Genomic DNA, 55869 nt, shown 5'->3' with positions numbered 1-55869 from the left:
GGATTTCGCTTCCGAGCTTTGTGTTAATCCTCTCAATGTATTTCTGCATCCGAGGGCTGGGCTCGCCATTATGGTCAGCGCGGATGCGGTGCATCATGCATACTGATGCTTCAGTCCACTGTTCCTCGCGCTCTGGTAGCTCCATTGCTGTGACCGTGGTGTACGGCGCGGGATCCGAAGATGAAGAGTCCGGGAAGACCGTGGAAATCATCTCGCCGTTGCCGTCTAAATAGTGCTCCGCCACTGCGATGACTTCGTCTGCAATATCGAAGGTCTGCACATTGTCGGTGCCGAGGTTATCGTAAACCTTTGCGGTCCACTGTCCCTGTGCATTGCGGCCGTAGGCCAGGGAAAATGTTGGCCATTTGTGCAGGTGGACCATCACGCCTTCGGGGAGCTCCTTCACCGCGTCCAGCCGGCGCCAGGGTGTTTCGTGGCGGACTGAAGGATCCAGGATAGGTTTTGATGCGCGCTGAGAAAGCGGCTCCCATGCGAATTCTTCGATCAACGGGTTGCGATCACTGAAGGAAAGCAGAATTTCTCGTGCTTCTTCGTAAGTATCGACAGTGAGTGTGCGGAATACCGGTTCAGTGGCCTCTGGAGGGAGGCTGGACCATATCAGTTCGAACTGGCCGCTTGCGCGCACGTGCATGGACATTTCGAGGCCGTAGCTTCGTTCTTCCGAGCCATAGTTGATTACCTGAATCCACGTCTGTTCGGACACCGGCAGGCGGAGTGCGTCTTCAAAGGCGCGATCAAGCATAGGTCTGCTGACCTGTCGCCACATAGTTCCCATGCAGTTCCTGATGGAGGAAAGGCCATTGCTGCTCGTGGGGATTCCAGTCGCATTAAAGAGGATGTCTGTGGTTCCAATGAAGACCACCAAGCCGTGGTAATACGCCAACAAAGCTAGCTTTTCTTGGAGCTCTAAATTGCTGGAATCCATCGTGACCGTGACGGCCGAATGCGCGGGCACGTCCTGTTCGAAGAACTTGGAGAGTGCCGCCGATGCCTCTTCCATTTCTGGATCCGGCTTACGAAAGGAATCCAGCCCTTCCGTCTGTATTAACTCCAGAAAATAGTCATGGTCGGCAATCAATTCTTTCTTAAAGCGCACGATGTTGAGCTGCACATCCATTAAGCGGGGTCCTTCCGGGGTGGGTTGGGTAAGGGCACGAACAAGCTTATATGTCTTGCGTCACAGTTTCCTTGGGATCCTGTGGACGGTCTCTGTCAGGGTGCTCTTGTCGACGGTGGGCGGGCGCGGGCTTTAGCGGTGCGCTGAGAGGTACTCCAAGATTGCCTTGACGCGGCGGTTGTCTTCGCTGGGATCTAAACGCAGCTTGGTGAAGATATTGGAGACGTGCTTGGCCACCGCGGCGGAAGAAAGGACGAGCTCGGCGGCGATGTCCTTGTTGGACTTGCCGCGGGACATGAGTTCGAGCACCTCGAGCTCGCGCGGGGTGAGCTCACCCAAGCCGCTGCGTCCGGAGCTCATTAAAGCCTGAGCCACGGTGGGGTCGATGACGGTGCCGCCCTGGGCCACCACGTCCAGGCTGGAGAGGAAGTCCCGCACTTCGGAGACGCGGTCTTTCAGAAGGTAGCCGGTGCCGGCATCGGGGGAGTCGAAGAGCTCCACCGCGTATGCGGGGGCCACATATTGGGAGAGCACCATGACGGGCAGGCCCGGGTATGCGTTTCTTAAGTTCACGGCGGCTTTCAAGCCGTCGTCGCCCATGCCCGGCGGCATGCGCACGTCCGTGATGACGATGTCCGGAAGCTCATCGCGCAGCTTGTCCACCACCGCCTCAAGCGCCGGGGCGGAGTCCGCCTGGCCCACAATTAAATGCCCGCGGCGCTCCAACAGGCCGGCGAGGCCCTCGCGCAGAATGGCGGAGTCATCCGCCACGACGATTCTCAAACTCATTGGTGAACTCCTGACTGTCCGCGATCGAGAAGAAGGGGAATCGAGCACGCCAGCCTCGTCGGCCCGCCCGGGGGAGAGCTCAGCGTCATCTCTCCGCCGAAAGCGGCGAGGCGCTCGGCCATTCCCGCCAGGCCGTGCCCGGGGACGACCTGTGCGCCGCCGTGGCCCTCATCCACCACGGTGATGCGCAGCGAATCGTCCGAGGTCACCAGCACCGAGACTGGCGCGCCCGGCGCATGCTTGGCCGCATTCGTCAAAGCTTCCGTGCCGAAGAAATAGCCGCAGGCCAGCACGGAGGCGGAGAGCTCAGGCAGAGGATGCGGGGCGAAGACGCTGACGTGGGGGCCGTGGGAGGAGGCGGCGTCGGCAAGCGCGGCGACCAGGCCGTGATCCTGCAGCACCTGTGGGTGAATACCGTGCACCGTGGCGCGCAGAGAATTCAGGCCGCGGTCCACGTCCTGCTTAGCAGCGGTGAGGAGCTCGGTGAGGTCAGCGGGGGCGTTGAGAAGAGCCTCGCCCAACTTCATGCTCGCGGCCACGAGGTATTGCTGCGCGCCGTCGTGCAGGTCGCGCTCGATGCGGGCGCGCTCGACCTCGTAAGCGTCCGCGATGGCGCGGCGCGAGGCCGTGAGCTGCGCAATCTGCTGCGCCTGCTGCTGCTCGTGCGTGGTGGGTTGGGGCTTTTTACGGAACACGGTTCACAGCATAACGGGCGCCCCGAACTGCAGGGGTAGTGCTGGCACTACCTTAAAGAGCAACGCTAGGGCTGTTCTTTCCGCGGGCCCGGCACGGTGGAATGAGAGACATGGCAAAGACACTTTCCCTGACAGACATCACCAAGGATTTCGGCGGCGGCCCGGTGCTCGCTGGAATCTCCCTCGACATTGAACCGGGCGAGCTCGTGGCCGTCATGGGGCCGTCCGGCTCCGGCAAATCCACGCTGCTGCACTGCATGTCCGGCGTGCTGACGCCTACGCACGGCAGCGTGCGCTACGGCGACGAGGAGCTCTCCGCGCTTGGCGACGGCCCCCGCTCCCGCACCCGCCTGCGCAACTTCGGCTTCGTCTTCCAAGACGGCCAGCTGCTGCCGGAGCTGAGCAACGTGGACAACGTGGCGCTGCCCGCCATGCTCAACGGAGTATCGCGTGGGGCTGCCCGCAAGCGCGCGATGGAGCTTCTTGGTCAGCTTGGCCTTGGCGGTTTGGCGGATCGTCGCCCGGCGCAGGTCTCCGGTGGCCAGGCGCAGCGCGTGACCATCGCGCGTGCACTGGTGGCAAATCCGGGCATCGTCTTCGCCGACGAGCCCACCGGTGCGCTGGACCAGTCCACCGGCCACGAGGTGATGCAGATGCTCACGACCATCGTGCGCCAGTCGGGTGCCAGCCTGGTCATGGTCACGCATGACCCGAAGGTGGCCGATTGGATGCAGCGCCGCGTGGAGATTCGCGATGGCATCATTCACGACGACCGCCGCCTTGGGGTGATTCGATGAACACCGCGACCCTAGTTATGGACCTGCAGCGCGAATCTATTCGCGCGCGCTCAGGCACGGGAATCGTCTCGATGCTGGCGATTGTGAGCTTGACCATTGGCTCCGCCATCGCCTTCCTCGTTGCGGGTGGTACCTGGATGTTCTGGCAGCGCGCCCAGCACGTCGAGGATGCCGCCCCGGCACTCAAGGAGGCCTTCGGCAACGATATTACGGCCTGTTTTTATATCTGGTTCGCCCTAGCCCTTTTTGCCTGCGCGTTCATTCTTCCGGCGCTGTTTAACCTCACAGCCCAAGCAGCCGTCCTCGGTGCGTCCGGCAGGGAGCAGCGCCTGGCCACCCTGCGCCTGTTGGGGCTGAGCTCCCGGCAGGTGGAGCGCATGGCCATTGTGGAGACCGGCCTCCAGGCGGTGATCGGCATCGTGCTCGGTGGGCTGATCAGCCTGCTCGTCGCGCCGGTCTTCACCCAGCTGGATTTCCAGATGCGCCCCATCGCTCTGTCCGAGCTTCTCCTCCCGTGGTGGGGCTACCTCGCCGTGGCGGGTGTGCTTTTCCTGCTGGCCATCGGCGCCGCATTCGTCGGCATGCAGCGCGTGCGTGTGAGCCCGCTGGGCGTGGCCAAGCGTCAGATGCCCGCGGCTTACCGCTGGTGGCGCGCCATCGTCTTCCTCATCATCGTGGCGGCCGGTGGGGTTTTCCTCTTCGGCAAGGCGGGCCCGCCGACCGCCATGGTCATCGTGGTCATGTTCGGCATGCTGATGAGCATCAACCTCATCGCTCCCTTCATCCTGCAGCTCGGCGCGCACATCTTGTCCCTCTTCCCAGGCACCGCGCACTTCGTGGCCTGCCAGCGCGTGGCGGGCAATGCGCGCCCCGCCTGGCGGCGGAGTGCTGCCATCGGCTTCTTCGGTTACTTGGCGGGATTCCTCGTTGCCGCGCCCCTGGGCGCAGACGCTTTGGCCCTATCTCTGAAGGAAGACCCGGGGACGAACGTGGTGTTCAAGGACATCTCCACCGGTGTCTTGTTAACCCTCATCTTCGGCTTCACGCTGACCACCATGTCCATCATCCTGGGCCAGGTCTCCGGCATCTTCGAAGACAAGGAGCTCATCCGCTCCCTGGATCTCATGGGCGTGCCGCGCGGCTTCCAGTTCCGCTCCGGTGCCTGGACCGTCATGGGCCCGGTCGTGGGCTTGAGCTTCTTCGGCTTCCTCTTCGGCGGTGGCATCGCCTCGCTGATGTTCTTCTCCGGCCTCGATTCAAGCGACGTCGACGTGAGCGCTCGCCTGCTTATGGCCTTCGGCTTCCTGGCGGTGGGCTGGGTGGTCACGCTTCTTGCCATTGTCCTTGTTGAACCGTTGCGCGGCTACGTGCTGCGCACAGGAGGTCGAAAAGAATGAAAACTGTACTGAAACTTTTGGCGGACTCTTAGTCGTTGCCTTTATCGCGGTGCTCGCCGCCGTGTACTTCCTCGGCCCCTCCTATGGCGGGGCGCTCCTGGGCAAGCCCTATATTCTTTTCAACACCAGCGAAAAACGTATCAACACCGCGATGGTGGATACCGCAGCGTATACCGGAATCTATGGCGAGAGCGAAGAATTTCAGCGCGCCCGCGAGGCCTTCAAAGAGGACCCGACCAACGCGGAGCTCCTCGTTGCCGCCATCGATGCCGCCGGCGGCAAGCACTCCAAGGTCTTTAACACCGAGAAGGAAAAGGCCATCGACAACGCCGAGCCCTCGGTTTCCTTCGAGGACGGCATCCTGCGCGCCACCGTCCCGTCTATCGGCCGCCACGATGATGGCCAGGCCTATGCCGATACCTTGGCTCAAGGCCTGACTGCCCACCCGGAGGCCTGTACCGCCGTGGTGGATCTGCGTGGCAACGACGGCGGCGATATGGGCCCGATGTACGCGGGCTTAAGCCCCCTGCTGCCGGATGGCACCGCGCTCTCCTTCGTCAGCCGCATGGGCACATCTGACGTGGTCATCGACGGCAATTCCGTCACCGGCGGCGGCACGCCCACCACCACGTCGGGCGGCAAACTTGAGGTTCCCGTCGCCGTGATTACCGACGACGAAACCGCCTCCTCCGCCGAAGCCGCCCTCCTGGCCTTCCGCGGGCTGGACAACGTGCGCACCTTCGGCGAGCCGACCGCCGGCTACGCCTCCGCGAACGTGGTTCTGGATTACCCGGACGGCCGCTCGCTCATGCTCACCACGGCCAAGGACAAGGCGCGCACCGGCGAGGAATTCGCCGAGGACCCCATCGCCCCCGATGCCCCGGAATCCGAGCTCGATTCTTGGCTCGCTTCCCGCTGTGGCTCCTAAGCACGGTGCGGCTTCCTAGCCGCACCGCTCGCCTTCCCACCGCCAGTAGTGGTGCCACTTCCACGGCGGAGGAACGAACTCGCCCCGCCGTTTGATGACCGCGAGGACCTGGTGCACAGCGACGTCAAGGTGGTGCTCAATCGTGGCGGCGGTGAAGTGGAGGGGCAGGTAGCCGCGCTGGATGGCGTCGTTAAGCTTCTGGCGGTCGATTTCGAAGCGCTGCCGGTTCTCGCCTTTGTGATACGCATAGCCGTCCACCTCGATGGCAACCTTGTGTTCCTCTAGCATCAAGTCCCAGCGGTAGGGCCCAACCCGCACGTTGTTGCGGACTTTGACGTGGGGTTCAAGGCCCCGGGTGAGGTCGCGCTCCGGCTTGCTATCCGCCCCGACGATGGCCTTCTCCAACACCTCACGCGTGTGCTTGGGCAGGCGGCGAAAGTCCAGCTGCTCGGTCTCGATGCGCGAGCGCCCGTGTGGCCCAGCGAAGAAGGCCTCGATGAAGGCCACGCCATCCTCCTGCGCCATGGCCTCAATGCATTACAGCGGGCTGCACACGTTTACCCCGTTCATACTGCCCAGCGCCTTGGGCCGTGCCCGCCGGCTGCGGAAATACGTGCTTGATGCCATCGTTCCTGCACGCAGGAAGTGAAGCGGAAGTCAGTTCTTGGCCAAGATACTGCTGAGCGGCGGAATAGCCGTCTAAAGCTGAGTCCGGCCAGCGCCGCGAGACGACTTCAGCGAGCTCGCGCGGCGTTGGCACCGCAGATAAATACAGACCGCGGCAAATCTTGATTGCCTGCCCCTTAGCAGCGCGGCGAGTCCCCGCGCGTCCCTCGAAAATTTCCATGTGCCCCCGACGAGTACGTTTCTAACAAATAAGCCCCCAGAAACCGCTGTTTTCGGCCCCCTATTTGATCGAATCGTACGTCACGAACGAGGAGTTGTCGCGGTGACAAAGAAAAAGGACGTTTCGATCAACTAAGGCCTCTCAAACCCTCGGATTTTGAGCCCTATTTGATCGAAACGTCCCTAGAAACGTGAATTACTTGAAGCGAGCGATAGCCTCTTCGAGGATCTTCTCCGCCTCAGCCTTGTCGCCCCAGCCAGAGCCGGTAACTTCCTTGTTCGGCTCCAAGTCCTTGTAGTGGACGAAGAAGTGCTCGATCTCGTCCTTGATGGAATCCTCAACATCGTTGATGTCCTGGTAGCGCTCCCAGCGAGGATCATCGATGACGCAAAGCAGCTTGTCGTCGCCGCCGGCCTCGTCGGTCATCTTGAAGACGCCGAGGACGCGAGCCTCAACAACAACGCCCGGGAAAACTGGCTCCGGCAGGATAACGAGAGCGTCGAGCGGATCACCGTCCTCACCCAGGGTGTGGTCGATGAAACCGTAATCAGCCGGGTATGCCATCGGGGTGAACAGGTAGCGGTCGAGGTGAACCTTGCCGGTCTCGTGGTCAACCTCGTACTTGTTGCGGGAGCCCTTTGGGATCTCGATGGTTACTTCAACGCTCACTGCGTATTCCTCCATACAAATTGTGGGTACTGGGGGATTGCGGCCGAGAATATTCGGCATCATCAATCGCTGCCAATAGTCTACCGTGCCCCATTATCGCGCTAGGGTGAAAGGCGATGAAAGCGAAGCATATGTGGTGGACGGGCACGGCCGTGGTGATGGCCGCTGCCATTGCAGGCACGGCTGCACTTGGGGTAAACATCCAGAGCGCCTACAACAATTTGGACCACGGGTCCCCATATTCCCAGCCCACGCCGGCGACCCCTTTGCAGGTTGCCCAGCCCGGCGATGTGGATTTAGAAGCGCTGAAGGCCCGCCTTGATTCCCAGGCCAAGGACCCCGCGTTGGCGACGTTCGGCGCGCAGGTCATCGACACCACCAGCGATGAGGTGGTGTGGGAGCGCGACGCCCAGCGCCCGCTGACGCCGGCATCTTCCACCAAGGTGTTAACCCTTGCCGCAGCCACGTTGGCGCTCGGCGAGGACGAACGGATCACCACGCAGGTCCTGCAGGGCGAGCAGGAAGGCACGGTTGTGCTGCGCGCGGCTGGCGACGTCTGGATGACCTCCGAACAGCTCGATGACCTTGCCACCCAGGTGGGCAACGCTAAGCGCGTGGTGCTGGATACTTCCGCATGGGCAGGCCCGCAACAGGCACCGGGTTGGGACCCCGAGAATGTCGACGAGGGCTTCGTGGCGCCTATGCAGCCCGCGATGCTTTACGGCGGCCGCCTCGGCGCCACGACTGGCGACGTCCCGCGAAGCCACACCCCGGCCACGGATCTTGCGCATGCACTGGCAAAACGCTTAGGCACCGACAAAGTCGAGGAAGGCGATGCCCCGCAGGCCGGCGTCGTGCTCGGCGAGGTACACTCCGCGCCGCTGGCCGAACGCGCGCAGGAAGCCGCGAAGCATTCCGACAACGTCATGACCGAGGCCATTGCCCGCGAGCTGGCCACGGCCCGTGGAAAGGAAGCCAGCTTCCAAGGCGCTACCGAGGCCACCCGCGAGGTGCTCGAAGAAAACGACATCGATTTAAACGGCGTGAATATTAAGGACAACTCCGGGCTGTCCACTGAGAACCGCATCCCGGCGGCAGTGCTGACGCGCATCATGGACATCGCCGCTACAAACGACGCCCTGCGCCCCCTGCTGGGCTATCTTCCGCTGGCTGGCGGTGAGGGAACCTTGTACGAACGCTACGGCGATTCGCCTGCCCGCGGCTATGTTCGCGCCAAGACTGGCACGCTGACCGGCGTCTCTGCGCTGGCTGGTACCGCACAGGGCCAGTCCGGCCACGTCTATGCCTTCGCCTTTTTGGTCAACGATGGTGACATCTTGGCCGCCCGCAAGGCCCAAGACGCGCTGGCCAGCGTGCTGCATGAGTTCTAAATACGCGGCAAAGCCCTTCTGGCCGCGAGTTTCGCCAAACTTTCTGGCCTGCCGCCGCGCGGTGGTGGAGTGGGCGCAGGAGGCAAAGCCACAAGAGAGCATAGCCGTGGGGCTCTCTGGCGGCGCCGATTCTTTGGCACTGACCGCGGCCTTGGTGGCCGAGGGCTTCGAGGTACAAGCCCTGTGCGTCGATCATGGCCTGCAGCCGGGTTCTGCCGAGCAAGCCGGGAAGGCCGCCGGCCAAGCAGAAAGCTTGGGCGCGCGGGCAGAAGTACTGAAGGTGGAGGTTGCAGATCGAGGCTCCCTGGAGGCCGCCGCGAGACTAGCGCGCTACCAGGCTTTCGCCGGTGCGACGCGGCTGCCCGTGGCCGTGGCACATACCGCTGACGACCAAGCCGAGACCCTGCTGCTTGGCGCGCTGCGCGGCAAGGTCGCCGGCATGCTGCCTGCCGCCGAGATTGAGGGCGTGCGCGTGGTGCGCCCCCTGCTGCAGGTCCGCCGCGCGCAGACGCTTGCCGCCTGCGAAGAGCTGGGTCTTGCGGTTTGGCATGACCCGCAAAACCGCGATACCTCCTTCCGCCGCGTGGCGCTGCGCCGCGAGATCATCCCGCAGCTTTCCCAGCTGATCGGGGGAGACGCCGTGCCCGCACTCGCCCAGGCGGCGGGGGATGCCGCGCTTGACGACGCCGCGTTAAGTAACGCGGCGTTGAGTAAGGCGGCGTTAAGCAACGCGGCACCGGGAAGCGAAGGCCTCGACGCTGCGGAGTTGGCAGCTCTTAGCGAACCGGTGCGACGGCGTATCCTGGCTGCGTGGCTGCATGAGCAGGGGGCGGAAGTAACCCGTGAGGTGCTGCGCGGCGTCGGCAAGCTGTGCACCAACTGGCACGGACAGGGAGGCGTGGCCGTGGCGCCGAGCCTGAAAGAGCAAAAAATCATGGGGCAGAGGTTGGAAGTAAGAAGGGTTGGTGGCAAACTGGCACTATTGCCCGGTCACTAAAGGAGCGCAAGCGTGCACGACAAAAAAGATTTCAACGTCCCAGCAAATGCTTACGGCAAAGACGTCGAAGCCGTCCTCATTGGCGAGGAAGAGCTGCAAGCACGAATCCAGGAAATGGCGGATAACGTAGCCGCTAAATATAAGGACGCAGAGGAAGAAATCATCCTCGTTTGCGTGCTCAAGGGAGCCGTTTTCTTCATGACGGACTTCGCGCGCAAGCTGTCTATTCCTTCCCAGATGGAGTTCATGGCGGTTTCTTCCTACGGCAACGCCACCTCCTCTTCCGGCGTGGTCCGCATCTTGAAGGACCTTGACCGCAACATCGAGAGCCGCGACGTTCTCATCGTTGAGGACATCATCGACTCTGGCCTCACCCTGTCCTGGCTGATCCGTAACCTCAAGGGCCGCAACCCGCGCTCCCTCGAGGTGGTCACCTTGCTGCGTAAGCCGGAGGTCATTCGTGCCGAGATCGATCTGTTCGATGTTGGATTCGACATCCCGAACGAGTTCGTCATCGGCTACGGTCTCGACTACGCGGAGCGTTACCGCGACCTGCCTTACGTCGGCACCTTGCACCCAGACGTCTACACCAACAAATAGGGATTACTAGGTACAAATAGGTACTAATGAAAAACAAGAAACTCCTTCGCTACGGCGGAATCGCAGCGCTTGTACTCGTAGCGCTTTATGCATTCACCTTCTTTACCAACGATGCACGCAACTATGTCCAGGTGGAGACATCCGTAGCGGTCAAGCAGCTGACGGACAAAAACGTCGCTGAGGCGCAAATCGACGACCGCGAACAGCAGCTGCGCCTCAAGCTCAAAAAGCCAGTGACGGTGGAAGAGCGCGAAGGCGTCGAAGAAATCATCGCCAAGTACCCGGCCCGCGCCGGCGAACAGATCTTTAACTCTGTTAAGGACTCCGGCGCGGAGAAGTACCAGACCAAGGTCACCCAGGAATCCTTCCTGGGCTCGATGGTCAGCTTCCTGTTGCCGATGATCATCCTGTTCGCGTTCCTGTTCTGGTTCATGTCCCGCATGCAGCAAAACGGCGGCGGCATGTTCGGTATCGGCGGCTCCAAGGCCAAGGAGCTGACCAAGGACATGCCCACCAACACGTTCGAGGACGTGGCTGGTGCCGATGAAGCAGTGGACGAGCTGCAGGAAATCAAGGATTTCTTGGATGATCCCGAGCGCTACCATGCCCTCGGCGCGAAGATTCCGCGCGGCGTTTTGCTCTACGGTCCTCCCGGCACGGGTAAGACGCTGCTGGCCCGCGCCGTTGCGGGCGAGGCGGGAGTTCCTTTCTTCTCCATCTCCGGCTCGGACTTCGTGGAGATGTTCGTCGGCGTGGGTGCTTCCCGCGTACGCGACCTGTTTAAGCAGGCGAAGGAAAACAGCCCGTGCATCATCTTCGTCGACGAGATTGACGCCGTGGGCCGCCAGCGTGGCTCCGGCACCGGCGGCGGACACGACGAGCGCGAGCAGACCCTGAACCAGCTGCTGGTGGAGATGGACGGCTTCGGCGACCGCGAGGGCGTCATCCTCATTGCGGCCACCAACCGCCCAGACATCCTGGACCCGGCTCTGCTGCGCCCGGGCCGCTTTGACCGCCAGATCCCGGTCACGAACCCGGACCTGGCCGGTCGCGAGCAAATCCTGCGCGTGCATGCGAAGGATAAGCCGCTGGCCAAGGAAGTCGACGTCGCCCAGCTGGCCAAGCGTACCGCCGGTATGTCGGGTGCGGACCTGGCTAACGTCCTGAACGAGGCTGCACTTTTGACCGCCCGCATCGGCGGCAATGTGATTACTTATGACGCTCTCGAGGAGGCCACCGACCGCGTCGTCGGCGGCCCGCGCCGCCAGGGCAAGATCATCTCCGAGCACGAGAAGAAGGTCACCGCGTACCACGAGGGCGGCCACACCCTGGCTGCCTGGGCGCTGAAGGACATTGAGCGCGTATACAAGGTCACCATTTTGGCCCGTGGCCGCACGGGTGGCCACGCGATGACCTCCCAGGAAGATGACAAGGGCATGTACACCCGCGACGAGCTTTTCTCTCGCCTGGTCTTCGCCATGGGCGGCCGTGCTGCCGAGGAGCTCGTGTTCGGCGCGCCGACAACCGGCGCTTCTTCTGATATTGAAAACGCCACCAAGATCGCTCGTTCCATGCTGACCGAGTACGGCTTCTCCCCGGACCTTGGCACCGTGAAATACGGCAAGGAGCAGGGCGACCCATTCGGCTACGGCATGGGCGGCGGCTCCATCGAGTACTCCGAAGACGTGGCTACCCGCATCGACGAGCAGATGCGCTACCTGTTGGATCGCGCGCATCAGCAGGCCTACGACATCTTGGCGGAGCACCGCGACTACCTGGATAAGCTCGCAGAGATGCTGCTGGACAAGGAGACCTTGCGTCGCCCCGACCTGGAGGGCATCTTCGAGGGCATCGAGCCACGCGCGGCTTTCGACGTCTTCCCGAACGAGGACGATCGCTTCCCGCGCCAGGCTGGCCGCGAGCCAGTCAAGACTCCGGCCGAGTTGGCCAAGGAACGCGGCGAGGAGCTGCCACCGCGCATGACTTTGGTTGAGGCTTCCCGTGCGGCACGCGAGCGTCGCCTAGCAGGCCAGGACCCACAGCCCGCCGGCGAGATCGGCTTCAACTTTGGCCAGCACGCGGGCGACAAGGTCGAAAGTGAGAAGAACACTTTCTTCGCACCCGAAGAAGAACAAGCCGAGAAGCAGGCCCAGCCTGCTCCGGCTCCCGAGACTCCCGCTGGCCAGGCCCCGAGCGACCGCCCGACCACTGAAATTCCCCGCGTCGGTAGCCGCCACGCCAAGCCGCAGCCTGACCGCGACCAGTGGTCCAGCTTCGGCGAGAACCAGCGTGCCAATAACCCGTACAACTCTCCTCGCTCTGGCAACCAGGGCCAGGCCAGCCCCTACAAGGATTCAGATGAGCAATAACATCCCCGCCAAGGGCGAATTTGATCAGGCCCGCGCGGAGGCAGCGATCCGCGAGTTGCTCATCGCAGTAGGGGAGGACCCCGACCGCGAGGGCCTGCAGGAGACGCCAGCCCGCGTCGCGCGCGCTTACAAGGAAGTCTTCGCCGGCCTGCACGCGGACCCAACCGAAGTCCTGCACAAGACCTTCGCCGAGGAGCACCAAGAACTGGTCTTGGTGCGCGATATCCCGATTTACTCCACCTGCGAGCACCACCTGGTGCCTTTCTACGGCGTGGCGCACATCGGCTATATCCCGGGCCCAGACGGCCAGGTCACCGGCCTGTCCAAGCTAGCCCGCCTGGCCGATATGTACGCCAAGCGTCCGCAAGTCCAGGAGCGTCTGACCTCCCAGGTTGCCGATGCCCTGGTGGAGGTCCTCCACGCGCAATCTGTCATCGTGGTCATCGAATGCGAGCACCTGTGCATGGCCATGCGCGGCATCCGCAAGCCTGGCGCTACCACCACGACCTCGGCCGTCCGCGGCGGTTTCAAGTCCAATGCCGCTTCCCGCGCTGAGGTAATGAGCCTTATTAGGAGCTAGAAATGACTGTCAGTGACTTGACCGTCCCGGGCCGCACGCTGGTCATGGGAATCGTGAACGTCACCGAGGACTCTTTTTCTGACGGCGGGCGGTGGCTCAACATCGATGCCGCGATTGAGCACGCCCGCGAATTGGTCGCGGCGGGTGCAGACATCATCGATGTTGGCGGCGAATCCACCCGCCCCGGCGCAGTCCGCGTGGACGCGAAGGACGAGGAAAACCGCGTGGTTCCGGTCATCCGCGCGCTGCACGAGGAGGGCATCAAGACCTCCGTGGATACGATGCGCGCGTCGGTGGCGGCGGCGTCGGCAAGCGCGGGCGTGGACCTCATCAACGATGTCTCCGGCGGGCTTGCGGACCCTGACATGCTGGCCGCGATGGCCGATAGCGCGCTGCCCGTGTGTCTGATGCACTGGCGTACCGTGCAGTTCGGCTCCGCCGCCGGCAGTGCGGACCATGGCGGCGATGTCGTACGCGACGTGCACGAACGCCTTGCGCAGCTGAGCGACGCCGCCCTTGAAGCAGGCGTGCGCGCTGACAACATCGTCCTGGATCCGGGCCTGGGCTTTGCTAAGACCCCGCAGGATAACTGGGCGTTGTTGAAGGCACTGCCGAGCTTCCTTGAGGGCGAGTTTCCGATCCTCGTGGGCGCTTCCCGCAAGCGCTTCCTCGCCGCCATCCGCGAGGACCGCGGCGTGGAAGCCTCGCCCGTGCTCGCCGATCCCGCCACCGCCGCTGTCACCGCGATCTCCGCGCAAATGGGTGCGTGGGGCGTGCGCGTGCACGAGGTCGGCGTCTCCCGCGATGCCGTCGACGTCGCCGCCGCGTGGAACGCTGGCTTGGCCTATTCTGGCGGCGTAAACGCCACCCGCAGCTACACCAACGGCGCTGCGTCCGGCGCCATGTCCGGGGCTGTGTCTAAGGAAGGAAACCGCTAATGGCAGACCGCATCGAACTGACCGGCCTGGAGTGCTTTGGCTACCACGGTGTCTTCGAAGAAGAAAAGCGCGAGGGTCAGCCCTTCCTGGTGGACATCACCTGCTGGACTGAGTTCCCAACCACAGATGACCTTGCGAACACCGTAAGCTACGCCGAGCTTGCCGACGTCGCGGCGGACATCGTCGAGGGCCCGTCGCGCGATCTCATCGAGACCGTGGCCAACGAGGTGGCCGATACCGTGATGCAGCGTTATGACCTGCTGCATGCGGTCGAGGTGACCATTCATAAGCCGAAGGCGCCGATTCCGCGCACCTTCGCCGACGTCGCCGTCGTGGCGCGTCGCTCGCGAAAGAGCATGCGAGGAGGCAAGTGACGATGCGCGCGGTACTTTCGATTGGCTCCAACATGGATGACCGCCGCGCATTGCTGCAGACGGTCTTCGACGAGTTCGCCGCGGAAACCGTGGCAGCCTCGCCCATTTATTCCACCCCGCCGTGGGGTGTTACGGACCAGGACGAGTTCCTTAACGCGGTGCTCATCGTGGACGTAGAGGAGAGCCCATTGGAGTTGCTGCGCCGCGGCCAGGCCCTTGAGCAGGCCGCCGAGCGCGTCCGCGTGCGCCACTGGGGCCCGCGCACCCTGGACGTGGACATCGTGCAGGTAGAAGGCGTGACCTCTAGCGATCCGGAACTGACGCTTCCGCATCCTTATGCCCACGAGCGCGCCTTCGTGCTGGTGCCATGGCTGGCTGCGGACCCAGATGCGCGGCTTGGCGATACCCCGGTTGCAGACCTCATCGCTGCGCTCGACCCGGCCGAGGTAGAGCAGGTGAAGCTGGCATGAAGCGGACGTCGATAGGCTGGCTTGTCGGAGTAGGGCTCTTCGTTGCCGCTGCGGCTGCGATTTTGACCTCCCGCTTTTATGGCTCCATGCTTGCCATCCCGGCGACTGTCTCCATTTCCCTGTGGGCCGTGACGGCCGTGTGTGTCTTTTTGACGTGGAAGGTGCGCCAAGCCAAGAGCAAAGAACACGGTATTGGTCTAGATAACTCGCAGCTCAATCCCATGACCATCGCGCAGTTTCTGCTCGTGGGCAAAGCCTCGGCGTGGACCGGCGCCATCGTCGGCGGCGGCTACTTGGGCATGTTGGTCTATGTGCTCCCTCATGCGAATGAGCTGGTGGCCGCCGCTAGTGACCTTACGGGCGTGCTGACTTCCGCCCTCGGCGGCATCGCCATGGCAGTGGCTGGCGTGGTTTTGGAACGTCACTGTGAGGTGCCGCCCGACGCGCTGGGGCAGACTTAGTGGGCTAATTAAAGGATCGGACTGTAAATTGGTTTCCATGACTGCTCCGACCCCTGAACCACAGCAATCCGCCCCCAAGAAAGCAGACGCCGGCTCGATTGGCCTTATTGCACTGGTGATTTTGGCTGTCATCGCCAGCTTGGTCATGCTCATTTCGGGCTCTGCTAGCGCTTTGAAGCTGGCGCTCATCGCCGCATTGTGGGCGGCTGTCCTGGGCTTTTTCATGGTGGTGCGCTACCGCCGTGAGGCCGCGGAATCGGCCGCGCTGCTGGAATCTGAGCGCGCCCGCAAGGTCGAGCCAACCCAGGGTGATTCCGACATTATGGAGGAAATTCGCCGGGAGCTGGCCTCCATCCGCGCCCAGATTGAGGAGCTGTCTGGCCGCGAGTTCACCTATGAGCCAGCCGCGCTGCACGCAGAGGCACGTCGCATCATGGAGCTTGAGGAAAAGACCCGCGAGCCAGAGGCCAACTTCACCCAGGCTTCCAAGGGTGCGCCAACTGCCGACGCCGTCGCCGGCCGCCTCGGCTCCCAGCCCAGCGCCCGCACCCCGCAGCACAACCCGCTGGATGACATCATCTCCCAAAAGGTCCAGCAGCGCGGCCAGCAGACTCAGCAGTCCCAGCAGGCGCAGCGCCAGGCCCAGGAGCGCGCCCGCCAGTCCTTTGGACGTCCGACCTTCCCAGCACAGGGGCAGGCACAGCAGGCACAACAGCCGCAGAACCAGCAGGCGACTGCCCAGCAGCAGCCGCAGGCGAAGCCGGCCTCCGCAAAGCCGAGCCAGCACTTCCCAGGTGGCCAGCCGCAGAAGTCCCCGCAGTCGACTTTCGACACCGCTTCCTTCCAGACCGTGCGCTGGGATGGCCAGCAGTCCTCCCACTCCAAGCCGGCAGAGACCAAGTCCGCGCAGGCTAGCGGCCACCACGCTGCCAACGCCGCGCAGTCTGCTGGCGCACAGCAGGGCCAGCAGGGCCAGCAGGCACAGCCGCAGCAGCAGCAGGCAAGGGCGGCGCAGCACGCTAGCCATAAGCACCGCGCGCCGGAGCAGGAAGGATCCCGCGGCCGTCGCCGTAGCGACGAGGCACGCGAGGGCTCTGTCTCAGTGGCCGAGCTCATGGCCGCAATGAAAAAGAAGAAGTAAATGCGCGCACCGCGGATGCGCGTCGCGCTCTTCGGAAACTCGCAAGCCGGCCAGCTTCTCGCTGAGGAGATGCGCATGGTCGGCCACACCGTGGAGTCGCTCACAGAACTAACCGAGCTACAGGACTATCAAGCACTTATCATCGCGCTTGGCGATGCCCGCTTGGAGCAGGCCGTCGACATGCTCGAAACCTACGTGCACGACGGCCTCATCGTCTTTCACACTTGCCTTTCCCGCGGAGTGCAGGTGCTCGATCCCCTAGAGACTCGCGGCTGCGTCGTCGCCGCCATCGCGCCGTGTCATGCGCGCCGCTGGGCCACCACGACTATCGACGAGCTTGGCCAAACCATCGCCGAGCTGGTGTTGGGGGAGTTCCAAGCCAGCGGGGCGTCGCTAAGCGATAGCGAAAGGCCCGCGTTTGCCGCCCGCGTGTACTATGCCCAGATGATGACCGAGCTGGCCGTGCGCGCGAACGAGGATGTATTCAGCGAGACTCTGGTCAAAAGCGCCGAGGCCCTCGAAGCGGCCGAAAGCGCCGAAATCATCGCGGCGTATCGAGGCATCACCGAGCCCGGAATGCGCCGCGCTTTCGTCGAAGCGGCCCGTCGATTCGGCGAGGTCTTTCGCCGCGAAGAACTAGAAATGTGGGCGCTACAGGAGGAGAACCGATGAACATCGTCGAGGACATCGAACGCATTCGCATGGTGGGCAGCGCCTACCGCAAGACCGGCCGCCGCGTGGTCCTGGTTCCCCTGGGTCGCGGCGTGCACGCGGGGCATCTGGCGCTGGTGCAGGCCGCCCGCCGGATTCGCGGCGCGGTGGTCGTCGTGGCGCTCACCGACCTGCAGGATGCGCAGCTGCTTGGCGAAGTCGACGTCGTCTGGCATGCGCCCCAAGCCCCCGAACGCACGCGGATCGTGCCGCAGTGGCATGGCATGGAGGACATTAGCGCTGAGCTAACGCGCATCATTGGTCTGATTGGTGCGCTTGGGCCAAGCGACGTCGTCATGGGCGAGAAGGATTATGAGCTGCTCGTCGCGACCCAGCAGGCGTGCACCGATTTGCACCTGGGTGTGCGTGTCCAGGGCGTGCCGGCGGTGCGCATGGCTGATGGCGTGGTGATGAGCCTGCGCAATGCGGACGTGGCGCCGGAAGCTCGCGAGCAAGCTAGTGCGTTGTCGGCGGCGCTGACCGCGGGTGCCTATGCGGCCGAATCTGGTGCTGAGAAGGTGCTTGAGGTAACGGGCGAGGTGCTGGCTGCTGCAGGTGTGGAACCGGAGTACTTGGAACTGCGCAGCCGTGACTTGGGCGAGCCGCCGGCTGAGGGCGACGCGCGCCTCTTTGTCGCGGCCACACTTGGCGGGGTGCGGCTAATCGATAGCGTCGGCCTGCCATTGGGTATCGGTTTCCGCAATTTGGAGAACCAAGATAGCTAGTCTGGAATCCATGAAGATTGGATTTCTGGGCGCAGGCGCCATTGGCGGTTACTTTGGCGGCACTCTTTCGCAGGCAGGCCACGAGGTGGGCTACGTAGCCCGCGGCAAAACCCTGGAAGTCCTGCGCTCGGGGCTCACGCTTATCGACGCCTCCGATAACGAAACCTTCATCCCCTCCCCACCGGCGGCGGAAACGTTTGCCGAGCTAATTGAGCAATTGGGCGGACTCGGCGTGGCCATTATCGCCACGAAAGCGCTGCCGGGGAATGACACTTTCGGCCCAGATCCGGAATCGCTCACGGGTATTCCCGTGGTGACCACCCATAATTCGGTGGAGATTCCGTACTTGGCTGCAGCGCATTTCGGTGAGGAAAATGTGCTGGCTGGTGTTGCTCGCGTCTTCGCGACCCGCCTGGGGTCGGCGAAGATTAAGCGCAACCCCGGTCCGTTGAGCTTGGCATTCGGCCCGATGGCGGGCTCGATTCCGGTGGGGCAGCAGTTGGCCGCTGCCTTGAACGAAGCCGGCGCGCGGGGCAAATATCATGCGGAACCATTGGTCGATGTGTGGGCCAAGGCCATGTTCGTAACCACCACGGGCACTTTGGGCGCATTGGTTGACCGGCCGATTGGTTACCTCGTCGACGAAATCCCGGGGCAGTTGGAGGCCTTCATGCGCGAGGTCGAGATTGTCGCTCGAGCGTTGGACGTCGCGCTGCCGAATAACGTGGTGGAGCAGACGATGGGTTTCGCCCGCGAACAGTATCCGCAGGCCACGACATCAATGCAGCGTGATATCAAGGACCGTTTGCCCAACGAGCTCGATGCCCAGGTCGGCGCCATTCGCCGGATGGGCCAGCGCGCTGGAGTTGCGACCCCGCTCTTCGACTTTGCTCAGGACGTGCTGGAGGCTCAGCTGCGCAACTAGCGCGCCCGCCCTCACTGAGCAAACACCCAGGCCTGGAACTGCACCCCTGGAAACCCAGACCTCCTGTTCGCGGTGCGCTGTCATTTTTCGCGCCCGGACCGCGACCTTGAGGTCTTGGTATCCAGGCCTGGGTAAATGGAAAGTGGTGGAGTAGCGGCGAGGTAGTGCGCGCCACAAATGCAAATGGTGAGGTCACCCCGTAACCACTGCGGCCTGTGTTGGCCAGTGTGATTATTGTTGGGTGACCTCACCATTTGTTCCTCACCATTTAGTTAGGCAGCAGCCAAATGGTGAGGTGGTGGCCAAATGACTAGGCAGCGGCCAAAGGCGAGCGGCGAAAAGGAGAGCGAGCTAGTTAACGCCAATCTTGCCGTCTTTCCATACCACAACCACGGCCGGGCGCGGGGTGGTCTTGCCACCGTCAGGCCAGTGGGAGGTCGCGGCGTCGAAGGTGGCGTCGTCAGCCTCGCCCGGGTGCTGGACGTTGACCATGACGCGGTCGTCGTCAACGATTGGGCCACAGGTCTCTGCGCCGGCCGGAACCGTGAGGAAGCACTTCAGCTCACCGCGGGTATCGCCGCTGGTGGTGACTGCATATAGGCCGTCGTTGCTGTCCAGTGCGTTGCCGTCGGTGGTAATCCACAGGTTGCCGTGGTTGTCGAAGGCCAGGTTGTCCGGGCAGGAAATCGGGGAGACCTTGGACTTATCGAAACCACCAAAGTAGGTGTTGGCTTCATTCGGGTCGCCGCAGACCAGGAAGAGGTTCCAGGTGAAGGACTCGCCGGCGTGGTCATCCTCAATTTCCATGACCATGCCGTTCTTGTTCTCCTTGACTGGAGCCCATTCCTTGGCATCTTCCTTGTTCTTCTTGGCGTTCTCGCCGGTAGCGCCGCGGTAGGAGTTATTGGTCAGCGCCACGTAGACCTTGTGGGAATCCGGGTGGACCTGGATGTCCTCAGGGCGGTCCATCTTGGTAGCCCCCACCTTGTCAGCAGCCTCACGGGTAAAGATCGCAACCTCTTCCGCGCTGAAGCCATCAACGTGAGATTCAAACTTGTTGTTCTCCGTGTCAGAGGTCAGCAGCTTGACCCACTTGCCCTTGCCGTCGAAGGCGCCGTCCTCAGGCAGAACGCCCGAGCCGTCGATTTCGTCCTCAGGGGAGTTGCCCTCCATCACGGCGACGTACAGGGTGCCGTGGTCCAGGATGGAGAGGTTGTGCTCGATGTTGCCCTCTTCGTACTTCTTGGTGGAGATGAACTTGTAGATGTATTCGAAGCGGGAGTCATCGCCGGAGTAGCAGACCACGGTGCCGTCATCAGCGATGTGGATGTTGCCTGCCTCGTGCTTGAAGCGGCCCAGCGCGGTGTGCTTGACCGGAGTAGAGGTTGGGTCCAGCGGGTTAATCTCAACGATCCAGCCGAAGCGGTTTGGCTCGTTTGGCTCCTTGGAGCAGTCGAAGCGGTCGTCGAAGCGCTCCCACTTGCGGGCGGTTTCCTTGTCCTCAATACCGAAGCGCTCCAGCGACTTCTTTGCCTTCTCGTCCTTGATATCGCCAGCAGCGAAGTACTGGTCAAAGTTCTCCTCGCCAGACAGCATGGTGTTCCATGGGGTCACGCCGCCGGAGCAGTTGTTCAGCGTGCCGCTTACGGTCTCACCCTTTGGATCGGCCTTGGTCTTGACCAGGTCGCTGCCCTTAGCAGGGCCAACCAGCTGGAACGGAGTAGTTGCAGTAATGCGGCGGTTTAGCGGGCCGAACTCGCGCTTGAGCTCGCCGGTATCGCCAACCTTGGAGACCTCCAGGATGGTGTGGCCGTGGCCAGCCCAGCCGATCTTGACCTGCTCTTCGGTGGGGTTCTCCGGGTCATAATCCGGGAACATCATCGGCTCGGTGGTGTACTCGTGGGAGCACATGTAGACCAGACGCTCCGGGTTATCCGGGTGCTCGATGAGGCCCGCGAAGTCATTGTTGAAGCCGAACTGCTTTTCCGCAGCTTCCGCACTTTGCTTATCGACGTCGAATTCCGGTGCCCCCTCAATCACCGGGTCACCCCAGGCGATGAGCACTGACTGCTCGTAGCCCTTCGGTACAACGACCTCGTCTTTGGTGTTTGGCTCAACTGCTTCAAACTGCATGCCCTCTGCAGAGGTGAGCTCGACCTTGGCATCGGTAGTCTTGCCGGCGCCTGCGTTGCCCTCGGAGTCACCCGGGCCAGCGCCGTCGCCAGAGCAGGCGGCCAGGGCTGCCGAACCGCCTACTGCAACCACGCTGAGGCCGCCCGCGCGCAGTGCGGTACGGCGAGAAAGCGGGGTGGTGAAACGGTCACCGAAGTAGGAGTTGTTGGAAGGGTTATCGCATTCGCCCAAGCAGGCGTTGCCGCACTTGTAGGTGCAGGTCAGCGAGGAACGCGAGGAAGTAAAGAGGTTAAGGCCCTTGAGTGCCATAATGTGATGCTCCTGATTTCATGTTTCAAGTCATGAGGTTTGCCGGAGCTTATATAAGCGCATCTGCATTTACAGCCTGTGTAATCGAAATGTCATTTGAATGAACACTCGTTAAACGGGTACGAGATCGCACTGTCTCAAGGGGATCGACTACCCTAGACAATCGTGAGCGAGCAGAAGAATACCCCCGAAGTAAACGACGTCCCTGAGCAGCTGCGCATCCGCCGCGAAAAGCGCGAGCGCCTGCTGGCTGAAGGCACCGAGGCATACCCGGTCACCGTTGACCGCACCATCGCCATGAAGGACCTTCGCCACAAGTTCCAGGTCCTGGCAGAAGACCAAGAGCCGGGCCAGGAAGCCGACGTAACCTACCTGCACGCAGGCGACGAGACCGAGGTCGAGCACGCCATCGCCGGCCGCCTTATCTTCATGCGCAACACCGGCAAACTTTGCTTTGCCACCCTGCAGGACGGTGACGGCACCCAGGTACAGGCCATGCTTTCTTTGGCCGAGGTCGGCGAAGAGCAGCTGGCTGCCTGGAAGTCCGACGTTGACTTGGGGGACTTCGTCTCCGTGCGCGGCCGCGTCATCGCTTCGCGCCGCGGCGAGCTTTCCATCATGGCCACCAAGTGGACCATGGCGGCGAAGTCCCTGCGCCCGCTGCCCGTTTCCTTCGCGGACATGAATGAAGAGACCCGCGTGCGCCAGCGCTACAACGATCTCATCGTGCGCGAGGAGGCTCGCAAGAACGCGATGACCCGCGTGAAGGTCATGCGCGCGCTGCGTAACTACATGGAGGATCAGGGCTTCGTCGAGATCGAGACCCCGATGCTGCAGACCTTGCACGGTGGCGCGGCAGCTCGCCCGTTCGTGACCCACTCCAACGCTCTCGACATCGACCTTTACCTGCGCATTGCGCCGGAGTTGTACTTGAAGCGCGCCGTCGTTGGCGGCATCGACCGCGTCTTCGAGATCAATCGCAACTTCCGTAACGAGGGCGTCGACCGCTCCCACTCTCCGGAATTCGCCATGCTCGAGACCTACGCGGCCTGGGGCGATTACAACGATTGTGCTCGCACCACTCGCGAGTCCATCCAGGCTGTGGCCGAGGCCGTCTTCGGCTCCCACAAGGTCACCCTGGCTGATGGCACCGAGTATGACTTCGGCGGCGAGGAATGGCCGGAAATCGAGATGTACCCATCCCTGAACGAGGCGCTTGCCCGCAAGTTCCCGGGCCAGCCGGAGGTCACCATCGACTCCACCGTGGAAGAGCTCAAGGAGATTGCCAAGGTCATCGGCCTGGACGTTCCAAAGAACGGCGGTTGGGGCCACGGCAAGCTGGTCGAGGAGATTTGGGAAGTCCTGTGCGAGGACCAGCTCGAGGGCCCAATCTTTGTCAAGAACTTCCCGGTTGAGACCTCCCCGCTGACTCGTCAGCACCGCTCCATCCCGGGCGTTACCGAGAAGTGGGATCTCTACGTCCGCGGCTTCGAGTTGGCCACCGGCTATTCCGAGCTGGTGGACCCGGTTATCCAGCGCGAGCGTTTCGAGGATCAGGCCCGCCTGGCCGCCGGCGGCGACGATGAAGCCATGGTTCTCGACGAGGACTTCCTGGCCGCCATGGAGCAGGGTATGCCTCCAACAGCCGGTACCGGCATGGGCATGGACCGCCTGCTCATGGCACTTACCGGCCTGGGCATCCGCGAGACGGTTCTCTTCCCAATCGTGAAACCGGAAAAGTAGACGGCTTTAGCAGGCTGGAATCTCGGCTGCGGATTCCAGCTCGCCCCGATAGAAAATCACAAAATTCGAGTGTTTTCCGTCGGGGTAGAATCCGGTGAGGTCGTCTGCATAAGCCACGACCTCTAAGCTGCAGCGATCGCCTTCCTTGCGCGCACTACCCCGCCCAGGGGAGGCTTTTTTGAAATCGCTGCGCGCGTCGGAGGAGGCAAATTCCAGCACGCTTATCTGCTGGCGCGGGCTGGAGCAGCTTATCGACGCCTCCATCGGCGCCTCCGCTGCCACCTCCTGCGGGTTGCATTTCAGGCCTTCCCAGCCGGTGCCGCCTTCCTTCTCGCCCACAATTTGGGGATATTCTGCTGCGATTTCCTTTTGCGTTCCGCTCCAGTCTTCTTTGGCTAGGTAATTCCATGCACCGGCCACGCCGATGCCGCAGAGACCGAGTACCATCGCGGCTAGAAGCCATTTGCGCGCTGTACTCTTGCGCCGCGGGGTAGCGGTGGGCGTGGTCAGCTCCTCGATGAACTCCTGTGCGCTGGTATAGCGGCGCGCCCGATTTTCCGCGAGAGCCTTGTGCAGCACCGTGTTGATGTGCTCAGCAAAGTCTTGGTTGCGCGGGCCTAAGTCCTGCGCGGTGATTTCCGGAATCAGGCGCGAATGCGCCCATTGCTGCTGGTTGTAGTGCTCGCGCAGATTCTCCAGTGTGAGCATTTCTAGCGCGATGAGTGCGAGGGCATAGCGATCGCTCGCCGCGGTGGCGGAGGGCGCCTTTGCGCTAAGCGACGTCGGATAGAGCTCCGGTGCCAAATAGGCATCCGTGCCCACGCGCATGCCCTCGGAGGTGATGCGATTATCCTCTTCGTAGAGCACAATACCGAAGTCTGTCAGGACCGTCGCCGAGGGGCGCGGATCATCGGGGACCAGGATATTTGCGGGTTTCACATCGCGGTGGACAACCGGCGTGGGAAGGCTGGCCAGGTAGTCCAATGCCTGTGCGATAGGTTCGAGATAGATAGCAACCTCGGCCAAGTCGAAGTGGAGCCCTGCGGCCTTGCGGACCTTCAGGACGTCGTAAAGCGTGCCGCCCTCTACGTAGCGCATGACAAAATAGGGCAAACCTTCCGTCGTGCCGCCGGTGTAAACCGGAACGATGGCGGAGTGGCTGAGGTGGCTCATGCGCCGCATCTCCGCGCGGAAACGCTCGCGTGCATCGGGGCTGGGGTGGCCTTGATGACCTTGATGGCTACGTCGCGTTCCAAGTCCTTTTGGCGCGCGTAGTACACGCGCCCCATGCCGCCCTCAGCGATGAGGCGGATGTCGGTGTAGCGCTCGTCGATTCCTCGGCCAGTTCCTTGGTAGAAGGAATCACCACGCGCGGCACGGCGCTGGGATCCTTGAGAAGCGGGCGCGCGAGAGCTTCGAGCACGCGGCGCTGCTCGTAATTGGGCTCGAAAGTATTCCGGGTAAATTCTGCGTTTGGCAGGCTATCTACCTCGGGTTCTGTGACAGGGGTGCCCTGCACGAGCTCTAATTCATAGCGCATCATCTTGGTGGAAAAACGCAAAAGCGAGGAGCCAAGTGGAATGATGGCGGTGGTTTGGGGAACAACGCGGATAGGAGAATAAGCGCGGTTGCTGGTCGAAGACATCGTGACGGTCAGGAAATTGCCGATGTTTTTGACCAATCACACTCCTTCCGATTCGAAGAAGTGGAGAAAATGGCGGTGTACGGCTAAATCATCTTTCCAACTACATTGCCGCACTCGGGAGAACTCCCCAGATCGCCTTTGAAGTGTCTTTTCTCACAAACGCCTGGTCTTGCTGCAAGATGCGCGCGGGACTGCCCTAATCTCTGTCTTCGTGTCCCAAAATTCTTCTGCTCCCGATTCCTTGTCCCGCGACGTAGTTATTAACCTCACGATTCTGGTCTTGGGCGCCATGATTATGATCTTGAACGAGACCTCGTTGTCGGTGGCATTGCCTGCCGTCATGGCAGACTTTTCCATCCCGGCGACGGCGGCGCAGTGGCTGACCACGGGTTTCATGCTGACCATGGGTGTGGTCATTCCCACCACGGGGTACCTGCTGGAGCGCTTTAGCACCAGGCAGATCTTCTTTGCTTCGACCGGACTCTTCCTCGCCGGCACCGTGATTGCGGCGCTGGCGCCGGCTTTCTTGGTCTTGCTTGCTGGGCGCGTGGTCCAGGCGGCGGGCACGGCGCTAATGATTCCGACGTTGATGACGGTGGCTATGACCCTGGTTCCGCCGCAGCGCCGTGGATCGGTGATGGGCGTCATCTCGATTGTCATTTCGGTGGCTCCCGCCCTGGGCCCCACGGTGGGCGGCGCGATTGTTAATGCTTTGAGCTGGCACTTCATCTTCTGGGCGATGGCTCCGCTGATGGCGTTGCTGGTGGTAGCGGGCATGGCCAAGCTTGTCGACGTCGGGGAAAGCCGCGATACCCCGCTGGACCCATTGTCGGTGGTGCTTTCGGTATTCGCCTTCGGCGGGCTGGTCTACGGGCTTTCATCCATCGAGAAGATGCTGGAAGGCGGAGGCCTGGTGGAAATTATCGCCACCGTGGTGGGCGTGGTTGCTTTGGTTGTCTTTGCTAAGCGACAGCTAGCGTTGGGCAAGGAAAACCGCGCGCTGATGGACTTGCGCCCCTTCCGCGTGCGCAATTACACGATTGCCGTGGTCATCATGCTCGTTTCCTTTGGGCTGATGCTGGGCTCGGTGACGGTTTTGCCGATTTACCTGCAAACCTCCCTCGGCGTTTCCGCCTTGGTTACTGGCCTGGTGGTGATGCCGGGCGGCCTGCTGCAGGGCCTTGTCTCGCCATTTGTGGGGCGCATCTATGACTCTCATGGCCCGCGCCCGTTGATGATTCCTGGCGCCATCCTGCTGGTGTTGGGGCTTGGCGCGATGGCAACGCTGGGGGAGGGCTCTCCGGTGTGGCTTGTGGTGGTCATGCACGTGACCTTTGCGGTGGGTATTGGCCTTATGATGACTCCGCTAATGACTACGGCTTTGTCCTCGCTGCCGAATGAGCTCTACTCGCATGGCTCGGCAATCATGAACACTCTGCAGCAGCTTGCCGGTGCGATGGGCACGGCCTTCCTAGTGGTCTTCTTGACCCGCGGCACTGTTGCTGGAATGGAGGCGGGCATGGACGAAGCCGCCGCCACCGCACAGGGCACGCACTGGGCATTCTTGTTCGCGGCCGTCGCATCGCTTGTGGCACTCGTGCTCGCGCCGATGCTGCGTCCGGTTCCGCAGGATTAGCCTCTAGCTAGCAGGGGGAGAGGAACTCCGCACGGTTGGAGAGGATACGCGGGTTGCCACCCAGGCGGGAAGCTGCGGAACACAGAGCATCGGTATCGAAGCCATAATCGATGGCCACCGGGTAGACCTTGCCCTCTGCTACCTCGCCGCGCACAGATGGGCAGATACCTGGGTTGTAGTATTCCGCGCCGGGGTAGGCAGCGACTGAGCGCTCAAGCTGTGGAAGGGCCTCTTCTGGGCTGCCGGCCACGACGGAATCGACGATGAGCACGCCGTGGCCGTCGCAAGCCACGGTGGCGGGATTAAATCCAGCGGGCAGGCCCGGGTTGGACTTAGTCGGGGCAGGAGCCGTGTATTCCTGCGTGACCGTCTGCTCCACGGTCTCGGTTATGGTTGCAGCTTCTTCAGATTTCTCGCTCTCAGTGCGTCGGCTGCTTTTAGAATTCTCATCCTCTTTCGCGGTGCTCTCAGTTGTAGGGGCTTCGGCAAGTGGGGCTAGCTGGGACTGCGCATTTTCTTTGGCACCGCCTAGCATTCGCATGGCCAGAACACTGCCACCTACCAGTGCAATAAGTGCTAGGACTGCGACGGCAACCGCGATGTAGATGGTCTTGTTTTCCTGCGATTTATCCATGGTCGCTGCTCCTTTAGGCGCACAATTGCATCTTTAGGCGCGCGTTCTCCGCGTCTGCGCCCCAGATAATGAAGGCGGACTGGGTGCCAGGCACTGCCATGTAATAGGTCGGCTCCTCGGCGTTCGGGGCTTCGAAGCTCTGGACGGTGCACTGACCATTGGAAAGCTCGGTGGGATCAGAAGGCAGGATGGCGTCGCGGGCTTCCACGGATTCGTAGGAGGCGACAGAATAGCTTAGGTCCTCGCCCTCACAGGTGATCTTCGCCAGCTGGCCTTCCTCCGGCTCGCGGTGGTGGCACTTGGTATCGCCATAGCCGGAGGTGCCGCTGCGCGAGCCCAGCAGGCCAGGGTAGGCCTCTGCGAGGTTGCTTTCATCATCGTTCCAGCCCGGGTACTGCTTGAAGAAGAAGATGCCGGCGGCGGCGAGAACGACCACTGCCAGTGCGGCGCACAGCGCGATGAGGCCGGTCTTCTTGCCAGAGCCGGACTTCTTTTCTGCAACCGGTGTAGCAAATTCCGCGCCGTGTGGTTGGCCCTGCATCTGCCCCTGCGGCTGGCCTTGTGGGTAGCCTTGCTGGAACCCCTGCTGGTACTGGCCTTGCTGCATCATCGGCTGCTGTTGAGGCATGTACTGCGGTGGCATCTGCTGCTGCGGGGCCTGCTGCGCTGGCTGAGGCTGCGTCTGCGGGTGGGTTTGCTCGCGGGTTGCCGCAGCTTGCGGGCTGGCGAACTGGGAAGCAAAACCTGCGCCTGCGGCACCAGCTGCTCCCGCTGCAGCGACGCCCGCTGCAGCGGTACCCGTGGAAGTAGAGGCGTGACGCAGGGCGTCGATAACCGAGCCAGCCGAGTTGAACTGGGAATCTGGTTTGAACTCCGGATGCGCAGATTTAATGAGCTCCGCAAAGCGCTGCGTGACCTGCTCAGCGGTGACGTTGCCCACGCCCGGGCCTGCCGCACACAGCACCGCATTGCTGCGCGAACCCGTAACCATGATGCGGCGCGGATGCAGCGCATGCATGGCAAAGCCCGCCTGGTTGTTCTGCAACAGGTAATCCACTGCCTCGGCCAAAGGAGTAAAAACTGAAAGCGCCTCGGTCTTGGTGAGATGCTGCGCGCCTAGGCCAGAGCCGGTGAAGGTAGAAAGCGGCTCGCCGGAAAGTGCGGCGCGCACCAGAAAGTCCTGGCCCTTTTCTGTGGTTCCGGTGCCGACGAGCGGGGCGATGGAGCGATGGTGGACGTCGGAAAGCGCGGAGGCTTGCTTAACCGCACCGCGGTGGTTGGGCTCAAAAAGCTCGACCGTCATTGGCTTATTAGAGGAGTCCACGACACCGAAAAGCGTGGAGACCGGGGATTCGTCCATTACGGAAAGCTGACGAAGTTGATGCTGAGTAGAGAAGAACTCAGGGAGCTTTTTCACAGGGATTCATCCTTTAAAGGCAAGCGGTATAGGGTGCGTTTCTTAATTAAGAGTAACGGCCAAACGGACATCGCTAAGCGAAAAGGGGCATACAAGTGGCATAAACTTCCTGTTCGCTACCGGCGTACAGTGGTGTGAGCAGGGGAAATGGGTATATAGATGGGTGGGTTTAAAAAACGGCGAATTGCATGTCCAGTCAGCGCGTTAGAGTGGATGACACATTATTAGCGAAAGCATAGAGGTATAAGGCAATGTTCGAGAGGTTTACTGACCGTGCTCGCCGCGTCATCGTTTTGGCGCAGGAGGAAGCACGCATGCTCAACCACAACTACATCGGCACCGAGCACATCCTGCTCGGCCTCATCCACGAGGGTGAAGGCGTTGCCGCAAAGGCCCTCGAGTCCATGGGCATCTCGCTCGAGGACGTGCGCCGCGAGGTTGAGGAAATCATTGGCCACGGCTCCCAGCCGCACACCGGCCACATTCCGTTTACTCCACGCGCTAAGAAGGTCTTGGAGCTTTCCCTGCGCGAGGGCCTGCAGATGGGCCACAAGTACATCGGCACCGAGTTCCTCCTGCTCGGCCTCATCCGTGAGGGTGAAGGCGTTGCTGCGCAGGTGCTGATCAAGCTCGGTGCTGACCTTCCACGCGTGCGTCAGCAGGTTATCCAGCTGCTTTCTGGTTACGAGGGTGGCAATGGTGAAAATGACGGCCAGTCCCAGGGCGGTCCCGTCGGCGCTGGCGCCGGCGTTGGTTCTGGCGGCCGCACCGCGCCGTCGGGTTCCGGCGAGCGTTCCAACTCCCTGGTGCTGGACCAGTTCGGCCGTAACCTCACCCAGGCAGCCAAGGACGGCAAGCTTGACCCAGTTGTCGGCCGCGAGTCCGAGGTTGAGCGCATCATGCAGGTGCTTTCCCGCCGTACCAAGAACAACCCGGTCCTCATCGGTGAGCCGGGCGTTGGTAAGACCGCCGTCGTTGAGGGCCTGGCTCTCGACATCGTCAACGGCAAGGTCCCAGAGACCCTGAAGGATAAGCAGCTTTACTCGCTGGACTTGGGTTCCCTCGTTGCAGGTTCCCGTTACCGCGGTGACTTTGAGGAACGCCTGAAGAAGGTCCTGAAGGAGATTAACCAGCGCGGTGACATCATCCTGTTCATCGATGAGATCCACACCCTCGTTGGTGCAGGTGCCGCAGAGGGTGCTATCGATGCTGCTTCGCTGCTGAAGCCAAAGCTAGCCCGTGGCGAGCTGCAGACCATTGGTGCAACCACGCTCGATGAGTACCGCAAACACATCGAGAAGGATGCCGCACTGGAGCGTCGCTTCCAGCCGGTCAAGGTGGACGAGCCATCCTTGGATGACACCATCCTGATTCTCAAGGGCCTGCGCGATAAGTACGAGGCACACCACCGCGTCTCCTACACCGATGAAGCACTGAAGGCTGCGGCATCGTTGTCTGACCGCTACATTAATGACCGCTTCCTGCCGGACAAGGCAGTTGACCTCCTCGACGAGGCCGGCGCCCGCATGCGCATCAAGCGCATGACCGCGCCGGAAGGCCTGCGTGAGGTCGATGAGCGCATCGCCCAGGTGCGCAAGGAAAAGGAAACCGCCATCGATGCTCAAGACTTCGAGAAGGCAGCTGGCCTGCGTGACCAGGAGCGCAAGCTCGGTGAAGAGCGCGCGGAGAAGGAAAAGCAGTGGCGCTCTGGCGACCTCGAGGAGATCGCCGAGGTAGGCGAGGACCAAATCGCAGAGGTTCTGGCGCACTGGACCGGCATCCCTGTGCTCAAGCTGACGGAGAAGGAATCCTCCCGTCTGCTGCACATGGAAGAGGAGCTGCACAAGCGCATTATTGGCCAGGACGATGCCGTCAAGGCCGTCTCCCGTGCTATCCGCCGTACCCGTGCAGGCCTCAAGGACCCACGCCGTCCTTCCGGCTCCTTCATCTTCGCCGGCCCGTCCGGCGTTGGTAAGACGGAACTTTCCAAGTCCCTGGCTAACTTCCTGTTCGGCTCTGATGATGACCTCATCCAGATCGACATGGGTGAGTTCCATGACCGTTTCACCGCGTCCCGCCTCTTCGGTGCTCCTCCGGGATACGTCGGCTACGAAGAGGGTGGCCAGCTCACCGAGAAGGTTCGCCGCAAGCCATTCTCCGTGGTTCTCTTCGACGAGATCGAGAAGGCCCACAAGGAGATTTACAACACCTTGCTGCAGGTCCTCGAGGATGGCCGCCTGACCGACGGTCAGGGTCGCATCGTGGACTTCAAGAACACCGTTCTGATCTTCACCTCGAACCTGGGCACCCAGGACATTTCCAAGGCCGTGGGCTTGGGCTTCACCGGCTCCTCTGAGAACGACTCTGATGCGCAGTACGAGCGCATGAAGAACAAGGTCAACGATGAGCTGAAGAAGCACTTCCGCCCAGAGTTCCTGAACCGCATCGACGAGATCGTGGTCTTCCACCAGCTCACTCAGGAGCAGATCGTCGAGATGGTTGAGCTTCTCATCGGCCGCGTGGAGAAGCAGCTGGCTGAGCGCGACATGGGCATCGAGCTGACTCAGAAGGCAAAGGACTTGCTGGCAAAGCGCGGCTTTGACCCAGTCCTCGGTGCGCGCCCGCTGCGTCGCACCATCCAGCGCGAGATTGAGGATCAGCTCTCTGAGAAGATTCTCTTCGGCGAAATCGGCGCCGGTGAAATCATCACCGTTGACGTGGAGAACTGGGATGGTGAGTCCAAGGACAACTCCAAGGCCACCTTCACCTTCACGCCGCGTCCGCGCCCGCTACCGGAGGGCACCTTTGAGGATGACCTCGCTGACGCTGAGGTGCGCGAGAACGAGGAAGAGACTACCGCTGCAGATTCCACCGACACCCCGGATATCCTCTCCAGCGACGTCTTGCCAGAGTCCAATGATGACGACGGCGAGGGCAACCCACCAGCAGCTGGTGCTGGCCAGCCACTCTAAGGCTCGCCGCTAGCTGAAAAGTAAAAGGGGGCGCCTGCGTACAAAATGAGTACGCAGGCGCCCCTTTCGTTTTCCTTCTTCTAGGTTCGCTTAGTTTCTGCTCTACTCCGCAGATTCTGCTTCGGTGCTTAGGGTCTCTTCGAGCCAATCGATTGCTGGTTCATATTGTCCGATAAGACCTGCGATGTGGCCGCCGGCAACGCGGGAGGAGAGTGCACCGCCGCGGTCTTCGAGGGTTTCTACTTCACCGCCGAGCTCCTGCCAGTCGGTGGCTAGCTGCATTGCTTGGGCGTGGTCCACGATGTCGTCGTTGGGTGCGCTGCCCACCAAAACCTTGCCGGCCGGGCGCAGGTTGCCGATGCGTTGTGCTTCCAGCACGGAGCGCACCCGCTCATCCGAGGTGATGAACTCGCTCATCAAAACTCCAGTGTCGGTGAGCTCGGACAGATCCGTCATGGACCAGCGCATCGAGGAATCCACGATGCAGGAGCGGGAGTTTTCTTCCAACCAGTGCTTGCCCTTGGCGTTGAAGTACTCGTCGATCGCGGCAGAAAAATCCTGCGAACGGGCGCTAAATCCTTCAATGGCATAGGCCAAGTTCGGCCCAAGCCGTGGGGAACCGGCGAGCACCTTCACTAGGTCTGCCGGAGGAGCGCCCGCAAAAGTCGCACGCAGGTCTAGCTCCGGCGCATATTCCGGAACGAGCTCAGCCGCAGCGGCTGCAGCACCGCCACCCTGGGAATAGCCAAAGAATGCGACGGGCCCAGATGCGGCGGCCCGTGCGGCGTCGATAAGCGCGTGCCCTTGCTCAAGCCGGTTGGCATAGGTGTGCACACCCGGGGTACCCAAACCAATGTAATCCGTGATGACCAGGCGCATTCCGCGGTCCAGGAACTTGGAATACAACGGGGATTCATAGTTGACATTGATGGAAGACCCCAACAACGAGACCGGGCCTAAAAAGCCCTTGCTTCGCGAAGGCGCACAACTATCCGCCATTCCCCGGGTGCCCGGAGCCATCACCACCGTGGGAGCCTCACCCGGGCCTTCCCACTGCTCAGTCGGCTCCATGACGGTGCCCGAAACATAAGTGGGAGTGCCATCTTCAAGCCGGGAGGAATAAAGAATGCGTTCGACCCCGGGCGCTATGTTCTCGCGGCGCAGCACGGTGCCGGGCTCAGCATTGGCGACGCCCTCGGGCTCATCTTCGTAGAAATCCGCCACGAGGGCGCTGCTGAGCGAGGAACCCGCCATAGAGGAGCCAGAACTCAGCGCAGCCTGAGCCGGCATGCTCGGTGCAAAGAGGAGCAAGCTGGTGACAGTAGGGGTAAGAAGGCGCAGGAAATTCACGGATTCCAGTCTACTGGCATGGGGGATTTTCTCCGGGCTGAGGCGTGCGATTGCGGCTTTGCCGCCCTAGATGCCAAATCGTGACCGAATCTGCGGGCGTTGTCCCGTCGATTTGGCATGTAGGCACATTGAGTAGGGCGCTAAGGCGCCGCAATGCGATAGCGCGCTGAGACCACCGCGCTAAACTGTATAGCCATGGGCATTCAATACCGATCTCGTAAGAAAACCGGCAAGAATAGCTGGATCAACATCTCCGGCTCTGGGGCATCCATGTCCACCAAGGTGGGGCCGGTGACCTTCAACTCCCGCGGCGGCATGTGGATCAACCTGCCTGGCGGGCTGAACTTCCGGGGACGCTGGCGCTAAATTACAAGGTCGCAACCATGGAAGAACCTACGAGTGACTATGTCCGCATGGGCATTGAAGCCGACGTTGTGCTGCGCCTTGGCATGCTGCTTATGGGCGCCGGCACGTCGGGCTATCGTGCGCTGCGCGGAATGAAGCGCGCGGCCCGCGCTCTAGGCTTTTCCCGGTTGGACGCCAACGTAGGCGTTACCCAAATTACGTGCACCTTCCATAAGGGGCGAGCTTTTCGCACCGTGGTGGCGCAGCAGCATTCGCCAGCTGTCGACGCATCGCGTATCGAGGCCCTTGAGGATCTCACACATAATCGCCTCTACGCCGGAATTACTGCGGAAGAACTCGATGCTTTCCTCGATGACATCGAGTCCCGCGTGCGCAAGCGCTGGAATGGTTTTACCTTGGCCACTGCCGCGGGCGTGGCTTGCGCTTCCTTCTCAGTGCTTAACTATTTCCAGTCCTATGTTGTCTTCTTGGTCGCGCTCGCTGCCTTTTGCGGGCAGTTCGTCAGGTGGGCGCTGCATCATAAGCACGTGCACCAGATTGGCTGCATTGTGGCAGGTGGCGCCACGGCGAGCTTGGTCTACTTCCTGAGCACCGAGCTTTTGTCTATTGCTGGCTTAGCCAATCCCACAGACTTCTCCTCGGGCTATGTCGCCGCAGTTCTTTTCCTGATTCCCGGCTTCCCGCTGTTTTCCGCGCTGATTGATTTGGCGCGCTTTGACTTTGACGCCGGCATGGCGCGGCTTAGCTACGCACTGACCGTCATCATCGCGGCTACCTTCACGGTGGCCATGGTCAGCTGGTTCACGGAACTTACCCCAATTGCGCCGCCACCTGTGCCCGATGCCAGCTGGTACGCAGCCGCCATCCTGGCTAGCTTCTTAGGCATCGCCGGCTTTGCCTTCCTGTTTAATTCCTCGCGGCGCATGGTGATTGCCGCCGCAATAGTAGGCACCGTAGCCAACATGGTGCGCTTGGGCATCCTAGAGCTGGGAGTGACCAGCTACTTCGCAGCTTTCGTGGGCGGCACGATCATCGGTCTGCTGGGCGGGCGCGTGGCGCGCACCATGCATCTGCCACGTATCACCACCACGGTTCCCGCCGCAGTCATCATGATTCCCGGCGCAGCGATGTTCCGCTCTGTCTATCACTTGAATGCCGGCAACATGGATCAAGCGTTGTCCAATCTCGCCACAGCCTCGATGGTTGTGCTCTCCATCGGCTGCGGCCTTATCTTCGCGCGCCTGCTTACTGATAAAGACTGGTCGCTGGGCCGGCTTATCGATTTCTCGCGCCAACCACACGATTCGCGCTACTAAAACGCCGCATTAATGGGGCAGGTGGAAAAGGCCCTGGGAATCTTGCTCCGCGAGGCCGTCGTCAAGCAGCGAAGCCAACGCCCGCGAGCGTTGCGCCGCATCGGGCCACACCACATCGATTTTGCTCTTCGGCACCGGGGCATCGGCGCCGCGCAGGACATCCAGAATCAGCCCACGCACCTGGCGGTCGGTGCCTTGGAATTTCTGCACGCGTTTTTTGGCCTTGGAAAGCTCGGCCTCACTAGGCTGCGGGCAGCCCGCCAGCTGCCAGGCACAACCTTCGCGTAGCGGGCACCCTTCACAATTGGGGGCCTTTGCCGTGCAGACCAAAGCACCGAGTTCCATGAGCGCGGCTGAAAAGCGTGGACCATTTTCTGGCGGGAGGAGTTTTTCCACGGCGGAAAGTTCCTTCTTCGAAGGCTGCGGCTGCAGGAAGCGGCCGTCCACGGCGCGCGCGTAAACTCGGCGCACATTGGTATCAACCACCGGCACGTTGCGCTTGTAGTGGAAACAAGCCACCGCCCGCGCCGTGTAATCGCCGATGCCGGGCAGCTTCAGCAGCTTCTCGACGTCGCTTGGCACCGGCTTTTCACCTATGGCCTGTGCACACTCCCACAAGCGCAACGCGCGCCGGGGATAACCCAGCTTGCCCCACGCGCGCAGCGCCTCCGCGCGGGAGGCCGCCGCGAAGTCGGCCGGGGTAGGCCACCGCTGCATCCATTCCTCCCACACCGGAGCCACACGTGCGACTGGAGTCTGTTGGCTCATGACCTCACTGAGCAGGACGCCCCACGCGGAGGTGCCGGGGCGGCGCCAGGGGAGGGGACGCTCGGCTGAATCAAACCAGTCCAAAAGAGCAGCGGTGTTAATCATCGGGAAACAGTGTAAGCCAGCCTGCGTTCAGGACTACAGTTGAATCCATGCCACTTTCAAAAGTCCCGAAAGATCCCCAAAAAGTTTGGGAAGCCCTACAAGCTGGAAACGAGCGCCTGGTCAGTGGAAACGCTATCTCCGTCAACACTGAGTCGCGCCTCCGCGCCCGGCTAACCCGAGGCCAAGACCCGCGCGTCATCGTGCTGGCATGCTCCGATTCGCGCGCCCCGATTGAGCACGTATTTAACATCGGTTTCGGCGATGCCTTCGTCATTCGTACCGCCGGCCATATCCTGGACAACGCGGTGCTTGCCTCGCTGGACTATGCCTTGGAGAACCTAAACGCCAACCTTCTCGTGGTGATGGGTCACCAGTCCTGCGGTGCGGTGGGTGCGGCCTCGGCGTTCCTGAACGGAGATATCAACCTGCCGACCGGGCTGCAGCGACCCATCATTGAGAAGGTCGCGGCTTCGGCGCTGCAGGCCAAGCGCCAAGGCCGTGAGACTAGGCCCGATTTCGAGCGCGAGAACACGGCCCAAACGGTCTCTCAGATCATCGCTGATGTGCCGGCGGCGCGGCGGCTTCTCGACGCCGGCACGCTCGGCGTTGTCGGCCTGCGCTACCTGCTGGAAGATTCCAGCGTGGAAACTGTGGTGCGCCACGGCGTGGACTAGGGCCATTTAGGCCTAGACACGCGGCGAGGGCTGGTGCAAGTTTGTCTGTGTCACCCTTTAAAATCGGAAGCGTGACTGATAACCGACGCAAACCCCTGCCCCAAGAGATCTACATGCGCCGCCGCGTTGCTGCGCTGATTGGACTTTTGGTGCTCGTCGGGCTGCTCATCTGGGCAGCGACCAGCATGTTCGGCGGCTCCGATGAATCGGTGCCTACCGCTGCTACCAGCGCCCGCGGCTCGGAGGCTGTGCCGGAGACCAGCAAGACGAGCGCTGCCCCAACTAGTGATGCGGCATCGAGCAGCGTAAGCGCCGCGCCGAGCAGTGCGGAAAGCAGCGCCGACAGCAGCGCTGCAAACCCAAGCGAGTCTTCGCCTTATCCGGCGCCTAGCGCGGGCGCGGAGCCGGCTAAGAATACCTGCGCCTTGGAGGACTTGGAGATCGTAGGTACTGTCAGCCAACCTAGCTACAGTGAGGGCGAGTACCCAACCTTCTTCATGGAAGTCAAGAACCCTACCGCCGCTGATTGCGTGATTGACCTAGATAAGGACATCCTGCGCTTTGAGGTCTATGACCTTTCCACCAATGAGAAGAAGTGGGCTGATACTGACTGCTTCCCGCCGGTGGATACTGGTGAGGTCACCTTCGAGCCAGGCAAGCAGCGCACCTTCCAGGCTGATTGGTCCCGTAAAATGTCCCAGCCAAACCAGTGCAATGACCGTGCACCGGCCCCGGTGGGTGGCTACTTCATGCACGCAGTTATTGGTAACCACGCCTCGAAGGCAGAAACCTTCAACCTCGATAGCTAGCGCAAAAGGGCGATGGCCTCGCCCAAAGTTCCAGCTTGCAGCACCCGTATCCCGGCGGCATCCACCTTGCCCGCCGGGACGATTGCGTTTTCATAGCCCAAGCGCGCGGCCTCGCTCAAGCGGCGATCCAGGTTGGGCACGCGGCGCAGCTCGCCAGCCAGGCCCACCTCACCGATGACCACCGTCTTGGGCGGTAGCGGCTTTTCATGCAAGGAGGACCAGGTGGCAAGCGCTACGGCAAGATCCGTGGCGGTCTCCTGGATGCGCACGCCGCCCACGGTGGCGACGTAGGCGTCTTTGTCATTGGTGCGCTCTCCTGCGCGTGCCTGCAGCACCGCCAGCACCATGGGCACGCGGTTGGAGTCCAATCCCGTGACCACGCGGCGCGGGTTCTTTGCCACTGGATCCACGGTGAGCGCCTGAACCTCCGCGAGCATGGGGCGTACACCGTCCATGGCAACGGTGACCGCGGAGCCATCCGGCGTGCTCCCGCGGTGGGAGAGGAAGAGCCCAGAAGGATCTGCTACCTCGCGAATGCCGCCGGAAGTCTGCTCGAAACATCCCACTTCATCGGTGGCGCCGAAGCGGTTCTTGATGCCGCGCAGCATGCGTAGGCTGGACTGCCTGTCACCCTCGAAGTTCAACACCACGTCAACCAAGTGCTCGAGTACGCGGGGACCTGCAACGTTGCCGTCCTTGGTTACGTGGCCCACAAGCAGCACCGGAATGCCGGTGGACTTTGCCAGGGTGGTTAGCGCCGCAGTGACCGCGCGTGACTGGGCCACGCCGCCAGCTACGCCCTCGACGCCTGCCGCATGCATGGTCTGTACAGAGTCCACGATGATAAGGCTGGGCTTGAGTTGTTCAACGTGGCCGAAGACTACGTCCAAGTTAGACTCGGCGGCTAGGTAGAGGGTCTCGTGGAGCGCGTCGGTGCGCTCGGCACGCGCCCTTACCTGGCCCGCTGACTCCTCTGCGGTGACATATAGCGCCGTGCGTTCGAGCTGCGCCCACCTTGAAGCCACCTCCAGCAGCAACGTTGACTTACCAACGCCGGGCTCGCCGGCCATGAGTACAACCGAGCCTGGAACGATGCCTTTGCCCAAAACACGGTCTAACTCGCCGATACCCGTGTTGATGGTTTTAGTAGCACTCGCCCCAATCTTGGTGATGGGTTGCGCCGGGCTGGAAGGCGTTAGACCCTTGACCATCTGCCCGGTCACCGCAGCCGAGGCAGCCGTGCCCTCAGAAGCAGCCGGGGCGGATTCCTGCAGCGTTCCCCACGAGCCGCAATCTGGGCAGCGGCCTAGCCACTTCGGAGAGACGTAGCCACACTCGGAACAGGTGTGGATTGGACGCGATTTCTTAGCCATGCCAGTAACTCTAAAACACCCGCCGGACACGAGCGCCAACGAGAAACCCCGCACTTAGAAGTGCGGGGTCGAAGGGTTAATTAAAGGGCTTATTTCACCCGGAGGCTTAGTGGTGAGATGCCTCAGGGGACTCGGTGGTAAAGCCCTCGGTGGACTCAACGTCGCGGTTGTACTCACCGGACTTCAGCGGGGAAGCGGCAACAGCTGCGTCCACCTCGATGGTGCCGTTGTTGAAGGTGAAGGTAACCGGGCGGGAGCCGGCGTAGCCAAAGTCCTCATTCTCGAGGGAGGTCTCGACGTACTGAACGTTCTTGTTCTTCTTGTCCTTCTTCAGCTCTTCCAGGTTCTTGGCGGAATCAGCGATGATGGACTGGTCACGGGCCATCGGCTTCGTGGAGCCCAACTCTACGTCCTGGCCATCGACGGAAACGGACTCCAGGGTGACGTCAGAAACGTCGTAGCCCTGGTTGACGGCAACGAACTTCAGGGAAGTCTCACCGGAATCCGGCTCAACCTGGATAGTGACGTCGCGGACTGCGACAGCGCCGTCCTCGGTAGCAGCGGAGGAACCATCGACAGCCGCAACCTTCTGGGAAGTTTGAGTGATGTGGCCTGCCGAGCAGGAAGCCAGAGCCAGCGCAGACAGGGCGGTTACGGAAATGATGGCACCGCGACGAGCGGCGGTCTTCAAGGGCTGCACTTTGAGGGTCCTCCATAGATTGCGATCACAAAGCTTATCAACGCTTTAGCCTAGTACCTTTCCGCCCCAAGTACACAGTTTCCTCTAAACCCGTTGGGTAGGTGGCGGGGTAATACGGGGGTAGACCATGGGCGTCGACAAGCGCAAAAGCTCTACGTGCTAAACTAGTTGCCCTGTATGCGTGCCGCGCGAGGCACGAACATTAAACAAGGAGTGGGAATGGAATTTAAGGTCGGAGAGGTCGTCGTCTACCCGCACCACGGTGCTGCCAGGATTACTGACATTGAGCAGCGTGAGATGGGCGGCGAGACCCTGGAGTTCCTCGTCCTCCAGATCAACCAGTCTGACCTTGTGGTTCGAGTGCCTTCGAAGAACGCCGAGACCGTCGGTGTGCGTGACGTCGTGGGCAAGGAAGGCCTCGAGCGCGTCTTCTCCGTTTTGCGTGAGCTCGACGTGGAAGAGGCCGGCAACTGGTCCCGCCGTTACAAGGCAAACCAGGAGCGCCTAGCCTCTGGTGACATCAACAAGGTCGCGGAAGTGGTTCGTGACCTGTGGCGCCGTGACCAGGATCGCGGCCTGTCTGCTGGTGAGAAGCGCATGCTTACCAAGGCTCGCCAGATTCTCGTGGGCGAGCTCGCGCTGGCTTCCCCGGTCGATGAAAAGAAGGCCGACACCATGATGGAAGAAATCGATGCCACCATCGAGCGTCACCGCGCTGCCGGCATCGTGGAGGATAAGTCCATCACCACCGATATCGACAACGACATCGATCTCGATGACCTCTCCTTCGACGACGAAGACTAAGGTCTACGGCCTCATCGCGGCCGCAGGCATGGGCACCCGCTTGGGCGCCGAATTGCCGAAGGCTTATGTTGAGCTGGAAGGCCGCACTTTGCTGGAGCGTTCTGCGGCGGCCATGGGGGAGGTCTGTGACGAGCTGATCGTCACCGTCAGCCCCGAGATGGAAGAGCACGCACGCGCCCTGCTGCCCGGCGCTCACTTGGTCCACGGCGGCGGGGAGCGCGCTGACTCCGTATGGGCTGGCCTCCAGCACATCCCTGACGATGCCATCGTCCTCATTCACGACGCCGCCCGCGCGCTAACCCCGCCCGAGATGATCGCGCGCGTTGCCGAGGCCGTGCGCAGCGTCCCCGCGGTCGTCCCGGTGGTGCCGGTCGCGGACACCATCAAGGTCGTCGACGAGCACCGCGTCGTATCCACCCCGGACCGTTCAAAGCTGCGCGCGGTCCAAACCCCGCAGGGCTTCCGCGTGGCTAAGCTGCGCGAAGCGAACGAAGCCTATTTCTCAGGCCAGCAAGATTTCGTGGCCACTGACGATGCCAGCTTGATGGAATGGTTTGGCGTCCCCGTCACGACCGTCGAGGGCGACCCACTAGCTTTCAAAATCACCACGCCCATCGATCTCACGCTGGCCACGGCGATTTTAAACAAGGAGCTCTCATGACCCAGCCCATCATCCCGCGCGTAGGCATTGCCACCGACGCCCACCAGATTGAGGAAGGCAAGCCCTGCTGGATTGCTGGGCTGCTTTTCGACGACGCCGATGGCTGCGAGGGCCACTCCGACGGCGACGTGGTCAGCCACGCGCTTGTCGACGCCCTCTTGTCCGCCGCCAACCTCGGTGACTTGGGCTCGTTCGTGGGTGTTGGGCGCAAAGAATACGACAACGTTTCGGGCGAGCGCCTGCTGCGCGAGTGCCGTGAACTGCTTGAAGAAAATGGCTTCGTGATTGGTAACGCCGCAGCTCAGCTGGTGGGACAAACCCCGAAGATGGGCCCGCGCCGCGAAGAGGCCGAGCACGTGCTCAGTGAGATTTTAGGCGCTCCCGTTTCCGTCTCCGCTACCACCACCGACCACCTGGGATTCACCGGCCGCTCCGAAGGCCGCGCCGCGGTGGCGACGGCGGTGGTCTGGAAACAGTAATTCCCGGGAAAGGCGCGCGTGGAAGGCGCATCGCCGTGACTTAAAGCAACCGCAAACAGCCAAGCGCCCATAGCCTAGAATGGTCAGGGTGAGTAACCTACGCATTTATGACACCGCCACCCGTAGCCAACGCGATTTCGTGCCCGTTAAAGAGGGCCACGCCTCGATTTACTTGTGTGGTGCCACCCCGCAGGCACAGCCGCACATCGGCCACCTGCGCTCCGGCGTAGCCTTTGATATTCTGCGCCGCTGGCTCATGGCGCAGGGCCTGGACGTCGCCTTCGTGCGCAACGTCACCGACATCGATGACAAGATTCTCACCAAGGCCGCCGATAATGGCCGCCCCTGGTGGGAGTGGGTTTCCACCTACGAGCGCGAGTTCACCAAGGCCTACAACACCCTGGGCGTCCTGCCGCCATCGGTAGAGCCACGCGCCACGGGATTCGTTACCCAGATGGTGGACTACATGCAGCGGCTTATCGACGCCGGCTTTGCCTACGCGGTATCTGACGATACCGCGGGGGCAGACGGAGCAGGTTCCGTCTACTTCGACGTCCAAGCCTGGGTCGCGGCCGAGGGATCTGACTACGGCTCCCTGTCCGGCAACCGGGTCGAGGAGATGGAGCAGGGCGAAGACCCAGAGGCTCTCAAGCGCGGAAAGCGCGGGCCGCAGGACTTCGCGCTGTGGAAGGCCGCCAAACCCGGCGAGCCTTCTTGGCCTACCCCGTGGGGCCGTGGACGCCCCGGCTGGCATTTGGAGTGCTCGGCTATGTCCACCTACTACTTGGGCGGCGAGTTCGACATTCACTGCGGTGGTCTCGACCTGCAGTTCCCGCACCACGAGAACGAGGTCGCGCAGTCCCATGCCGCCGGCGATAAGTTTGCCAATTACTGGATGCACAACCACTGGGTGACCATGGCCGGCGAGAAGATGTCCAAGTCCTTGGGCAATGTCTTGTCGGTTCCCAACATGCTGGAGCTCGTCCGCCCGGTCGAGCTGCGCTACTACCTGGGCTCCGCGCACTACCGCTCCGTGCTGGAATACTCCGAGGCAGCCTTGACCGAGGCCGCTGCCGGCTACCGCCGCATCGAGGACTTCGTGAACAAGTTCGACGACCTCGTCGTAGGAGACTGGACCCCGGCCTTCGAGGACGCCATGAACGACGACATCGCCGTTCCGAAGGCACTGGCCGAGATTCACACCAATGTGCGCGCAGGCAATAAGGCCCTGGGCGCTGGCGATGAGGCTCAGGCACGACGAATCGCTGAGTCTGTTCGTGCCATGGCCGCGGTGCTGGGCTTTGATCCTTTGGCTGAACAGTGGAAAGATGGGGCGTCGACAAGCACTGCGGATACAGCGCTGGACGCACTCGTCCAAGCAGAACTGGAGCGCCGCACTCAAGCCCGCGCGGAGAAGGACTGGGCCACTGCGGACGCCGTCCGCGACCGCCTCGCCGCAGCTGGCATCACCATCACTGACACTGCCGACGGCCCCACCTGGTCGCTGGCCTAAGGAGAATTCATGGCACGTACGCACGGCCGCGGCGGCGCGGGCATCCGCAAGACAAACAAGAAGGGCGCCACTAAGGGCAGTGGTGGCCAGGTAAAGAAGGGCCTTGAGGGCAAGGGTCCAACGCCTAAGGCAGAGGATCGCGTCTACCACGCGAAGCACAAGGCCAAGCTGGAGCGCGAGCGCCGCAACTCGGGCCGCCACCAGAAGGAGACGGCGGAGATGGTCGTCGGCCGTAACCCGGTTGTCGAGTGTCTGCACGCGAAGGTGCCTGCTACCTCGCTGTACATCGTGCAGGGTACCCGCAACGATGCGCGCCTGTCGGAGGCCGTGGCCATTGCGAATTCCCGCAACATTCCTATCCTTGAGATTCAGCGTCACGAGATGGATCGCATGACCGGCAACGGTTTGCACCAGGGCATTGGCCTGCAGATTCCGCCTTATAAGTACGCGGACTTCCATGACCTGATGGACCGCGCGAAGGACGCTGGCGAGCCGGGCATGTTTGTCATTCTGGATAACATCACCGACCCGCGTAACTTGGGCGCGGTTATCCGCTCCGTTGCGGCGTTCGGCGGCCACGGCGTCATCATTCCGGAGCGTCGCTCCGCGTCGGTGACTGCAGTGGCGTGGCGTACTTCCGCGGGTACCGCAGCACGCTTGCCCGTCGCGCGCGTGACCAACGTGACCCGCACCGTGCAGGAATTCCAGAAAGCCGGCTACCAGGTCGTTGGCCTAGACGCCGGCGGCGAGCACACGCTCGACACCTACACGGGTGGCAAGGATCCCGTGGTCATCGTCATCGGCTCTGAGGGAAAGGGCATCTCCCGCTTGGTCCGCGAGAACTGCGATGTCATCATGTCCATCCCGATGACCGGTTGGGTTGAGTCCTTAAACGCATCCGTTGCTGCGGGTGCAGTGCTTTCGGAGTTTGCTCGGCAGCGTCGCGCTGCGAAGTAACACGTAATTTGGAAGGCGTCGCGTTGTGCGGCGCCTTTTTGCTTGCCTCCAATGCGTCTGCTGGGCAGCTACCGCCGTCCTGGTTGCAAATGCCCAGGGCTGGAAACCCAGACCTCCTGCTCGCATTTTCACGCGCTTGCCGACGCCCTGCAATCCACCAGAGAGCTGCGGATTGAGGCCTGGGTATTTGCGCGGAGTTGATGAATCTGCGAAAGGTAACTTTTGACACTTGAACGCGGTTTAGGGGCAGCGTATATCTTTTAGTAGCGCGCGCTATAAGTTCAGATTCTTCTCAAGAAAGGAATGCTTATGAAAGTGAGCATGTCTAAGCGAGCAGTTTCAGTAACTCTCGCAGGTTTGTTGGCGTTGGGTGGTACAGGTGTTGCTGGGGCCACGATTGTAAATATCGATGGCGGCACGTGGGACTACGGTACGGGTAGTGGCCAAGTTTGGTCGCACTACTTTCACAATGGGGTGCGGCACGGTTCAACTGCTGTTGGTACCTTCAAGTCGGATAGCGGTTGCGTCAACAAAAACACTTGGTCACGAGCAACAGCTCCCAAGAAGTCCTCTGGAAATAAGTCCTACTACCGACACTGCTAAGGCTCGATGAAAACTTCAGTCAGACTACTAACCGTAGGGATTTTGCTCTCTACGGTTATTAGCGCATTCATTGCCTTTGTCGGAGCCAGCCTCTTATCGACTCTGGATTACCGGCTTGGCAACGAGTTTGTCCAGATCGAAGACTTCAAACCTGACAGTCACACAGAAACACTGTTTCCTGAGCTTTCTGAATTTGCGCGGGACTCAGGATTTGACGTATCGATTTATTACGCCTCGCTAGCTGATTCGGATGGTGAGGTGCGAATCTACTCCTCGGCTCTGCCTTCAGGTGCAGCTAACTTTGAGTCTCAAAAGTTTCAGAGAGGCGAAAAGCTTGTTTGGTATCCATTGTCGGAAATTCCGACTAAGGAACCGCGCCAAGTTTTTAACATTAAAGGATCGGAAAACGACGCTCGAGACCTAACGACATGGTTGGAGGAGCGCGGGTATTCCGTGATAGGGCTCCAGAACTTGACTTGGAGCATCGTCATGACTTCGTCGCTGCCTTTGTTGGTCGCGGCTGCTTTTCTACTCGCGCTCGTGTTGGGTGGCGGGCACTGCCTAGTGCGGGCTCGCGAAATCGGCATTCACAGACTTTTGGGGCTAAAGCTATCGCAGACGCTAAGGCTTGATGTAACGCGGCTTGCCAAGCAAACATGGCTACCATTTTTTCTTGCGATCATTTTTATTGCGGCGGCATTGTATCTTTACAACGACTGGGCAGAAGCGACGTTGTTTTGGGCCTTTTTCGGCGTTTCTGTGTTGCTCCAATGGGTCGGTTTGGCGCTGGGCTATGTGCTCGGGCAGTTATTGGTTCGAAATATTTCGATCCCGCAGGCCATCAAAGGCAAGGTTCGGGCGCGTCCAATTACCTACGCTCTGTATGCTGTCCGGCTATTGGCACTCTTGACGAGCCTGACGGCACTTTCGCAGATGGTTGATACCGGTGCTGAGGTGTCCGCGCGAGAGGAATTGCAACCGTATTGGAGCGGACATGCCAATGAGCAAGAGTTTGCCCTGAGCTCGAATATCACTCCGGATGAAAAAGAACAGGCTGCAGCTGCAGCGCCCTTGCGTCAGGCGGACCGCGAAGGAAAGCTACTCTTAGCGGATCCTTTTTGGCTTACCTGGCCGACTCAACTGGAAGCCCCGGTTATTCTCAGCAACCATCGGTTCGCCGTTCAAGCTGGTGTTTCCCCTTCTGAAGAAGACGTAACCGTTTGTGCTCCCGTTGCCCTCAGTGAAGAATCCAAACAGACGATTATTGACTCCGTTGCATTTGAAGCCGAACTCGCGAAGAAGAAAGTTCCAGATTTTAACTGGAAAGAGGATTGTTCGCTTGGGCAAGTCTTTTCCTATGACGTTGAGCTGCGGCCAGTAATTAATGACCCCATTGTGGTCTCGTTACCAGTGGGGCTTGAAGCTATCGGTGACCGGAATTTACTCGCGAAAGCCTCGCAGAAAGTCCTCCTTGCCATCGAGCCAACTGTCGTTGGTGAGCTGAAAGATGGGACGGTGGGCAAGGTGCTTGCCACGGCACAACCGCATGCTGATTCCTGGCGATCGTCCCTTGAGGAAGCCAAAGATCAATTCAGCCTTTGGTCGTTAAATACGGTCGTAGCGATATTACTGGTTTCCTTGTTAATCGTCGCGGGGCTTTTCAGTTTCCAGGTGGCGTTCCGGCGAGAGCTCTATGTTTCCTTCATTTGTGGGCGCAGCCCGTGGAAGATGTGCAGGAAGATTCTGCTGGCCGAGCTATTCTTTTTCGTTACCACCATCGGCTGGGTTTTGTATCGTTTGCGCGAGCATAAGGAACAACTGGAATCGCACTATCCATCAACGTGGTCGATGGGGTTTGAAAACAGGTGGTCCACGGCAACCGTTCTTGTTGTCGTCGCATTTTCGATCGTGTGGATGTGTATTTCAATCGGTTTGACCTGGTGGATTAGTGCGCGAAATCAAATGCGCTGGACAGACAGCGAGGGAAATTAGGATATGGAAATTCAGGTTGAAGACCTTCACTACAGTGTGAAGGGAAAAATGATTCTTTCCGGCCTTACGCGGTCTTTTGCGGCTGGCCGGGTGACTGCATTAACCGGTGTCTCCGGAAGTGGGAAAACCACCCTGTTGAACCTCTTGGGCGGTCTGATCTCGCCGGACAAAGGCTCAATCATGTGGGATGGAAACAACATTGCATCGCTATCGGCAGGTCGACTGCGCAAGTATCGACGCGAATGCGTTGGGTATCTTTTTCAAGATTACGGCTTGGTTCCTGACCTCACCGTTGTCGACAACGTGAAGCTCGCAGCCAGTAACGTTTCGCGCCGTGCTTTCGACGAGGCGCTAGACAGCGCTTTGGCGCAGGTTGGTTTACGCGGCTATGAAAAGCGTGTGGTCAGCGGCTTGTCGGGCGGCGAACAACAACGAGTAGCCTTGGCGAGGATCCTCGTTTCCAAGCCCAAAATCGTATTGGCGGACGAGCCAACCGGTGCGCTTGACGAGGACAATGCTCAGCTGGTTGTTGAACACCTTCGTGCTTTCGCTGACCAAGGCGCCGTTGTCGTCGTCGCGACGCATTCCAAGCATGTAGCTGACCAAGCAGACTGCGAGGTAACGCTTTAGTGTGGCGATTGAAATACTCGGATATGCCGTGTCTGCTCGCTGGCATCCGAGACGATGAGCAACCGATACTCGATGAGCTAAGACGCTACTTCCTCTGGCCCCAGGTTGAATGTGCGTCCACTCAAAGGGAGCTGCTGAATGCATTGTCTGGCTCACAGGAGCAATTGCTGGTGTTGTGCGAGCGCAAAGACTCGGCGACCTGGGTATGGGATATACAAGAGTTAAAGAGCAGCGATTTCATTTACTTGGTGGATTATTCACAGCATTCGCGTGAGAAGCTTCAAACGGCAATCAATTTGGGCGCGTCTGCATATTGCGTCGTTACCCGGGAAGCTCGCTCCGGCCATGGGGGCCTTAAATTAAGTTGTTGCTTCGATATAAACGGCGTAGCTGTTGGGACAATGCCTGAACCAGATATGCAGCGAAACCTCGAGCGACTATCCGCAATTCAGCTTCGAATTCTAAACGGAATTGTATGTGGGCACTCAAATAATGGCATCGCGGAAGAAACACATCTTTCTGTGCCGATGATCAAGAAAATAGTTTCCCAGCTGCTTGACATCTTTGCTGCAGAGAACAGAGTCCAGTTAGCCATAAAAACCTTACCCGCTATGGGTTGAGCTGCCATCCTGTTGCAAATGCCCAGGGCTGGGTAAGTAGCGGGGAGGCGAGCCACGGGGCTAAAAGCCGAAGAAGTCCTCCACCACCTGGGCCGCGATGAAGCTATCGGTATTCGGGCCCAAGCGCGCGTCGAGCTCGTTGCCCGAGGGGATGACGTGGCCCACGCCTTCCATGGTCCACAGTTCGACGGGGTTGTCACCTTCCCAGGAATGCAAAGACACATCAGAAAACGGGCGGGTTACCTTGGCCTTAGAGCAACCGTTCATCGTGGCGAAACGCTGCGCAGTCCACAACGCGGAAGTAACCTCGCCGCGGGAGCTATTCGCGAGGCCAGCCTGGCCGCCTTCATAAGGTGCTAACGGGTCCGCCGTGCCATGCATCATGAGGATTGGGGTGGGCTTATAGCCCTCGGGATTAGACGGCGCATGGTTAGCGCCGCTGCCCATCGTCGAGGCGAAGATGCAAGCGCCGTTGAGGAAGCCGGGGGCGTCGAAAAGCAGGCGAATTACCATCTGCCCGCCGTTGGAATAACCGCAGGCGAAGGTGCGCTGCGTTCCGTATTCCTCCTGTACGGTGGCGGCGACGTGTTGGAGAAAGGCGACGTCGTCAATGCCAAGCTCACGGGCCTTGACCGGAAGCACCGCGCGGGCGTCGTTGAAGTGCCTGTCCACGCCGTCGGGGTAGACAACCACCGTGCCCGTGCGGGCGGCGAGCTCGTCGAAAGTACCGTTTGTAAAGCGCCGCATCACGCTGCCATTTTGCAGCGAACCGTGGAGGAAAAGCAGCAGGTTCGGACCGGGATTTTCCGGCGCGACGACGGTGTACTTACGCTTGAATCCCTGAAATTCCACGATGGTCATGGAGCAAAAGTTTAGTCGGGGTGAGCGCAGGTTTCGTCGTGCGTGCTGGTGTGGTGCTTTCCGAATCGCTGCGGCCCTCGAAGTGAGCTTTGGTGACGCGGGCGGCGGCGATGTCGTCGCGCACGGCACGGCGGTTGCGCAGCCAGCCGATTAGACGGCAAACCAGGTAAATGACAAAAGAAATCGTGGTGACGAAGACCGAGACTGGCAAGCCTGGTGCTAGCGAGAGGATGAGGCCACCCACGGCGGCGACCTCGGCGAAAAGCGTGGACCACAGCACCGCGCGCACCGGCGAGGAGGTGATCTGCACTGCTGCTGCGCCCGGTGTAATCAGCAGCGCCATGACCAACAGCGAACCGACAATCTGCACCGACTGCGCCGCGGTAAGGCCCACCAGAATGGCAAAGCCTACGGAGATAGCGCGCACCGGTACGCCAGCTGCCTGCGCCATGACCGGGTCGGCGGAAGCGAAAAGCAGCGGGCGCCAGAAGAGCAACACGACGCCCACGATGATGACGGTAGTCAGCGCCAGCAGCCACACCGAGGCCGCGGAAACACCCACGATCTGGCCGGTCAGCAGCGTCATCGCCGTATTGGAATTGCCCGGATAGAGATGCAAAAACAGCACCGATAGACCAAGGCCAAAGCTCATCACCACGCCAATCGCGCTGTCTTGCTGGCCTTTCAGCCCCAACACCGCCAGGATGATGGCGGCCACGATGGCGCCCGCGATGGCACCAAAGCCTAAGTTAAATCCGAAGAGCAGGGCCGCCGAAGCGCCCATTAGGGCGAGCTCAGACGTCGCGTGCACCGAAAAGGACATCTGGCGCAGCACGATGAGTGAGGTCATCACACCAGAGAGGATGCCCAGCAGCGCGCAGGCCCACAGAGAAGACTGCACGAAATCGACGCCGAGCAGATACTGGGTGTCTTCGAAAAACCTATTAGACAACGATGAGTCTCCCATCGACCTCGATGACGTTGACCTTGGAACCATACAGCTCAGACAAGACATCCGAGCGCATAACCTCATCCACAGCGCCAAACATGTGGCCATGCGGGGCGATGTAGAGCACCTTGTCCACCACGCCTAGCACCGGGTTGATGCCGTGTGTCACGAACAACAAGGAGGTGCCGCGTTCTTTGCGCCAGCGGTCGAGCTTTTCCACGGTCGCTTGCTGGCGGGCAGGATCGAGCGAGAGTAATGGTTCGTCGGCAAGGATGAGCTGCGGGTCATTGGCCAGCGCCTGGGCCTGCCGGATGAGCTGTTGCTGACCGCCCGAAAGTTGCCCCACGCGGCGCTCGGCGATGCCGGTGGCACCCACTTCGGCGAGGAGTTCGTCGACGCGGGCGCGGGAGGGGCGTCGCTTAGCGATGGCCCCGTGTGCCAACGACAGTGAGACCAAATCCCGAGCGCGCATGGGAAGATCCTGCGGAAACATGCGCTGCTGCGGAATAAAACCAACCCGCGAATTGACGTCCACGCGCCCTCCGGTGAGCTGGCGCGTGCCCAGGATGGTGCCCAGCAAGGTGGACTTGCCCACGCCGTTTGGCCCCAAGACGGCGATGAATTCGCGCTTGTCGACGCCCAGGTTGAGCCCCGACCACAGCGGTTCCACGGCCGCTTCATGAAATTGAACCAGCACTAAGCTGCCTCGATGTGGTCCACGGCCTGCTCGTAGTAGTCGAGGAAGTTCGTGCCCTCTGGTGGGGTCTCGCCGATTTCCACGATAGGGATGTGGCGCTCCTCGGCTGCCTTGTGGATGCGCGAGGAGATATCGGTCTCGGTCTGTGGGTTATAAATCAGCAGATCGACCTTGTCTTCCTTGATGGCCTCTAGGAAGCGTGCGAGGTCGGCGGCAGTCGGCTCGCCCTCAGACACGGTGGCTTTGCGGAAGCCCTCCGGCGTCACGTCCAAGGCAGGGGTGTACTTCATGATGTAGTCCGCAATCGGCTCGGTCTGCGCATAGTTGAGCTTCGGCAGCTTCTCGACACGCGCCTTAATGTCCTCGACGCGCTCCAACAGCGGGTCTGCAGATGCCTTGGCCTCTGGGTTGGCCTCATTGACTAGGTCGGCGACCTCGGTGGCCACTTTCTCGATGGCGGCAGCGTCGTACCAGACGTGCTCGTTGCCCTCGATGTTGGTGACCTTGGAGGGCTCCTTCTTGGCGATGTCCTTGGCCTCTGCCGCGGTGACGACGTCCGGCTCTTCGTCGAGCTTGCCGTGGTCGGTCAGAGGGAGGGCGTGGATGATCTCGTCCTGGTTCTTTACTGCCTGGTACAGCCAGGAATCGTATCCGCCTCCGCCGACGATGAGGACGTCGGCTTCGTTGGCCTTAGCGATGTCTGCCGCGGTGGGCTCGAAGTGGTGCGGGTCGACGCCGTTGCCCTTGACGATTGGCTCGACCTCAATCTTGACGTCTTGCCTCTGTGCGGAGTCGATGACTTCCTGGGCCACATCTGCCCAGATGGAGGTGGAGGCGACGACCTTGATGGTGTCCTCGTCGGCGCTATCGGTACTGGAGCAACCGGCCAGGGTGAGGCTGCCTGCACACAGGAGAGCGGCGGGCGCAGCCAGGGATTTAAGGGAAAAACTCATGCCCTCTAGTTTGCGTTTGTTGAAAATTGTTGTCAAATGGAAATGTATTGAGAATCCGCTCGCTAAAGACCTTGCCTGAAACGCGAAACGCAGAGGTGAACAGGGTAGGGTAGCCAGCATGGTAAAACGCAGCCAGAATCGGAAAACGCTAGCCTCGCTGGCTGCTGAATTGGGTGTTTCGCGTACCACCGTTTCCAATGCATATAATCGCCCAGACCAGCTGGCCCCAGCCACGCGCGAGCGCATTCTCTCCGCGGCCGCAGCCCACGGCTACACGGGCCCCGACCCCACCGCGCGCAGCCTGCGCACCCGCCGCGCGGGCTCCACGGGGGTCCTCCTGACCGAGCATTTGTCCTACGCCTTCGAGGACGCCGCCTCCGTTGATTTTCTAGCCGGCATGGCAGAGGCATCCACGGGTGCCGCGACCACCCTAACTCTGATTCCCGCAGGGCCCGACGCCCCTTCCGACGACGCTGCTGCCCTCCTCACCCGCGCCGCCGTGGATGGCTTCGTTATCTACTCGGTCTCGTCCGAATCCGTGGAAGCGGCGCGAACGCGTGGTCTTCCGCTGGTGGTCTGCGATCAGCCCAAGGACTCTGGACTTCCCTTCGTGGGCATCGATGACCGCGAGGCAATCAAACCCGCCGCCCGCGCGTTGCTCGCGGCCGGCCATCGCCGCATTGGCATCCTGTGCATTCGTCTCCACCACGAGCGCATCGATGGTTTTGTGAGCCCGGAGCAGGTCGAACGCGCAGACATGCACGTCCAGCGCGACCGCGTGCTGGGCGCTCTCGATGTATTTGCACAGGCAGGCATTGGCGAGATTCCCATTGTCACCCGCCACATCAACGATGCGAGCACCGCGCGTTCCGCGGCCGCCGAGCTTTTCGGCACCCACCCGGAGCTGACCGCCGTGCTGTGCACCACCGACTCGATGGCGCTCGGCGTGCTCGGCGTCTTGCGCGATGCTGGCCTCGCGGCACCGAAAGACCTCTCCGTGACGGGGTTTGACGGCATCACCACCGCCTTGCTGGCGGGGCTTACTACCGTGGTCCAGCCGAATAAAGCCAAGGGTGCGGCGGCAGGCCACATGTTGGCCGAGCATATCGACGCCGCGCTTTCCGAGACTGCCCCAGCGCACGACCACAAGCTGCTGCCCACCCGCTTCAACGAGGGGACCACGGTGGGCTCGCCGCGCGAGCAGCATTTATTGGATTGGCGGCTCTAGTCGGCACACTTTGCCAAATATTGCGCCAAAACTTGCCGAAATCAGCGCCTTGTTTGGCAAAATTTACCGCGCTTGCCCCGTTTACCGCGCTTGCCCTGTTTATCGCGCGTCACGCTTAAGCGCCGAGGTGAACCGCGCGGGCCGCGGCGAGCTCCTCCAAGAAATCAGACACAGCCGCAATATCCGGAACGCGGTGTGCGGCTAGCGTCTCGCCCTCGCCAACCTTCACGCCCAGGTCTGGTGGCTGATTCAAAACCGCGAATCCGTCTTCATCGGTGACGTCATCTCCCAGGAAGACGGTGGCGGTGGCGCCGACGCGCTCGCGCAACTCGGAAATCCATGAGCCCTTCGTGGCCTGGGTGGCGGAGAACTCGATGACAGACTTGCCGGCAGTCATGGGGAAACCGGCTGGGTCGAGTGCGCGGCCAGCAGCGTAGGCCTCGGCGGCTAGCTCTGGGTCTGTAAGCTCCAAGCGGCGCAGGTGGAACACGCGCTGGAAAGGCTTAATCTCAATTTCTGCGCCAGGAAAGCGCTCCATCAGCTCACGGATTTCTGCTTCCTTGCGGTCCAAGTGCGCCTGGGCTTCCGGCGAAAGGGAAGAGTCCTGCCACGAGGATTCCGCGCCGTGGGAGCCGCCCAACAGAACCGGCTCGCGCAGCGGGAAGACGCGCTTTAGCCCTTCCAAGTGGCGCCCAGAAAGCGCCGCCACCGTGGTATCCGGCAGCTGCGCCAGACGCTCCAGGGCAGCCAACGACCGCGGCTCGGCGTGAACCTCATAGATGTCATTGGCAAAACCGGCGAGGGTGCCATCAAAGTCAGAAACTACGGCCAGATGCTTGGTTGCTGCGAGCTTTTCAATCATGCACTCATCCTAAAACAGCCCTAAAGCGAGACCATACGAATAGCGGGGGAGTCCACCTCGGCGGTATCCAGAGTCAGCACCAGCTGATTATTCGGGTTAAGCCGAACCTCAAAATCATGGTCTTCCGCCAGCAGATTGCGTAGCAGATTATCCGCCCATAGTGCCGAGCCGGTGCAATCGTCGGGACGGGTATCCATTCGCACCTTATCGATGTGCATGGTGTCCGCGTCGCGGATATTGGCGGCGTTCTCGGCCTCGCTGTAGGAGACCTTGGCTTGGAACGGCGCACAGCCAGTAGAGCCCACAATGGAGGATTCGCCGAAGCTCATTTGTGGCACCGCCTTAGCGGTCTGCGGAATCGCAGAAGGCTCATCCGGCTTGGTGTAGATAGCCACTACTTGCCAGTTCTTGCCCACGATTCTCTCGTCACCGCGTGGCTGCGGCCCTGAATCCTCGGAGCCGCAGGCGCTAAGTGTCATTGATGCGGCGAGAAGTGCCGCTGTAATTACTCGCTTCACTTGTTCTTCGCTGCTTTCTCTAGGGCGCTCAAAAAGGCGCGCGACCATACATCCACGTCGTGTTGGACCACCTGCGCATGCAGGTCGAGCATGTGCTGGCGCATGGTGTCGGGTGAATCATCAAGCGCCTTCAATGCGCTGAGCAGGGCGCGTTTGATGGACTCTATGTCGAAAGGATTGCATAGGTTGGCCTGCTTGAGCTCCGCGGCGGCGCCGGCAAACTCGGAGAGCACCAATGCACCGCGGCCGTCGTCGTGGCAGGCCACATACTCCTTGGCCACCAGGTTCATGCCGTCTTTGAAGGGGGTGACCAGCATGACGTCGGCAAGCCGGTAGTACTTGCGTAGCATGTCCTTGTCCACTGCGCGGTGCACGTAGTGGACCACTGGCCGCCCAATCTGGCCGAAGCGCCCATTGATGCGCCCCACGGCCTCCTCGACCTGCGAGCGGGTCACGCGGTAATGGTCGATGCGCTCGCGCGAAGGCGTGGCAATCTGCACCAGCGTAACCTCGCTCGGATCCAGCGCCTGCGCCTCCAGCAGCTCCTCGAAAGCTTTGAGGCGCTGCAGGATTCCCTTGGTGTAGTCCAGCCTGTCGACGCCTAAGATGACGCGGTGGTGGCCGCCGAATTCCGCACGCAGCTTGGCGACGTCGCGGTCCTCCGCCTTACTGAACCGCGTCATGTCGGAGGACTTGATGGAGATCGGGAACGCGCCCACGCCAACGGTGCGGCCATCGACCTTGATGCTGGCAGTGATGTCGCGGGTGCTGACCTCGCCCGTGACCTCTAAGCCGAGGCGAGTGGCCAGCTCTAAGAAGTTTCGGGCATTGGATTCGAGGTGGAATCCAATGACATCGGCGCCCATCAACCCGCGGACGACCTCTTCGCGCCATGGCAGTTGCAGGAAGAGATCTGCGGAAGGGAATGGAATGTGCAGGAAGAAGCCGATGGTGAGATCGGGGCGTAGTTGGCGCAGAATGCCTGGCAGCAGCTGCAGCTGATAGTCCTGTACCCATACCGTGGCGTTGGGTGCTGCGACCTTGGCCACTTCCTCGGCAAAGCGCAGGTTGACCTCGCGATAGGAGTACCACCACTCGCGCTTGTACTGCGGGGTGACGATGAGGTCGTGGTAGAGCGGCCACAGGGTGGCGTTGGAAAAGCCCTCGTAGAAGCCCTCATAATCCACGTCGGTCAGCTTGACCGGGTGCAGCAGCACGCCGTTTTCGGTGTGGAAGGGTTCCGGGGCGTCGTTTGTGATGCCTGGCCAGCCCACCCAGCAGCCTTGCTCGGCCTCCAGCACTGGCGACAAAGCAGTAACCAAGCCGCCAGGAGAGGCCTTCCAGGTGCGGGTGCCGTCCGGTTGGATCTCCAGATCCACGGGGAGGCGGTTGGCCACCACCACGAAGGAATTGTCGTGGCCAGACATTGTTCTTAGGCCTTCTTCGTGGTCTTCTTAGAAGCCTTCTTGGCGGTCTTCTTTGTGGACTTCTTGGTCGACTTCTTCGTTGCCTTCTTGGTGGTCTTCTTCGAAGATTTCTTGGTTGTCTTCTTCGAGGACTTCTTAGAAGCCTTCTTTGGCGCAGCGTCTTCCTGCTCTGCCAGAACCTTCTTGTGTACCAAGCCATCTGGCTCGACGCCGAGCATGGACATCAAGGTCACGCCATCGAGGAAGTCCTCAGCATAAGTAGCGACGATGCGGCGCGCAGCGCGGGCGGTCTCCTCCTCGACTGCATTGTTCTGGTCTGCAGCGGGCTGAGTGTCAGTGACCTTTGGTGGCACGAAGTCCTCCTGAACGAGTTGTGAAAGCTTTCAGACCGCATATTCTACGCCATGCGGCCGTGCGGTGCGGATTCGGGGCTATGTGCGCAGAGATCTATTTTGTGGGCCTGGGTTATGGCGCCGGGCACGGCGAGGATTTCGCCCTAACTGCCAAATCGGTGCCGTGCAGGGAAGGCGAGTTCAGGTGGTGAATGCATCTATACAGCTAGGAGGTTGTGTAGATGTCAAGTGATAAGAGGCTGTGTGAGCGGTACGTGGAGGCGTATCTGCATGATGCGCGTCCGATGTCGGTGATCCTGAAGGAGTTGGGGGTCTCGAAGGCTACGGCGAAGGTGTGGCGTCAGGCTGAGGGCCTTAGCCGTGGTCAGCGTCAGCGGAGTCTGACTGAGAATAAATTCAAAGATCAGTACCAAAAGGTCGTTGCTCTTGTAGAAAGCGGCCAGTCTGCGCATAGCGCACTGAAAGAGACTGGTTTCCCACAGACTGCTTACCGATACCTTGCCCAAGACGGTATCGAACTCGCTAATACCAGTCGCGGTGGAGCCATACAACGCGAGCGGGATCGCATCGCTAAAGCTTTGAAACTTGTTGACGCTGGAAAAAGCTATAAACAGGCTGGCCAGGTGGTTGATCGCTGCGGGGCCCGACCCCCGGAAAGTGGACACATCGGGGGCTGGCTATGCTGCTGTGGTCAGTATAGCCGAAGTCTCGGCTTCAAAGACATCAGGAGCTACGAGATTGCACCAGGAGTGCCGCCGGCGCGTGTTGTAGCGCATGCACCACCGGAAGACCTCTTGACGACAGCTAATTGGGTTGTCAAAGACTTTCCGATCACGCAGCACTTCCCGCTTTAAGGTGGCGTTAAAAGAT

At 61.1% G+C, this 55869-nt stretch carries 55 protein-coding genes and 1 pseudogene (1 of these 56 only partly in view); 33 read left to right on the top strand and 23 right to left on the bottom strand.

Features of this window, described 5'->3' with window-relative positions; all coding sequences use genetic code 11:
* The 3 genes from HMPREF2888_RS06845 to HMPREF2888_RS06835 all read right to left on the bottom strand — a co-directional run.
* Window positions 1-1138 carry the 5' portion of a hypothetical protein gene (locus tag HMPREF2888_RS06845; RefSeq protein WP_070518559.1) on the bottom strand. It extends 869 nt beyond the left edge of the window, so 1138 of the gene's 2007 nt are visible here — the first part of the coding sequence; its start codon is at window positions 1136-1138; its stop codon lies off the left edge, out of view.
* A 132-nt stretch (window positions 1139-1270) separates the two neighbouring features.
* Window positions 1271-1927, bottom strand: a complete 657-nt coding sequence (locus HMPREF2888_RS06840) for a LuxR C-terminal-related transcriptional regulator (RefSeq protein ID WP_070518558.1) — start codon at window positions 1925-1927, stop codon at window positions 1271-1273.
* The gene (locus HMPREF2888_RS06835) at window positions 1924-2622 is read right to left on the bottom strand and encodes a sensor histidine kinase (protein ID WP_070518557.1); all 699 of its coding nucleotides are present in this window, start codon (window positions 2620-2622) and stop codon (window positions 1924-1926) included. Before HMPREF2888_RS06835 ends, HMPREF2888_RS06840 begins: the two co-directional genes overlap by 4 nt.
* A gap of 110 nt (window positions 2623-2732) precedes the next feature.
* Between HMPREF2888_RS06835 and HMPREF2888_RS06830 the strand changes: the two genes are divergently transcribed.
* The 3 genes from HMPREF2888_RS06830 to HMPREF2888_RS06820 are packed head-to-tail and all read left to right on the top strand — an operon-like array spanning window position 2733 to window position 5744.
* Window positions 2733-3419, top strand: coding sequence for an ABC transporter ATP-binding protein (locus HMPREF2888_RS06830; protein ID WP_062037107.1), 687 nt, complete (start codon window positions 2733-2735; stop codon window positions 3417-3419).
* Entirely contained in the window at window positions 3416-4816 is a 1401-nt protein-coding gene (locus HMPREF2888_RS06825) for an FtsX-like permease family protein (RefSeq protein WP_062037110.1), read from the top strand. The genes HMPREF2888_RS06830 and HMPREF2888_RS06825 overlap by 4 nt, the downstream gene beginning before the upstream one ends.
* 49 nt (window positions 4817-4865) lie before the next feature.
* On the top strand, window positions 4866-5744 hold the full coding sequence (locus HMPREF2888_RS06820; RefSeq protein ID WP_246815046.1) for a S41 family peptidase: 879 nt from the start codon (window positions 4866-4868) through the stop codon (window positions 5742-5744).
* Window positions 5745-5759: 15 nt separating this feature from the next.
* Here HMPREF2888_RS06820 and HMPREF2888_RS13105 read toward each other — a convergent pair whose 3' ends face one another.
* Window positions 5760-6269, bottom strand: a complete 510-nt coding sequence (locus tag HMPREF2888_RS13105) for a DUF559 domain-containing protein (protein ID WP_246815045.1) — start codon at window positions 6267-6269, stop codon at window positions 5760-5762.
* 517 nt (window positions 6270-6786) lie between these two features.
* Window positions 6787-7260, bottom strand: a complete 474-nt coding sequence (locus HMPREF2888_RS06810; RefSeq protein ID WP_062037114.1) for an inorganic diphosphatase — start codon at window positions 7258-7260, stop codon at window positions 6787-6789.
* Between the two features lie 116 nt (window positions 7261-7376).
* Here HMPREF2888_RS06810 and dacB point away from each other — a divergent pair, with 116 nt between their 5' ends.
* The 13 genes from dacB to HMPREF2888_RS06745 are packed head-to-tail and all read left to right on the top strand — an operon-like array spanning window position 7377 to window position 18942.
* Window positions 7377-8651 (top strand): D-alanyl-D-alanine carboxypeptidase/D-alanyl-D-alanine endopeptidase, encoded by a 1275-nt coding sequence (gene dacB, locus HMPREF2888_RS06805; RefSeq protein WP_061924734.1) that lies wholly within the window; start codon window positions 7377-7379, stop codon window positions 8649-8651.
* On the top strand, window positions 8641-9648 hold the full coding sequence (gene tilS, locus HMPREF2888_RS06800) for a tRNA lysidine(34) synthetase TilS (RefSeq protein WP_062037121.1): 1008 nt from the start codon (window positions 8641-8643) through the stop codon (window positions 9646-9648). The genes dacB and tilS overlap by 11 nt, the downstream gene beginning before the upstream one ends.
* Window positions 9649-9660: 12 nt before the next feature.
* Window positions 9661-10248, top strand: coding sequence for a hypoxanthine phosphoribosyltransferase (gene hpt / locus HMPREF2888_RS06795; protein WP_070518556.1), 588 nt, complete (start codon window positions 9661-9663; stop codon window positions 10246-10248).
* 26 nt (window positions 10249-10274) lie between these two features.
* Complete coding sequence (ftsH, locus tag HMPREF2888_RS06790) at window positions 10275-12617, top strand: ATP-dependent zinc metalloprotease FtsH (RefSeq protein WP_070518555.1); 2343 nt, start codon at window positions 10275-10277, stop codon at window positions 12615-12617.
* A complete protein-coding gene (gene folE / locus HMPREF2888_RS06785; RefSeq protein WP_061924723.1) occupies window positions 12607-13197 on the top strand; it encodes a GTP cyclohydrolase I FolE in 591 nt (196 codons plus the stop codon). The genes ftsH and folE overlap by 11 nt, the downstream gene beginning before the upstream one ends.
* A gap of 2 nt (window positions 13198-13199) precedes the next feature.
* Window positions 13200-14135 carry a dihydropteroate synthase gene (gene folP / locus HMPREF2888_RS06780; protein ID WP_070518554.1) on the top strand — a complete coding sequence of 312 codons (936 nt, stop codon included), beginning with the start codon at window positions 13200-13202 and terminating at the stop codon, window positions 14133-14135.
* On the top strand, window positions 14135-14509 hold the full coding sequence (folB, locus tag HMPREF2888_RS06775; RefSeq protein ID WP_061924717.1) for a dihydroneopterin aldolase: 375 nt from the start codon (window positions 14135-14137) through the stop codon (window positions 14507-14509). The genes folP and folB overlap by 1 nt, the downstream gene beginning before the upstream one ends.
* 2 nt (window positions 14510-14511) lie before the next feature.
* Window positions 14512-14979, top strand: a complete 468-nt coding sequence (gene folK / locus HMPREF2888_RS06770) for a 2-amino-4-hydroxy-6-hydroxymethyldihydropteridine diphosphokinase (protein ID WP_062037134.1) — start codon at window positions 14512-14514, stop codon at window positions 14977-14979.
* The gene (locus HMPREF2888_RS06765; RefSeq protein ID WP_061924713.1) at window positions 14976-15440 is read left to right on the top strand and encodes a DUF3180 domain-containing protein; all 465 of its coding nucleotides are present in this window, start codon (window positions 14976-14978) and stop codon (window positions 15438-15440) included. Before folK ends, HMPREF2888_RS06765 begins: the two co-directional genes overlap by 4 nt.
* A gap of 37 nt (window positions 15441-15477) precedes the next feature.
* On the top strand, window positions 15478-16581 hold the full coding sequence (locus HMPREF2888_RS06760; protein ID WP_070518553.1) for a DUF6779 domain-containing protein: 1104 nt from the start codon (window positions 15478-15480) through the stop codon (window positions 16579-16581).
* Window positions 16582-17253, top strand: a complete 672-nt coding sequence (locus tag HMPREF2888_RS06755) for a 6PGD fold domain-containing protein (RefSeq protein WP_201040757.1) — start codon at window positions 16582-16584, stop codon at window positions 17251-17253.
* On the top strand, window positions 17250-18017 hold the full coding sequence (locus tag HMPREF2888_RS06750; RefSeq protein WP_070518552.1) for a pantoate--beta-alanine ligase: 768 nt from the start codon (window positions 17250-17252) through the stop codon (window positions 18015-18017). The genes HMPREF2888_RS06755 and HMPREF2888_RS06750 overlap by 4 nt, the downstream gene beginning before the upstream one ends.
* A 10-nt stretch (window positions 18018-18027) precedes the next feature.
* Window positions 18028-18942, top strand: a complete 915-nt coding sequence (locus HMPREF2888_RS06745; protein WP_070518551.1) for a 2-dehydropantoate 2-reductase — start codon at window positions 18028-18030, stop codon at window positions 18940-18942.
* Between the two features lie 351 nt (window positions 18943-19293).
* Here HMPREF2888_RS06745 and HMPREF2888_RS06740 read toward each other — a convergent pair whose 3' ends face one another.
* Entirely contained in the window at window positions 19294-21384 is a 2091-nt protein-coding gene (locus HMPREF2888_RS06740; RefSeq protein ID WP_070518550.1) for a PhoX family protein, read from the bottom strand.
* Window positions 21385-21549: 165 nt separating this feature from the next.
* Here HMPREF2888_RS06740 and lysS point away from each other — a divergent pair, with 165 nt between their 5' ends.
* Complete coding sequence (gene lysS, locus HMPREF2888_RS06735) at window positions 21550-23127, top strand: lysine--tRNA ligase (protein WP_062043275.1); 1578 nt, start codon at window positions 21550-21552, stop codon at window positions 23125-23127.
* A gap of 6 nt (window positions 23128-23133) precedes the next feature.
* On the opposite strand, the pseudogene HMPREF2888_RS06730 reads toward lysS, so the two are convergent.
* Window positions 23134-24324, bottom strand: a pseudogene (locus HMPREF2888_RS06730) (serine/threonine-protein kinase); the annotation flags it as partial.
* A gap of 43 nt (window positions 24325-24367) precedes the next feature.
* The gene (locus HMPREF2888_RS06725) at window positions 24368-24808 is read right to left on the bottom strand and encodes a hypothetical protein (protein WP_062037152.1); all 441 of its coding nucleotides are present in this window, start codon (window positions 24806-24808) and stop codon (window positions 24368-24370) included.
* Window positions 24809-24983: 175 nt separating this feature from the next.
* Here HMPREF2888_RS06725 and HMPREF2888_RS06720 point away from each other — a divergent pair, with 175 nt between their 5' ends.
* Window positions 24984-26408 (top strand): MDR family MFS transporter, encoded by a 1425-nt coding sequence (locus HMPREF2888_RS06720; RefSeq protein WP_256374954.1) that lies wholly within the window; start codon window positions 24984-24986, stop codon window positions 26406-26408.
* A gap of 7 nt (window positions 26409-26415) precedes the next feature.
* Here HMPREF2888_RS06720 and HMPREF2888_RS06715 read toward each other — a convergent pair whose 3' ends face one another.
* Together HMPREF2888_RS06715 and HMPREF2888_RS06710 are read right to left on the bottom strand one after the other, a co-directional pair.
* Entirely contained in the window at window positions 26416-27042 is a 627-nt protein-coding gene (locus HMPREF2888_RS06715) for a hypothetical protein (RefSeq protein WP_070432303.1), read from the bottom strand.
* Window positions 27043-27055: 13 nt separating this feature from the next.
* Window positions 27056-28459: a hypothetical protein gene (locus HMPREF2888_RS06710; protein ID WP_083281212.1), complete on the bottom strand. Its 1404-nt coding sequence runs from the start codon at window positions 28457-28459 to the stop codon at window positions 27056-27058.
* Between the two features lie 251 nt (window positions 28460-28710).
* Here HMPREF2888_RS06710 and HMPREF2888_RS06705 point away from each other — a divergent pair, with 251 nt between their 5' ends.
* Window positions 28711-31431: an ATP-dependent Clp protease ATP-binding subunit gene (locus tag HMPREF2888_RS06705; RefSeq protein ID WP_061924678.1), complete on the top strand. Its 2721-nt coding sequence runs from the start codon at window positions 28711-28713 to the stop codon at window positions 31429-31431.
* A gap of 102 nt (window positions 31432-31533) precedes the next feature.
* Here the strand turns inward: HMPREF2888_RS06705 and HMPREF2888_RS06700 are convergent, their stop codons facing one another.
* Window positions 31534-32781 (bottom strand): lipase family protein, encoded by a 1248-nt coding sequence (locus HMPREF2888_RS06700; RefSeq protein ID WP_070518548.1) that lies wholly within the window; start codon window positions 32779-32781, stop codon window positions 31534-31536.
* Window positions 32782-32976: 195 nt separating this feature from the next.
* On the opposite strand from HMPREF2888_RS06700, the gene HMPREF2888_RS12505 reads away from it, so the two are divergent.
* Together HMPREF2888_RS12505 and HMPREF2888_RS06695 are read left to right on the top strand one after the other, a co-directional pair.
* Window positions 32977-33147, top strand: coding sequence for a DUF4236 domain-containing protein (locus tag HMPREF2888_RS12505; RefSeq protein WP_005529875.1), 171 nt, complete (start codon window positions 32977-32979; stop codon window positions 33145-33147).
* Between the two features lie 47 nt (window positions 33148-33194).
* Complete coding sequence (locus tag HMPREF2888_RS06695; RefSeq protein ID WP_062043293.1) at window positions 33195-34463, top strand: threonine/serine exporter family protein; 1269 nt, start codon at window positions 33195-33197, stop codon at window positions 34461-34463.
* Window positions 34464-34472: 9 nt separating this feature from the next.
* On the opposite strand, the gene HMPREF2888_RS06690 is transcribed toward HMPREF2888_RS06695, so the two are convergent.
* On the bottom strand, window positions 34473-35336 hold the full coding sequence (locus tag HMPREF2888_RS06690) for an HhH-GPD family protein (protein ID WP_210386808.1): 864 nt from the start codon (window positions 35334-35336) through the stop codon (window positions 34473-34475).
* Window positions 35337-35383: 47 nt separating this feature from the next.
* Between HMPREF2888_RS06690 and HMPREF2888_RS06685 the strand changes: the two genes are divergently transcribed.
* Both HMPREF2888_RS06685 and HMPREF2888_RS06680 read left to right on the top strand, forming a co-directional pair.
* Window positions 35384-36010 (top strand): carbonic anhydrase, encoded by a 627-nt coding sequence (locus tag HMPREF2888_RS06685; RefSeq protein ID WP_062037170.1) that lies wholly within the window; start codon window positions 35384-35386, stop codon window positions 36008-36010.
* A gap of 71 nt (window positions 36011-36081) precedes the next feature.
* Window positions 36082-36819, top strand: a complete 738-nt coding sequence (locus HMPREF2888_RS06680) for a hypothetical protein (protein WP_082778653.1) — start codon at window positions 36082-36084, stop codon at window positions 36817-36819.
* Here the strand turns inward: HMPREF2888_RS06680 and radA are convergent.
* Together radA and HMPREF2888_RS06670 are read right to left on the bottom strand one after the other, a co-directional pair.
* Window positions 36816-38192 (bottom strand): DNA repair protein RadA, encoded by a 1377-nt coding sequence (gene radA, locus HMPREF2888_RS06675; protein WP_062043300.1) that lies wholly within the window; start codon window positions 38190-38192, stop codon window positions 36816-36818. The genes HMPREF2888_RS06680 and radA overlap by 4 nt on opposite strands.
* A 106-nt stretch (window positions 38193-38298) precedes the next feature.
* Window positions 38299-38892: a hypothetical protein gene (locus HMPREF2888_RS06670; protein WP_061924658.1), complete on the bottom strand. Its 594-nt coding sequence runs from the start codon at window positions 38890-38892 to the stop codon at window positions 38299-38301.
* A 219-nt stretch (window positions 38893-39111) separates the two neighbouring features.
* Between HMPREF2888_RS06670 and HMPREF2888_RS06665 the strand changes: the two genes are divergently transcribed.
* The 9 genes from HMPREF2888_RS06665 (at window position 39112) to HMPREF2888_RS06630 (ending at window position 47151) form a co-directional block, all read left to right on the top strand.
* On the top strand, window positions 39112-39696 hold the full coding sequence (locus HMPREF2888_RS06665) for a CarD family transcriptional regulator (protein ID WP_061924655.1): 585 nt from the start codon (window positions 39112-39114) through the stop codon (window positions 39694-39696).
* Window positions 39668-40357, top strand: a complete 690-nt coding sequence (gene ispD / locus HMPREF2888_RS06660; protein WP_070518547.1) for a 2-C-methyl-D-erythritol 4-phosphate cytidylyltransferase — start codon at window positions 39668-39670, stop codon at window positions 40355-40357. The genes HMPREF2888_RS06665 and ispD overlap by 29 nt, the downstream gene beginning before the upstream one ends.
* Window positions 40354-40836 (top strand): 2-C-methyl-D-erythritol 2,4-cyclodiphosphate synthase, encoded by a 483-nt coding sequence (gene ispF / locus HMPREF2888_RS06655; RefSeq protein WP_062037182.1) that lies wholly within the window; start codon window positions 40354-40356, stop codon window positions 40834-40836. The genes ispD and ispF overlap by 4 nt, the downstream gene beginning before the upstream one ends.
* A 79-nt stretch (window positions 40837-40915) precedes the next feature.
* Entirely contained in the window at window positions 40916-42349 is a 1434-nt protein-coding gene (gene cysS / locus HMPREF2888_RS06650) for a cysteine--tRNA ligase (protein WP_061924646.1), read from the top strand.
* Between the two features lie 9 nt (window positions 42350-42358).
* The gene (rlmB, locus tag HMPREF2888_RS06645; protein ID WP_061924644.1) at window positions 42359-43306 is read left to right on the top strand and encodes a 23S rRNA (guanosine(2251)-2'-O)-methyltransferase RlmB; all 948 of its coding nucleotides are present in this window, start codon (window positions 42359-42361) and stop codon (window positions 43304-43306) included.
* A gap of 303 nt (window positions 43307-43609) precedes the next feature.
* Complete coding sequence (locus tag HMPREF2888_RS12500) at window positions 43610-43909, top strand: lactococcin 972 family bacteriocin (RefSeq protein ID WP_348967633.1); 300 nt, start codon at window positions 43610-43612, stop codon at window positions 43907-43909.
* Between the two features lie 6 nt (window positions 43910-43915).
* On the top strand, window positions 43916-45901 hold the full coding sequence (locus HMPREF2888_RS06640; protein WP_070518546.1) for a hypothetical protein: 1986 nt from the start codon (window positions 43916-43918) through the stop codon (window positions 45899-45901).
* A 3-nt stretch (window positions 45902-45904) separates the two neighbouring features.
* Window positions 45905-46531 carry a heme ABC exporter ATP-binding protein CcmA gene (ccmA, locus tag HMPREF2888_RS06635; protein WP_042532294.1) on the top strand — a complete coding sequence of 209 codons (627 nt, stop codon included), beginning with the start codon at window positions 45905-45907 and terminating at the stop codon, window positions 46529-46531.
* Between the two features lie 23 nt (window positions 46532-46554).
* The gene (locus tag HMPREF2888_RS06630; protein WP_210386807.1) at window positions 46555-47151 is read left to right on the top strand and encodes a response regulator transcription factor; all 597 of its coding nucleotides are present in this window, start codon (window positions 46555-46557) and stop codon (window positions 47149-47151) included.
* 60 nt (window positions 47152-47211) lie between these two features.
* Here the strand turns inward: HMPREF2888_RS06630 and HMPREF2888_RS06625 are convergent, their stop codons facing one another.
* From HMPREF2888_RS06625 to HMPREF2888_RS06610, 4 genes are read right to left on the bottom strand one after another with little or no spacing between them, the layout of a single operon-like run.
* Window positions 47212-48012, bottom strand: a complete 801-nt coding sequence (locus HMPREF2888_RS06625; protein WP_070518544.1) for a CE1 family esterase — start codon at window positions 48010-48012, stop codon at window positions 47212-47214.
* The gene (locus HMPREF2888_RS06620) at window positions 47978-48979 is read right to left on the bottom strand and encodes a metal ABC transporter permease (RefSeq protein ID WP_246815044.1); all 1002 of its coding nucleotides are present in this window, start codon (window positions 48977-48979) and stop codon (window positions 47978-47980) included. The genes HMPREF2888_RS06625 and HMPREF2888_RS06620 overlap by 35 nt, the downstream gene beginning before the upstream one ends.
* A complete protein-coding gene (locus HMPREF2888_RS06615; RefSeq protein WP_049063235.1) occupies window positions 48957-49658 on the bottom strand; it encodes a metal ABC transporter ATP-binding protein in 702 nt (233 codons plus the stop codon). Before HMPREF2888_RS06615 ends, HMPREF2888_RS06620 begins: the two co-directional genes overlap by 23 nt.
* Window positions 49658-50611: a metal ABC transporter solute-binding protein, Zn/Mn family gene (locus HMPREF2888_RS06610; protein ID WP_061924626.1), complete on the bottom strand. Its 954-nt coding sequence runs from the start codon at window positions 50609-50611 to the stop codon at window positions 49658-49660. Before HMPREF2888_RS06610 ends, HMPREF2888_RS06615 begins: the two co-directional genes overlap by 1 nt.
* 118 nt (window positions 50612-50729) lie before the next feature.
* On the opposite strand from HMPREF2888_RS06610, the gene HMPREF2888_RS06605 reads away from it, so the two are divergent.
* Entirely contained in the window at window positions 50730-51839 is a 1110-nt protein-coding gene (locus tag HMPREF2888_RS06605; protein WP_070518543.1) for a LacI family DNA-binding transcriptional regulator, read from the top strand.
* A gap of 115 nt (window positions 51840-51954) precedes the next feature.
* Here HMPREF2888_RS06605 and otsB read toward each other — a convergent pair whose 3' ends face one another.
* The 5 genes from otsB to HMPREF2888_RS12730 all read right to left on the bottom strand — a co-directional run.
* Entirely contained in the window at window positions 51955-52701 is a 747-nt protein-coding gene (gene otsB / locus HMPREF2888_RS06600; protein ID WP_062037210.1) for a trehalose-phosphatase, read from the bottom strand.
* A gap of 20 nt (window positions 52702-52721) precedes the next feature.
* On the bottom strand, window positions 52722-53219 hold the full coding sequence (locus tag HMPREF2888_RS06595) for a metal ABC transporter substrate-binding protein (protein WP_246815043.1): 498 nt from the start codon (window positions 53217-53219) through the stop codon (window positions 52722-52724).
* Window positions 53216-54646 (bottom strand): alpha,alpha-trehalose-phosphate synthase (UDP-forming), encoded by a 1431-nt coding sequence (locus HMPREF2888_RS06590; protein ID WP_070518542.1) that lies wholly within the window; start codon window positions 54644-54646, stop codon window positions 53216-53218. The genes HMPREF2888_RS06595 and HMPREF2888_RS06590 overlap by 4 nt, the downstream gene beginning before the upstream one ends.
* Before the next feature lie 5 nt (window positions 54647-54651).
* A complete protein-coding gene (locus HMPREF2888_RS06585; RefSeq protein WP_061924617.1) occupies window positions 54652-54999 on the bottom strand; it encodes a hypothetical protein in 348 nt (115 codons plus the stop codon).
* 677 nt (window positions 55000-55676) lie between these two features.
* Window positions 55677-55869, bottom strand: a 193-nt coding sequence (locus HMPREF2888_RS12730) for an integrase core domain-containing protein (RefSeq protein WP_141744834.1), incomplete at its 5' end; no start/stop codon positions are given.

The sequence above is a fragment of the Corynebacterium sp. HMSC077D03 genome (assembly GCF_001808545.1).
In the GTDB taxonomy this organism is placed as follows: domain Bacteria; phylum Actinomycetota; class Actinomycetes; order Mycobacteriales; family Mycobacteriaceae; genus Corynebacterium; species Corynebacterium simulans.
Note: the sequence above shows the minus strand (reverse complement) of the source record. Positions and strands in the feature narration are given on the sequence as shown.

Coding starts and splice junctions, on each gene's coding strand:
- HMPREF2888_RS13105 (WP_246815045.1), bottom strand. CDS start 6,269: ATGGCGCAGGAGGATGGCGTGGCCTTCATCGAGGCCTTCTTCGCTGGG.
- rlmB (WP_061924644.1), top strand. CDS start 42,359: ATGGCACGTACGCACGGCCGCGGCGGCGCGGGCATCCGCAAGACAAAC.
- ftsH (WP_070518555.1), top strand. CDS start 10,275: ATGAAAAACAAGAAACTCCTTCGCTACGGCGGAATCGCAGCGCTTGTA.
- folB (WP_061924717.1), top strand. CDS start 14,135: ATGGCAGACCGCATCGAACTGACCGGCCTGGAGTGCTTTGGCTACCAC.
- HMPREF2888_RS12505 (WP_005529875.1), top strand. CDS start 32,977: ATGGGCATTCAATACCGATCTCGTAAGAAAACCGGCAAGAATAGCTGG.
- HMPREF2888_RS06685 (WP_062037170.1), top strand. CDS start 35,384: ATGCCACTTTCAAAAGTCCCGAAAGATCCCCAAAAAGTTTGGGAAGCC.
- ispD (WP_070518547.1), top strand. CDS start 39,668: ATGACCTCTCCTTCGACGACGAAGACTAAGGTCTACGGCCTCATCGCG.
- HMPREF2888_RS06765 (WP_061924713.1), top strand. CDS start 14,976: ATGAAGCGGACGTCGATAGGCTGGCTTGTCGGAGTAGGGCTCTTCGTT.
- HMPREF2888_RS06665 (WP_061924655.1), top strand. CDS start 39,112: ATGGAATTTAAGGTCGGAGAGGTCGTCGTCTACCCGCACCACGGTGCT.
- ccmA (WP_042532294.1), top strand. CDS start 45,905: ATGGAAATTCAGGTTGAAGACCTTCACTACAGTGTGAAGGGAAAAATG.
- HMPREF2888_RS06745 (WP_070518551.1), top strand. CDS start 18,028: ATGAAGATTGGATTTCTGGGCGCAGGCGCCATTGGCGGTTACTTTGGC.
- tilS (WP_062037121.1), top strand. CDS start 8,641: ATGAGTTCTAAATACGCGGCAAAGCCCTTCTGGCCGCGAGTTTCGCCA.
- HMPREF2888_RS06630 (WP_210386807.1), top strand. CDS start 46,555: ATGCCGTGTCTGCTCGCTGGCATCCGAGACGATGAGCAACCGATACTC.
- HMPREF2888_RS12500 (WP_348967633.1), top strand. CDS start 43,610: ATGCTTATGAAAGTGAGCATGTCTAAGCGAGCAGTTTCAGTAACTCTC.
- HMPREF2888_RS06705 (WP_061924678.1), top strand. CDS start 28,711: ATGTTCGAGAGGTTTACTGACCGTGCTCGCCGCGTCATCGTTTTGGCG.
- HMPREF2888_RS06605 (WP_070518543.1), top strand. CDS start 50,730: ATGGTAAAACGCAGCCAGAATCGGAAAACGCTAGCCTCGCTGGCTGCT.
- HMPREF2888_RS06610 (WP_061924626.1), bottom strand. CDS start 50,611: ATGAGTTTTTCCCTTAAATCCCTGGCTGCGCCCGCCGCTCTCCTGTGT.
- HMPREF2888_RS06750 (WP_070518552.1), top strand. CDS start 17,250: ATGAACATCGTCGAGGACATCGAACGCATTCGCATGGTGGGCAGCGCC.
- HMPREF2888_RS06825 (WP_062037110.1), top strand. CDS start 3,416: ATGAACACCGCGACCCTAGTTATGGACCTGCAGCGCGAATCTATTCGC.
- HMPREF2888_RS06840 (WP_070518558.1), bottom strand. CDS start 1,927: ATGAGTTTGAGAATCGTCGTGGCGGATGACTCCGCCATTCTGCGCGAG.
- cysS (WP_061924646.1), top strand. CDS start 40,916: ATGGTCAGGGTGAGTAACCTACGCATTTATGACACCGCCACCCGTAGC.
- HMPREF2888_RS06760 (WP_070518553.1), top strand. CDS start 15,478: ATGACTGCTCCGACCCCTGAACCACAGCAATCCGCCCCCAAGAAAGCA.
- radA (WP_062043300.1), bottom strand. CDS start 38,192: ATGGCTAAGAAATCGCGTCCAATCCACACCTGTTCCGAGTGTGGCTAC.
- HMPREF2888_RS06690 (WP_210386808.1), bottom strand. CDS start 35,336: ATGATTAACACCGCTGCTCTTTTGGACTGGTTTGATTCAGCCGAGCGT.
- HMPREF2888_RS06695 (WP_062043293.1), top strand. CDS start 33,195: ATGGGCATTGAAGCCGACGTTGTGCTGCGCCTTGGCATGCTGCTTATG.
- folK (WP_062037134.1), top strand. CDS start 14,512: ATGCGCGCGGTACTTTCGATTGGCTCCAACATGGATGACCGCCGCGCA.
- HMPREF2888_RS06640 (WP_070518546.1), top strand. CDS start 43,916: ATGAAAACTTCAGTCAGACTACTAACCGTAGGGATTTTGCTCTCTACG.
- folP (WP_070518554.1), top strand. CDS start 13,200: ATGACTGTCAGTGACTTGACCGTCCCGGGCCGCACGCTGGTCATGGGA.
- HMPREF2888_RS06830 (WP_062037107.1), top strand. CDS start 2,733: ATGGCAAAGACACTTTCCCTGACAGACATCACCAAGGATTTCGGCGGC.
- HMPREF2888_RS06620 (WP_246815044.1), bottom strand. CDS start 48,979: ATGGGAGACTCATCGTTGTCTAATAGGTTTTTCGAAGACACCCAGTAT.
- HMPREF2888_RS06755 (WP_201040757.1), top strand. CDS start 16,582: ATGCGCGCACCGCGGATGCGCGTCGCGCTCTTCGGAAACTCGCAAGCC.
- HMPREF2888_RS06590 (WP_070518542.1), bottom strand. CDS start 54,646: ATGTCTGGCCACGACAATTCCTTCGTGGTGGTGGCCAACCGCCTCCCC.
- otsB (WP_062037210.1), bottom strand. CDS start 52,701: ATGATTGAAAAGCTCGCAGCAACCAAGCATCTGGCCGTAGTTTCTGAC.
- ispF (WP_062037182.1), top strand. CDS start 40,354: ATGACCCAGCCCATCATCCCGCGCGTAGGCATTGCCACCGACGCCCAC.
- dacB (WP_061924734.1), top strand. CDS start 7,377: ATGAAAGCGAAGCATATGTGGTGGACGGGCACGGCCGTGGTGATGGCC.
- HMPREF2888_RS06740 (WP_070518550.1), bottom strand. CDS start 21,384: ATGGCACTCAAGGGCCTTAACCTCTTTACTTCCTCGCGTTCCTCGCTG.
- HMPREF2888_RS06625 (WP_070518544.1), bottom strand. CDS start 48,012: ATGACCATCGTGGAATTTCAGGGATTCAAGCGTAAGTACACCGTCGTC.
- folE (WP_061924723.1), top strand. CDS start 12,607: ATGAGCAATAACATCCCCGCCAAGGGCGAATTTGATCAGGCCCGCGCG.
- HMPREF2888_RS06715 (WP_070432303.1), bottom strand. CDS start 27,042: ATGGATAAATCGCAGGAAAACAAGACCATCTACATCGCGGTTGCCGTC.